This is a genomic window from Pseudomonas sp. GNP014 (assembly GCF_054344005.1).
Genome location: NZ_JBTGUS010000001.1, coordinates 1,743,701 through 1,801,371, shown reverse-complemented (window position 1 = coordinate 1,801,371; position 57,671 = coordinate 1,743,701). Strand labels below are relative to the sequence as shown.

Annotated in this window: 48 protein-coding genes and 1 riboswitch (1 of these 49 cut by a window edge); of the genes, 9 read left to right on the top strand and 39 right to left on the bottom strand. The window is 61.0% G+C overall.

The genetic code is table 11. The annotated features are described in order from the left end of the window. Positions 1-83: 83 nt before the first annotated feature. Positions 84-1,835: a cyclic-di-GMP receptor FimW-related protein gene (locus ACXX9E_RS08125; protein ID WP_458555266.1), complete on the top strand. Its 1,752-nt coding sequence runs from the start codon at positions 84-86 to the stop codon at positions 1,833-1,835. A gap of 60 nt (positions 1,836-1,895) precedes the next feature. Here ACXX9E_RS08125 and serB read toward each other — a convergent pair whose 3' ends face one another. After that, positions 1,896-3,110: a phosphoserine phosphatase SerB gene (gene serB / locus ACXX9E_RS08120; RefSeq protein ID WP_458555265.1), complete on the bottom strand. Its 1,215-nt coding sequence runs from the start codon at positions 3,108-3,110 to the stop codon at positions 1,896-1,898. Between the two features lie 134 nt (positions 3,111-3,244). Between serB and ACXX9E_RS08115 the strand changes: the two genes are divergently transcribed. Continuing rightward, complete coding sequence (locus tag ACXX9E_RS08115) at positions 3,245-4,753, top strand: AhpA/YtjB family protein (protein ID WP_458555264.1); 1,509 nt, start codon at positions 3,245-3,247, stop codon at positions 4,751-4,753. Positions 4,754-5,431: 678 nt separating this feature from the next. Here ACXX9E_RS08115 and ACXX9E_RS08110 read toward each other — a convergent pair. The 9 genes from ACXX9E_RS08110 to ACXX9E_RS08070 form a co-directional block, all read right to left on the bottom strand. Beyond that, complete coding sequence (locus tag ACXX9E_RS08110; protein ID WP_123470874.1) at positions 5,432-6,142, bottom strand: PqiC family protein; 711 nt, start codon at positions 6,140-6,142, stop codon at positions 5,432-5,434. 186 nt (positions 6,143-6,328) lie between these two features. Further along, positions 6,329-8,593: a DNA topoisomerase IV subunit A gene (gene parC / locus ACXX9E_RS08105; RefSeq protein ID WP_003221074.1), complete on the bottom strand. Its 2,265-nt coding sequence runs from the start codon at positions 8,591-8,593 to the stop codon at positions 6,329-6,331. Between the two features lie 7 nt (positions 8,594-8,600). Then, positions 8,601-9,125: a retropepsin-like aspartic protease family protein gene (locus ACXX9E_RS08100; RefSeq protein WP_123470873.1), complete on the bottom strand. Its 525-nt coding sequence runs from the start codon at positions 9,123-9,125 to the stop codon at positions 8,601-8,603. After that, positions 9,122-10,111: an esterase-like activity of phytase family protein gene (locus tag ACXX9E_RS08095; protein WP_458555263.1), complete on the bottom strand. Its 990-nt coding sequence runs from the start codon at positions 10,109-10,111 to the stop codon at positions 9,122-9,124. Before ACXX9E_RS08095 ends, ACXX9E_RS08100 begins: the two co-directional genes overlap by 4 nt. Continuing rightward, entirely contained in the window at positions 10,111-12,018 is a 1,908-nt protein-coding gene (parE, locus tag ACXX9E_RS08090; RefSeq protein ID WP_003221068.1) for a DNA topoisomerase IV subunit B, read from the bottom strand. Before parE ends, ACXX9E_RS08095 begins: the two co-directional genes overlap by 1 nt. A gap of 42 nt (positions 12,019-12,060) precedes the next feature. Further along, positions 12,061-12,669, bottom strand: coding sequence for a YqiA/YcfP family alpha/beta fold hydrolase (locus ACXX9E_RS08085; RefSeq protein ID WP_123470869.1), 609 nt, complete (start codon positions 12,667-12,669; stop codon positions 12,061-12,063). A gap of 280 nt (positions 12,670-12,949) precedes the next feature. Beyond that, positions 12,950-13,765: a 3',5'-cyclic-AMP phosphodiesterase gene (cpdA, locus tag ACXX9E_RS08080; protein ID WP_267798172.1), complete on the bottom strand. Its 816-nt coding sequence runs from the start codon at positions 13,763-13,765 to the stop codon at positions 12,950-12,952. 99 nt (positions 13,766-13,864) lie between these two features. Continuing rightward, a complete protein-coding gene (locus tag ACXX9E_RS08075; protein WP_007967395.1) occupies positions 13,865-14,317 on the bottom strand; it encodes a DUF1249 domain-containing protein in 453 nt (150 codons plus the stop codon). Next, entirely contained in the window at positions 14,308-14,925 is a 618-nt protein-coding gene (locus ACXX9E_RS08070; RefSeq protein WP_128613697.1) for an NUDIX domain-containing protein, read from the bottom strand. Before ACXX9E_RS08070 ends, ACXX9E_RS08075 begins: the two co-directional genes overlap by 10 nt. A 228-nt stretch (positions 14,926-15,153) precedes the next feature. Between ACXX9E_RS08070 and ACXX9E_RS08065 the strand changes: the two genes are divergently transcribed. After that, complete coding sequence (locus ACXX9E_RS08065; RefSeq protein ID WP_123470864.1) at positions 15,154-15,900, top strand: RsiV family protein; 747 nt, start codon at positions 15,154-15,156, stop codon at positions 15,898-15,900. On the opposite strand, the gene cytX is transcribed toward ACXX9E_RS08065, so the two are convergent. Together cytX and thiC are read right to left on the bottom strand one after the other, a co-directional pair. Continuing rightward, on the bottom strand, positions 15,869-17,161 hold the full coding sequence (gene cytX / locus ACXX9E_RS08060; protein WP_458555262.1) for a putative hydroxymethylpyrimidine transporter CytX: 1,293 nt from the start codon (positions 17,159-17,161) through the stop codon (positions 15,869-15,871). The two genes, ACXX9E_RS08065 and cytX, sit on opposite strands and share 32 nt — an antisense overlap. Before the next feature lie 104 nt (positions 17,162-17,265). Then, a complete protein-coding gene (gene thiC, locus ACXX9E_RS08055; RefSeq protein ID WP_095138094.1) occupies positions 17,266-19,155 on the bottom strand; it encodes a phosphomethylpyrimidine synthase ThiC in 1,890 nt (629 codons plus the stop codon). Between the two features lie 146 nt (positions 19,156-19,301). Then, positions 19,302-19,407, bottom strand: a riboswitch (TPP riboswitch). Between the two features lie 206 nt (positions 19,408-19,613). Between thiC and ACXX9E_RS08050 the strand changes: the two genes are divergently transcribed. Then, positions 19,614-21,047, top strand: a complete 1,434-nt coding sequence (locus tag ACXX9E_RS08050) for a TolC family outer membrane protein (protein ID WP_123470860.1) — start codon at positions 19,614-19,616, stop codon at positions 21,045-21,047. A 38-nt stretch (positions 21,048-21,085) separates the two neighbouring features. Here the strand turns inward: ACXX9E_RS08050 and ACXX9E_RS08045 are convergent, their stop codons facing one another. The 8 genes from ACXX9E_RS08045 to ACXX9E_RS08010 all read right to left on the bottom strand — a co-directional run bounded on the left by ACXX9E_RS08045 (position 21,086) and on the right by ACXX9E_RS08010 (position 32,445). Beyond that, the gene (locus ACXX9E_RS08045; RefSeq protein WP_148050943.1) at positions 21,086-22,042 is read right to left on the bottom strand and encodes an IS1 family transposase; all 957 of its coding nucleotides are present in this window, start codon (positions 22,040-22,042) and stop codon (positions 21,086-21,088) included. Positions 22,043-22,046: 4 nt separating this feature from the next. Continuing rightward, a complete protein-coding gene (locus ACXX9E_RS08040) occupies positions 22,047-22,979 on the bottom strand; it encodes a hypothetical protein (RefSeq protein WP_458555261.1) in 933 nt (310 codons plus the stop codon). Further along, on the bottom strand, positions 22,976-23,941 hold the full coding sequence (locus tag ACXX9E_RS08035) for a hypothetical protein (protein WP_447808135.1): 966 nt from the start codon (positions 23,939-23,941) through the stop codon (positions 22,976-22,978). Before ACXX9E_RS08035 ends, ACXX9E_RS08040 begins: the two co-directional genes overlap by 4 nt. Further along, positions 23,938-27,210, bottom strand: coding sequence for a toxin VasX (locus ACXX9E_RS08030; RefSeq protein ID WP_458555260.1), 3,273 nt, complete (start codon positions 27,208-27,210; stop codon positions 23,938-23,940). The genes ACXX9E_RS08035 and ACXX9E_RS08030 overlap by 4 nt, the downstream gene beginning before the upstream one ends. Continuing rightward, positions 27,207-28,040 (bottom strand): DUF4123 domain-containing protein, encoded by an 834-nt coding sequence (locus ACXX9E_RS08025; protein ID WP_458555259.1) that lies wholly within the window; start codon positions 28,038-28,040, stop codon positions 27,207-27,209. Before ACXX9E_RS08025 ends, ACXX9E_RS08030 begins: the two co-directional genes overlap by 4 nt. Beyond that, on the bottom strand, positions 28,037-30,058 hold the full coding sequence (locus ACXX9E_RS08020; RefSeq protein WP_458555258.1) for a type VI secretion system Vgr family protein: 2,022 nt from the start codon (positions 30,056-30,058) through the stop codon (positions 28,037-28,039). The genes ACXX9E_RS08025 and ACXX9E_RS08020 overlap by 4 nt, the downstream gene beginning before the upstream one ends. A 204-nt stretch (positions 30,059-30,262) precedes the next feature. After that, positions 30,263-31,537, bottom strand: a complete 1,275-nt coding sequence (waaA, locus tag ACXX9E_RS08015) for a lipid IV(A) 3-deoxy-D-manno-octulosonic acid transferase (protein ID WP_458555257.1) — start codon at positions 31,535-31,537, stop codon at positions 30,263-30,265. 11 nt (positions 31,538-31,548) lie between these two features. Next, a complete protein-coding gene (locus ACXX9E_RS08010; RefSeq protein ID WP_123470846.1) occupies positions 31,549-32,445 on the bottom strand; it encodes a LysR family transcriptional regulator in 897 nt (298 codons plus the stop codon). 108 nt (positions 32,446-32,553) lie between these two features. Here ACXX9E_RS08010 and ACXX9E_RS08005 point away from each other — a divergent pair, with 108 nt between their 5' ends. The 4 genes from ACXX9E_RS08005 (at position 32,554) to ACXX9E_RS07990 (ending at position 36,008) form a co-directional block, all read left to right on the top strand. Beyond that, on the top strand, positions 32,554-32,886 hold the full coding sequence (locus ACXX9E_RS08005) for a DMT family transporter (RefSeq protein WP_123470844.1): 333 nt from the start codon (positions 32,554-32,556) through the stop codon (positions 32,884-32,886). 140 nt (positions 32,887-33,026) lie between these two features. Beyond that, positions 33,027-34,202, top strand: a complete 1,176-nt coding sequence (locus ACXX9E_RS08000; RefSeq protein WP_222833801.1) for an NAD(P)/FAD-dependent oxidoreductase — start codon at positions 33,027-33,029, stop codon at positions 34,200-34,202. Further along, positions 34,199-35,011, top strand: coding sequence for an aldo/keto reductase (locus tag ACXX9E_RS07995; protein ID WP_123470841.1), 813 nt, complete (start codon positions 34,199-34,201; stop codon positions 35,009-35,011). The genes ACXX9E_RS08000 and ACXX9E_RS07995 overlap by 4 nt, the downstream gene beginning before the upstream one ends. Before the next feature lie 31 nt (positions 35,012-35,042). Then, a complete protein-coding gene (locus ACXX9E_RS07990) occupies positions 35,043-36,008 on the top strand; it encodes a metal ABC transporter ATPase (RefSeq protein WP_123470839.1) in 966 nt (321 codons plus the stop codon). Between the two features lie 3 nt (positions 36,009-36,011). Here the strand turns inward: ACXX9E_RS07990 and ACXX9E_RS07985 are convergent, their stop codons facing one another. The 7 genes from ACXX9E_RS07985 to msbA all read right to left on the bottom strand — a co-directional run bounded on the left by ACXX9E_RS07985 (position 36,012) and on the right by msbA (position 44,258). Next, the gene (locus tag ACXX9E_RS07985; RefSeq protein ID WP_123470837.1) at positions 36,012-36,812 is read right to left on the bottom strand and encodes a hypothetical protein; all 801 of its coding nucleotides are present in this window, start codon (positions 36,810-36,812) and stop codon (positions 36,012-36,014) included. 51 nt (positions 36,813-36,863) lie between these two features. Continuing rightward, positions 36,864-37,550, bottom strand: coding sequence for a hypothetical protein (locus tag ACXX9E_RS07980; RefSeq protein ID WP_457236781.1), 687 nt, complete (start codon positions 37,548-37,550; stop codon positions 36,864-36,866). After that, positions 37,551-38,525, bottom strand: a complete 975-nt coding sequence (locus ACXX9E_RS07975) for a glycosyltransferase (protein WP_128616031.1) — start codon at positions 38,523-38,525, stop codon at positions 37,551-37,553. Positions 38,526-38,656: 131 nt separating this feature from the next. After that, on the bottom strand, positions 38,657-40,078 hold the full coding sequence (gene hldE / locus ACXX9E_RS07970; RefSeq protein ID WP_123471167.1) for a bifunctional D-glycero-beta-D-manno-heptose-7-phosphate kinase/D-glycero-beta-D-manno-heptose 1-phosphate adenylyltransferase HldE: 1,422 nt from the start codon (positions 40,076-40,078) through the stop codon (positions 38,657-38,659). Positions 40,079-40,142: 64 nt separating this feature from the next. Continuing rightward, on the bottom strand, positions 40,143-41,543 hold the full coding sequence (locus tag ACXX9E_RS07965; RefSeq protein WP_458555256.1) for a PIG-L deacetylase family protein: 1,401 nt from the start codon (positions 41,541-41,543) through the stop codon (positions 40,143-40,145). Positions 41,544-41,547: 4 nt separating this feature from the next. After that, on the bottom strand, positions 41,548-42,444 hold the full coding sequence (locus ACXX9E_RS07960; protein WP_123470830.1) for a GNAT family N-acetyltransferase: 897 nt from the start codon (positions 42,442-42,444) through the stop codon (positions 41,548-41,550). After that, positions 42,438-44,258 (bottom strand): lipid A export permease/ATP-binding protein MsbA, encoded by a 1,821-nt coding sequence (gene msbA / locus ACXX9E_RS07955; protein WP_123470828.1) that lies wholly within the window; start codon positions 44,256-44,258, stop codon positions 42,438-42,440. The genes ACXX9E_RS07960 and msbA overlap by 7 nt, the downstream gene beginning before the upstream one ends. A gap of 125 nt (positions 44,259-44,383) precedes the next feature. On the opposite strand from msbA, the gene ACXX9E_RS07950 reads away from it, so the two are divergent. After that, the gene (locus ACXX9E_RS07950) at positions 44,384-45,037 is read left to right on the top strand and encodes a protein kinase family protein (protein WP_123470826.1); all 654 of its coding nucleotides are present in this window, start codon (positions 44,384-44,386) and stop codon (positions 45,035-45,037) included. Between the two features lie 4 nt (positions 45,038-45,041). On the opposite strand, the gene ACXX9E_RS07945 is transcribed toward ACXX9E_RS07950, so the two are convergent. From ACXX9E_RS07945 to glnE, 12 genes are all read right to left on the bottom strand, one after another. Then, entirely contained in the window at positions 45,042-46,502 is a 1,461-nt protein-coding gene (locus ACXX9E_RS07945; RefSeq protein WP_186746171.1) for a glycosyltransferase family protein, read from the bottom strand. A 56-nt stretch (positions 46,503-46,558) separates the two neighbouring features. Then, positions 46,559-47,467: a glycosyltransferase family 2 protein gene (locus ACXX9E_RS07940; protein WP_123470823.1), complete on the bottom strand. Its 909-nt coding sequence runs from the start codon at positions 47,465-47,467 to the stop codon at positions 46,559-46,561. Next, complete coding sequence (locus ACXX9E_RS07935) at positions 47,460-49,214, bottom strand: carbamoyltransferase family protein (RefSeq protein ID WP_123470822.1); 1,755 nt, start codon at positions 49,212-49,214, stop codon at positions 47,460-47,462. The genes ACXX9E_RS07940 and ACXX9E_RS07935 overlap by 8 nt, the downstream gene beginning before the upstream one ends. A 174-nt stretch (positions 49,215-49,388) precedes the next feature. Then, entirely contained in the window at positions 49,389-49,724 is a 336-nt protein-coding gene (locus ACXX9E_RS07930) for a YceK/YidQ family lipoprotein (protein WP_123470820.1), read from the bottom strand. Positions 49,725-49,865: 141 nt separating this feature from the next. Then, a complete protein-coding gene (locus tag ACXX9E_RS07925; protein WP_123470818.1) occupies positions 49,866-51,317 on the bottom strand; it encodes a lipopolysaccharide kinase InaA family protein in 1,452 nt (483 codons plus the stop codon). After that, positions 51,317-52,069, bottom strand: a complete 753-nt coding sequence (locus tag ACXX9E_RS07920; RefSeq protein ID WP_267798207.1) for a lipopolysaccharide kinase InaA family protein — start codon at positions 52,067-52,069, stop codon at positions 51,317-51,319. The genes ACXX9E_RS07925 and ACXX9E_RS07920 overlap by 1 nt, the downstream gene beginning before the upstream one ends. Next, positions 52,066-52,800: a lipopolysaccharide kinase InaA family protein gene (locus ACXX9E_RS07915; RefSeq protein ID WP_128616449.1), complete on the bottom strand. Its 735-nt coding sequence runs from the start codon at positions 52,798-52,800 to the stop codon at positions 52,066-52,068. The genes ACXX9E_RS07920 and ACXX9E_RS07915 overlap by 4 nt, the downstream gene beginning before the upstream one ends. Then, entirely contained in the window at positions 52,800-53,606 is an 807-nt protein-coding gene (rfaP, locus tag ACXX9E_RS07910) for a lipopolysaccharide core heptose(I) kinase RfaP (protein ID WP_186746179.1), read from the bottom strand. Before rfaP ends, ACXX9E_RS07915 begins: the two co-directional genes overlap by 1 nt. Beyond that, positions 53,607-54,728 carry a glycosyltransferase family 4 protein gene (locus ACXX9E_RS07905; RefSeq protein ID WP_128616447.1) on the bottom strand — a complete coding sequence of 374 codons (1,122 nt, stop codon included), beginning with the start codon at positions 54,726-54,728 and terminating at the stop codon, positions 53,607-53,609. It lies immediately after the preceding gene. Further along, positions 54,728-55,789, bottom strand: coding sequence for a lipopolysaccharide heptosyltransferase I (waaC, locus tag ACXX9E_RS07900; RefSeq protein ID WP_123470809.1), 1,062 nt, complete (start codon positions 55,787-55,789; stop codon positions 54,728-54,730). The genes ACXX9E_RS07905 and waaC overlap by 1 nt, the downstream gene beginning before the upstream one ends. Before the next feature lies 1 nt (position 55,790). Next, positions 55,791-56,825 carry a lipopolysaccharide heptosyltransferase II gene (waaF, locus tag ACXX9E_RS07895; RefSeq protein WP_123470808.1) on the bottom strand — a complete coding sequence of 345 codons (1,035 nt, stop codon included), beginning with the start codon at positions 56,823-56,825 and terminating at the stop codon, positions 55,791-55,793. A 307-nt stretch (positions 56,826-57,132) separates the two neighbouring features. Beyond that, positions 57,133-57,671, bottom strand: the end of a protein-coding gene (gene glnE, locus ACXX9E_RS07890; RefSeq protein ID WP_458555255.1) for a bifunctional [glutamate--ammonia ligase]-adenylyl-L-tyrosine phosphorylase/[glutamate--ammonia-ligase] adenylyltransferase. Its footprint extends 2,401 nt past the window's final position; the window shows 539 of its 2,940 coding nt (coding positions 2,402-2,940); the start codon falls outside the window, past its right edge; it ends in the stop codon at positions 57,133-57,135.

Genomic DNA, 57,671 nt, shown 5'->3' with positions numbered 1-57,671 from the left:
GCTCTCCCTGTAGGAGCTACCGAAGGCTCTTACAGGGTTTGCCGTCGCGACAGACCCCGTTTTTTACTGCTATGGTTTTTGGCATGAGCCAGACCATCGCCCCGCCGCCACTTCGCGCCCCTGCCCCGACGCAATCGCGCCTGTCGTTTTGCGAAGCCTCCCCGCGCGACTTCAAGCGCTGGATCGCCGGCCTGCCCAAGGCCAACATCGGCGAAACCGCCCGCCAGTTGTATCAAGGCCTGGGCGAACTCAATCAGTTGCTCACCCCCAGCGACAATCGCCTGCAACTGCTGGAGTTGCTGCGCCCCGAGGTGTATTTCGTCTGCCAGCATCTGGAGCGGCAGTTTCTGCATCAGGCGATCATGCTCGACGAGCGTTCGCGCAAGATCAACAACCTGTGTCAGGCGCTGCAAAGTCATCTGGCGATTGGCTACAAACAGATCGTGCTGCGCATCACCCCGAAATACGGCAAGGATCGCGCGACTCTGCTCAGCACTGCCCTGCAACGGGCGGCACATGCGCTCAAGGGGCAACTGGTACGCGCCACGCAGCTGTACAGTCCGGCACCGGAGCAGTTGTGGTTCGAGTTGCACCAGCTCTATCGCAGCGCCTGTGAACTGCAGCTTCAGCACAAGCGCGTGCATGACGACCTCGCCAGCCTGACGCCCGAGCTGAGCCTTGAACAGACCTACATCGCCGCGTTGTTGCTGGGCAGTGCGCGTTGCAATCAGTTGCGGCAGAACCAGATCGCCCGCCTGGCCGAGGTGCTGGAGCCGTGGAGCGCGTTGCTCAAACTGCATCCCGGGCGTCCGGACGATGGCCTGTTTGCGGTCAGCGCAGAACTCGATGTCGGGCCGCGTTATCGCAGTATGTTTCGCCGCGAACAACAGGCCGGACTGCTCGGCTTCGATCCGCAGCCGCTGGTGAATGCCGTCGAGGCGCACCTGCTGCGGCAGGACACATCGCCGCCGTTGCAAGTGCCCAACGGCATGAGTCAGGACACCCTGCAACACTTGCATGCCACGTGGGGACAGGCCGCCGAGCGCAGTTTTCAGCGCAGCGTTGGCCAGGGCAACCTGACCGTGTGCGTCGGCATGAGCGCGCTGCATTTCTACCTCGGTGGCGAACGCACATTCAGCGAATTGCTCAAACATCCCGGCGCTCGCGCAGCCAATTTCAGCAGTGCCGTGGCCAAGGGTGAAAAAGACAGCTGGAGTCAGGCGTTCGACGCCGCGCCGCTGGGCAACGAGCAGTTTCTGCCTTATGAAGAAATCCAGTACGACCATCTGCCCGAGGACGAAAGCACCACCGACAGCACACCGCATTACCCGACCTACACGTTGCCGGTGATCAACCATAGCCCCGGCGGCTACTGCCTGGCCTGGCCCGATGAGGTGCCTGCCGAGCTGCAGGCTGGAGAAATGCTCGGGATTCAGGACAGCACGAGCCAGGGCTGGAGCATTGCCGTGATTCGCTGGATTCGTCAGGTACGGGGCAGCGGGACGCAGATGGGCATTGAACTGGTGGCTCCGCATGCGCAGCCATGCGGTTTGCAACTGGTGCGCTCGCGGGACGATCACAGCCATTACTTGCGCGGGTTACTGCTGCCGGAGATCAGCGCAATCGACTTGCCAGCCACCTTGCTGGCACCGCGCCTGCCGTTTCAGGAAGGCAATAAAGTACTCATCAACACTCAGGGCGAAGAGCACCGCGCCGGACTGGATCGGCGGCTGGCGAGTACACACAGCTTCAATCAGTTTGCCTATCGCTCGCTCGAAGCCGCGCAGAATGGCGGGAGCGAAGAGGATTTCGACTCCTTGTGGAAGTCGCTTTGAAGCCTTAAAGAAACCGTGGCGAGGGCGCTTGCGCCCTCGCCACAGAGACCTGCTTCAAGCTTAAAGCTGGCCGTCGCGGTCGCGGAAGCCGAGCAGATACAGCACACCATCCAGCCCCAGTGTCGAGATCGCCTGCTTGGCCGACTGCTTGACCAGCGGCTTGGCCCGGAACGCCACGCCCAGCCCGGCAATCGCCAGCATCGGCAGGTCATTCGCGCCATCGCCAACTGCGATGGTCTGCTCCAGACGCAAACCTTCCTTGTGCGCCAGTTCCTTCAGCAGATCAGCCTTGCGCTGGGCGTCGACAATCGGCTCGATCGCCACGCCGGTGCACTTGCCGTCGACCACTTCCAGTTCGTTGGCGAACACGTAGTCAATGCCGAGCCTGGCCTGCAACTGCTTGGCGAAGTAGGTGAAGCCGCCGGACAGGATCGCCGTCTTGTAACCCAGACGCTTGAGTTCGGCGAACAGGGTTTCGGCGCCTTCGGTCAGGCGCAACGAAGCGCCGATCGAATCCAGCACGCTGACATCCAGCCCTTTGAGCAGCGCCAGACGCTCCTTGAAGCTGGCACGAAAATCCAGCTCACCGGCCATCGCGCGCTCGGTGATGGCCGAGACTTGCTCGCCGACACCGGCCGCCTTGGCCAGTTCGTCGATGACTTCGGCTTCGATCAGCGTGGAGTCCATGTCGAACACCGCCAGGCGCCGGTTGCGGCGGAACAACGAATCTTCCTGGAAGGCGATGTCGACGTTCAGCGCCTGCGCGACGCTGAGGAATTCGGCGCGCAGGGCCTGCGGATCCGCCGCCTCGCCACGCACGGAGAACTCGATGCAGCCCTTGCCCTTGTCCGCCGGCGTATCCAGCGGCATGCGACCCGACAGACGGTCGATATGGTCGATGTTCAGGCCATATTTGGCGGTGATCGAGCTGACCGCCTGCAATTGGCCGGCGGTGACTTTGCGGGTCAACAGGGTAACGATGTGGCGTTTCTTGCCCTGATTGCCCACCCACTGCTGGTAATCCTCTTCGGACACCGGGGTGAAGCGCACCTGCTGGTCGAGCTCGTAGCCCTTGAACAGGATGTCCTTGAGCACGGCCTTGCCTTGCTCGGAATCGGGAATTTCAACCAGGATGCCGAACGACAGGGTGTCGTGGATCACCGCCTGACCGATGTCGAGAATGTTCACACCACCTTGTGCCAGAACGCCGGTAATGGCCGCAGTCAGACCCGGACGGTCGACTCCCGTGATGTTAATCAGGACGATTTCGCGCAACGCGCACCCCCGCAACTGGAAAAAAACCGCATTCTACCCACTTTCAGTGACCATCGGGCACCGCGAGCGCTTTGCCGGTCTAGGGCCTGTCGCTATACTGCGCGTCAACTTCACGGACAAAAGAGCCGAGCTCAGTGAACCGGCCCACGCCAGTTAAAACCGATAACTTCTTCCTGCTGATCTTCCGTGCACTGCGCCACCGCCGTGTACCGATTGCATTGCGCATTGCCAGCCATAACGTGATCCTGGTCGCTCTGGCCCTGGTGATCTATGCCGGGGTGATGGGCTTGCAGTTCAAGCAGGCCATGCACGAGCAGGCCGATGCACTGGGCGAAAGCCTGACCACGCAGACCGCCACCTCCGCCACGGAGCTGTTGGTGTCCAACGACATCCTCAGCCTCAATGTGCTGCTCAACAACCTGACCAAGAACAAACTGGTGGCGCACGCGGCCATCTATAGCGTGGACAACCGCATCCTCGCCGAATCCGGTCAGCGCCCCAAGCACAGCCTGTTGGGCGAAGCCGAAGGCATGTACGAGAGCAAGATCACCTTCCAGGACGTGACCGCCGGGCAACTGCGCATCAGCCTGGACATGGATCAGTTCCAGCAGCCGATGACCATCAGCCTGCAGAGCATGGGCATTCTCAGTGCGATTTTGCTGGCGCTGTCGCTGGCCTTGAGCCTGCGCATGGGCCGCTACCTGTCCACGCCGCTGCTGCAATTGCGCGTATGGTTGCGCCATATCGACGAATTCACGCCGGGCACCGAGCGCCAGGACGAAATCGGTGATCTGGCCCGTCAACTGCACGCCAACTTTGCTCCGGAGCCGGCGCCGAAACCCGAGCCGGAACCCGAGTTCGAAGAAGAGGACGAACCCGAATTCGAAGTGCGCAACCTGCGCGATCCGAGCTTCGACGAAACCCGTCCGCTGGCCGCACAGAAGCCGGCGCCGCGCCACGTGGTCAGCACCGTTGAAGACGATGATGACGACGACGCCTTTGCCGATCTGCGCGACGAGTCGCTGGATGCCGCCCCGCAACCGGCTGCGCGCAAGGCCACACCCAACGTGCCACAGCACAGCGCCGTACTGGCCGTGCAACTCGGCTCGCAAGAACAACTGCGCCGCCTGCCACGCGCGCGCCTGGAGGAGCTGCTGGAGCGTTATCGCGACTGCCTCGATCAGGCCGCCTCGTTGTATCAGGGTGAAATCGAAACCCTCAACGACGGCAGCACGCTGATGCTGTTCCACAGCGAAGACAGCGGCGACGATTACCTGACCAACGCGATCTGCTGCGGCGAGCTGCTGCGGGCGCTGGGCCATCAGTTGCAGATCGAAGTCGCCGACAGCGGCATCACCCTGCAATTGCAGCTGGGTCTGACCCTGGGTGACGAGTTGTTCGGTCTGAGCCAGATCGACCTGCTGCTGACCGACTCTGCACAGGATGCCTTGGCCTTGTCGCAACACAGCCGCAATCTGCTGCTGGTCGAGCGCAAGATCAGTGACGATGCACTGATCCGCCAGCGTGCGCGGATCCGCCCGATTGCCAGCCCTGAAGGCGCTTGCTGCGTGGAGCGCTTGATGGAGCCTTATCCGTCGATGCTCGAGCGACAACTGGCGCGGATGCATGAACGTCGGGCGTAAGCCTTAGGCCAGAGGTACGAAAGCCCGCAGACACGCGAATGTCTGCGGGCTTTTTTGTTGCCTGCACTTTGCCCCTCACCCTAGCCCTCTCCCTCCGGGAGAGGGAACCGATCCGGGAATATTGAAGACCTGCAGCGACTTGAACGCCCAGCTGTGAATTCATAATCGCCAGGCGCTTTCAGGTCGATGCATAACCTCACCCCAGCCCTCTCCCTCGGGGAGATGGAACCGATTCGGGAATATTGAAGAGCTGCAGCGACTTGAATGCCCAGCTGTGAATTCATAATCGCCAAGCGTTTTCAGGTCGATGCATAACCTCACCCCAGCCCTCTCCCTCCGGGAATATTGAAGACCTGCAGCGACGTGAACGCCCCGCTGTGAATTCATAATCGCCAAGCGTTTTCAGGTCGATGCATAGCACCAGACACCTCGGTCAGTCCCCTCTCCCTCGGGGAGATGGAGCCGATTCGGGAATATTGAAGACCTGCAGCGACTTGAATGCCCGCTGTGAATCCATAATCGCCAGGCTCTTTCAGGTCGATGCATAGCACCAGACACCTCGGTCAGTCCCCTCTCCCTCCGGGAGAGGGTTAGGGTGAGGGGCTTGTGATCTCCCCCACCAAACCCCAGACACAACAAAGCCCGCACAAGGCGGGCTCTGTTCTGACTCGATCCGGCTTAGAAGCGGAACACTTCCATATCGGTGCGAATCGGCGAAGCCATCGGAATCTTTGGCTGCTTCTCGGCTTCCGCTGCCGGCGCGGCCGGTTTGGGTGCCGCTTTACGCGGTGCTTCAGCCACCGGCGGCTGATTGGCCAACGGTTTAAGCGCCACCGACAACTGCTCGGCCAGACGCTGCAGCAGAATGCCTTGCGCCTGAACCTGCGAAGCCGTGGTGCCGGCATGCAGCTCCTGCAGGTGGACGATGCGGTTATCGCGCACCTGACCACGACGGTCGATCAAGCGCCATTGCGCATCGAGGATCGCCGGTTGTTTCTCACCCGAGTCCAGACGCGTGATGGTCAGCAACACCTGCACATCCGGGGTAAAACCCAGGGTCGCCGGCGCCAGCACCACACGCTGGCTGTCGAGATGACCGGCCACCTGACGCATCAGCAATTGATCGATATCCGACGAAAGGCTGCCCGCCCAGCGACCGTCGGTCGCCGCTTGCAGGCTGCCGTCCGGTTGACGTTGCAGCAGGGTTTCACGTTGCAGGTAATCAGCAATGACTACCGGACCCAACAAAACCGCCATGCCTGCGCTTTGCGCAGGCTGAGCCGGACTTCCGCTGTCCAGCTGATACAGCGACACCGGCTGGTGAACGCTGCAACCCGCCAGGCCCAAAACGCCGGCGAGCAGGAAAATAAGGGGGCGCAGAGCAGTCATCATCCCGTCCAGGTGGCCGCCACAAGGCTGACCACAGTGAAAATACTCAATAAATATGAAGAACGCTCGGCCACGCCGGCGTTTGGAAAGGCCATATCATCCGTGAATATGCGTTCCGACTCCAGCGCCAAAGCGTCGATCTACGCGTTAAATCGTAGATCGACGCCTCTAGGTGGGCGTTTTCGCCTAATTGAGGTTTTCGACGAGCAGCGCATCCACCCTCTGGAAGCCCCTTGGCAGCTTGTTGCCACGACGGCCACGTTCACCCTTGTAGTGTTCGAGGTCGTCGGCCTTCAGCGACAGGGTCCGTTTTCCGGCCTGCAGCACCAACGTGGCGCCTTCCGGCAGTACGGCGATGTCCGTGACATATTCTTCGCGACTGGCCACACGCTCACCGGAAATACCGATGATCTTGTTGCCCTTGCCCTTCCCTAATTGTGGCAGATCGCTGATTTTGAAGATCAGCAGGCGACCTTCGGTCGTGACCGAGGCCAGCCAGTTCTGCTCACGATCGGCCACTGGCCGCGGCGCGATGACTTTGGCGTTGTTCGGCAGACTCAACAGGGCCTTACCGGCCTTGTTCTTGGCTTGCAGGTCTTCGCCTTTGACCACGAAGCCGTAACCGGCATCGGACGCGATCACATACAGCGCATCGTCTTCCGGCATCAGCACGCACTCGAACGTGGCGCCGGGCGGCGGCGTCAGACGGCCGGTCAACGGCTCGCCCTGGCCCCGGGCCGACGGCAAGGTGTGCGCGGCGACCGAATAGCTGCGGCCGGTGGAGTCGATAAACACTGCAAACTGGTTGGAGCGCCCCGCCGCCGAGGTCTTGAAGCCGTCACCGGCCTTGTACGACAGGCCAGTGGCGTCGATGTCGTGTCCTTTGGCCGAACGGATCCAACCTTTTTCCGACAACACGACAGTCACTTTTTCGTTCGGCAGCAGGTCGTGTTCGGTCAGCGCCTTGGCTTCTGCACGTTCGACGATGGGTGAACGACGGTCATCGCCATAGGTTTCAGCGTCTTTCAGCAGCTCGGTGCGCACCAGTTTCTTCAGCTTGGCTTCGCTGCCCAGCAGCGCTTGCAGCTTGGCTTGTTCCTTGAGCAGTTCGTCCTGCTCGTCGCGCAGCTTCATCTCTTCCAGTCGCGCCAACTGACGCAGACGGGTGTCGAGGATGTAGTCGGCCTGAATCTCGCTGAGGGCGAAACGTTCGATCAGCTTGGCTTTCGGGTGCTCCTCGGTGCGGATGATGTGGATCACTTCATCCAGGTTGAGGTAAGCGATCAGCAAGCCGTCCAACAGGTGCAGGCGACGCTCGACCTTGTCGAGGCGGAATTGCAGGCGGCGACGCACGGTCAGCACGCGGAATTCCAGCCATTCGACCAGCAACGCACGGAGGTTTTTCAGCTGTGGCTTGCCGTCCAGACCGATGATGTTGACGTTGACCCGGTAGGTCGACTCCAGCTCGGTGCTGGCGAACAGGTGCTGCATCAGCGCTTCGTGATCGACGCGGCTGTTGACCGGAATGATCACGATGCGGCACGGGTTTTCGTGGTCGGATTCGTCACGCAGGTCAGCGATCTGCGGCGCTTTCGACGGCTTGGCTTGCATCAGCGCGGCGATCTGCTCCAGCACCTTGGCCCCGGAGACCTGGTGCGGCAACGCGGTGACGATGATGTCGCCGTCCTCGACGTGGTACACGGCGCGCATGCGCACCGAGCCCTTGCCGGTTTCGTACATTTTCAGCAGGTCGGCGCGCGGGGTGATGATTTCCGCTTCGGTCGGGTAGTCCGGGCCCTGAATGTGTTCGCAGAGCTGTTCGACCGTGGCTTTCGGCTCATCGAGCAGGCGCACGCAGGCAGTGGCGACTTCGCGCAGGTTGTGCGGTGGCACGTCGGTGGCCATGCCCACGGCGATACCGGTGGTGCCGTTGAGCAGGATGTTCGGCAAACGTGCCGGCAACACCAGCGGTTCCTGCAGGGTGCCGTCGAAGTTCGGGCCCCAGTCGGCGGTGCCCTGGCCCAGCTCGCTGAGCAGCACTTCGGAATAGCGCGACAGACGGGCTTCGGTGTAACGCATGGCGGCGAAGGACTTCGGATCGTCCGGCGCACCCCAGTTGCCCTGGCCGTCGACCAGTGTGTAGCGATAGCTGAACGGCTGAGCCATCAGCACCATCGCTTCGTAGCACGCCGAGTCGCCGTGCGGGTGGAACTTGCCGAGCACGTCACCGACGGTACGCGCCGATTTCTTGTGCTTGGAATCGGCATCCAGCCCCAATTCGCTCATGGCGTAGACGATACGCCGCTGTACCGGTTTCAGGCCGTCGCCGATATGCGGCAAAGCACGGTCCATGATCACGTACATGGAGTAGTTGAGGTAGGCATTTTCGGTGAAGTCAGCCAGCGAGCGGCGTTCTACACCGTCCAGGCTGAGATCAAGGGAGTCGCTCATGCGGGCCTCATCGGTTCGTTGTCTGGCGCAGCAGCATGGTGCCACCGCGCTGGGTAAATTCAAGTTTGTTCAGGGCGCTCATGCCGAGCAGCACCTGATCGCCATGCAGCCCCGGCGCCACCAGTGCGCGGACGTCCCGCAGCACGATGTCGCCCAGTTGCAGGCGGTCGATTTTGGTCCGGTAGCCCTGGCTCAGGCCGTTGGCCGTGCTCAGGGTTACACCGAAACCCTCTTCCAGTTTCAACCGTTTGGCCAGATCCGCCGGGATCGCCACATCGGTGGCGCCGGTGTCGAGCATGAACTCCACCGGCTCACCGTTGATCTGGCCGCTGGCGACAAAATGCCCTTGGGCGTTGCCGGCCAGCTTCACTTCGATCACGCCGTCATGCTGCTCGGACGTGATCACCACGTTCGGATTCTGCTGGCGCTGCTCCCACTGGCCAAAAAACCGCGTCGCCAGAAACAACGCCGCGCACCAGGCCAGAATCATCAATACCCGGCCGGCGCGCTTGCCCGGCGGTTGCTGGCTCACGGCTTGGCGCTCCAGCCACCTTCAGGCGCAGCGAAGCGCCAGACGATCGGGCGTTTCTCGCCATCGGCGCGGACGCCGTCGTTATTGTCCAGGCCAATCCACGCGCCGTCGGCGTCCACCACCAAGGCTTCCGCCAGACCGTAGGCCTGGGAATAAAGCCGTTGTGGCTGCAAGGCCTCTTCAGCAAACGACCAGCAGCGTTCGACCTTGGCCGTCACCGCATCGCGCCGACAGACCCTGAACGCATTGCGCTCAAGGGTGAACAGCTTGCCGTTGAACAGCGACAGGTCGGCGAAATCACGGCTGACGGCGCGAGCCTTGGGGAACTGCGGTGGCTGCATCTCCACCCCGGCTTCGCTGAGCAAAACGCAGCCGCCGTGGCAATCCCAGACCGTTTGCTGACGCTTGATCTTCAGCAGGCCACGCCGTTCACGCTCGGCCGCCAGCCACATTTCATCGCCCGCCGGGTTGATCGCCAGGCCTTCGAACAGCGCATTGAAGTGCAGCAACATGCCGCTGGCCCGAGCCTCCTTGACCAGCATCGGCGAGATTTTCAGCCACGATGCCGTCCCCTCGGGCGACACCTGCAGCACCGCCGCATGGGCTTCGCTGACGATGTAGCGGTTACCGGCGCTGTCGCAGGTGATGCCTTCGAAATCGAGGTCGCCGCCACGGATGAACGACGCCGCCCAGGTGCGCGAACTCAAGCCCCACGGCAAGCCGCTGTCGGGTACTTTCGGCACGTCGAGGTGCACGGTTTCGGCCTGCCAGACCTGATCGCCCGTATTCAGGCGATAGATCTGCTCGTCATCACGGTCGGACACCGTCCACAAATCCTTGCCGCACACCGCCAACCCCGAGAGGTTGCCGCCGCGCATGCCGTCGACCGGATGCTCGGCCAGCAGCTTCAACTCGGGCGCCGGCTCGGCCGCCACCGTCATCGAGCCCAGCAGCAACGCACATGCCAGGGCGACGCCGAAGCGCATCAGGCCAGCACCTCGGCGAGGTTGCCCTTGGATTCGAGCCAAGTCTTGCGGTCACCGGCGCGTTTCTTCGCCAGCAGCATGTCCATCATTTCCGAGGTCTCGGCGAAATCATCGCCCAGCGTCAGTTGCACCAGTCGCCGGGTGTTCGGGTCCATGGTGGTTTCACGCAGCTGCGGCGGGTTCATTTCGCCCAGACCCTTGAATCGGGTGACCTGTGGCTTGCCGCGTTTCTTTTCGGCCACCAGACGGTCGAGAATCCCGTCGCGCTCGGCTTCGTCGAGGGCGTAGTAGATCTCTTTGCCGAGGTCGATGCGGTACAGCGGCGGCATCGCCACGTAGACGTGACCGGCATCCACCAGCGGGCGGAAATGCTGGACGAACAAGGCGCACAGCAGCGTGGCGATGTGCAGACCGTCGGAGTCGGCGTCGGCGAGAATGCAGATCTTGCCGTAGCGCAGCTGGCTCATGTCTGCGGCGCCGGGATCGACACCGATGGCCACGGCGATGTTGTGCACTTCCTGGCTGGCCAGCACTTCGCTGCCATCGACTTCCCAGGTGTTGAGGATCTTGCCGCGCAACGGCAGGATCGCCTGGAATTCCTTGTCCCGCGCTTGCTTGGCAGAACCGCCGGCGGAATCACCCTCGACCAGGAACAGCTCGGAACGCATTGGGTCCTGCCCGGCGCAATCGGCCAGTTTGCCCGGCAGCGCCGGCCCCTGGGTAACGCGCTTGCGCTCGACCTTCTTGCTGGCCTTGAGGCGGCGACCGGCGTTGTTGATCGCCAGTTCGGCCAGGGCCAGACCGGTTTCCGGGTTGGCGTTGAGCCACAGGCTGAAGGCGTCCTTGACCACACCGGAGACGAACGCCGCCGCTTCACGGGACGACAGGCGCTCTTTGGTCTGGCCGGAGAATTGCGGCTCCTGCATCTTCATCGACAGCACGAAAGCGATGCGTTCCCAGACGTCTTCCGGCGCCAGCTTCACGCCACGCGGCAGCAGGCTGCGGAATTCGCAGAACTCGCGCATCGCGTCGAGCAAGCCCTGACGCAGACCGTTGACGTGGGTACCGCCCTGCGCCGTCGGGATCAGGTTGACGTAGCTTTCCTGCACCGCGTCGCCACCTTCCGGCAACCACAGCAGCGCCCAGTCGACCGCTTCTTTATTACCGGCCAGGCTGCCGCAGAACGGCTCGTCCGGCAGGCGTTCGAATTCGCTGACCGCGTCCACCAGGTAGGAGCGCAGGCCGTCTTCGTAATGCCATTCGACTTTCTCGCCGGTGCCTTTGTCTTCGAAGCTGACCAGCAGCCCCGGACACAGCACAGCCTTGGCCTTGAGCACGTGCTTGAGGCGGCTGATGGAGAATTTCGGTGAATCGAAGTATTTCGGGTCCGGCGCGAAGTACACGCTGGTGCCGGTATTGCGCTTGCCGACGGTGCCGACGATTTCCAGTTCGGTGGCTTTGAAGCCATCGGCGAAGGTCATCTGGTACTCGTTGCCGTCACGCTTGACGCGCACCCGGACTTCGGTCGACAAGGCGTTGACCACGGAAATACCCACCCCGTGCAGACCGCCGGAGAACTGGTAGTTCTTGTTGGAAAACTTGCCGCCCGCATGGAGTTTGGTGAGGATCAGCTCAACGCCCGACACGCCCTCTTCCGGGTGAATGTCGACCGGCATGCCACGGCCGTCGTCGCTGACTTCCAGCGAGTGATCGGCGTGCAGGATCACCTGCACCGATTTGGCGTGGCCGGCCAGGGCTTCGTCGACGCTGTTGTCGATGACTTCCTGGGCAAGGTGGTTCGGCCGACTGGTGTCGGTGTACATGCCGGGGCGTTTGCGCACCGGGTCGAGGCCCGAGAGGACTTCGATGGCGTCGGCGTTATAAGAGCTAGCGCTGGGAGTGGCCATAGGGTCTCGTCGTCAGTGATTCAATGAAAAAGGGGCAAGACTTCACAGTGCGGTGAAATCAATTGCCTGATACAAATCGGCGCCAATGCCGGCAAAACTCAGCAATGCCGGCAATTGCCCGGCAAACCCCTGGAAACTATGGTCGCCGCCGGCCTGAATCCGCAGGGCACAGGCCCGGTAATACTGCTGGGCGAGGCGATAATCCAGTGTTTCATCGCCGGTCTGCAACCACACCTGATAACGCTGCGCGTCCTGTGGTGCCGGCACTTCCAGCTCGGCCAGGGCCGTCACATGGTCGTGGGTAAGTTCCCAGGTCTCATCGGTATACAGGTTTTTCTGCGTGCCCAGGTACCCGTCAAACATCCGGTGTGGACTGACGGCCGGGTTGACCAGCAGGGCTTTCAAGCCGTGGCGCTCGGCCAGGTGAGTCGCATAGTAGCCGCCGAGTGAGCTTCCCACCAGCAACGGCCGACCCAGTTCGGCAATCGCCTGCTCCAACTGACCGATGGCTTCACGCGGGTGGTGATGCAGGGCCGGGACACGCAACTTGTCGCTCAAACCCAGCTGCTCCATGACCGCGACCAGCTGACAGGCCTTTTTCGAGGCCGGGGCGCTGTTGAAACCGTGGATATAGAGGATCGAACCGGACATTTGAGCTCCCTGAGTGTCGGTTTGGGTTTGCGGAGTTTACAGGGAGAGAAGAGTGGATTGGGGGTGGTTTCGAGAAATTGCTCGCTCAGCAGGGTCGGCCCTCACCCTAGCCCTCTCCCAAAGGGAGAGGGGACTGATTGGGGGATATTTCGGAAGTACGCCGACCTGAAAGAGCTTCACCGAATCCACAATCGACACAATCTTTCAGGTCGATGCATAACGCCAGACACCTCGGTCAGCACCCTCTCCCTCTAGGAGAGGTGAGGGGCTTTTGATCTGATCAGTAACCGTCGGAGCCGTAATCGACAGTGAAGGAAAAACCGGTCACACGTTCAATACCAGTTTCCAGACGCCCATCCGGCAACAACCGCAACCAGCGATACCCCGGCGCCTGCTCACCGACCTTGAAGTCATCACTCCCCGGCTCGAACTGAATGCACGTCGAAGGCGAGGCCAACAGGCGCACGCCGTTGCGTTCGCGGTCGATTTCCTGGTGCACATGCCCCCACAGCACCGCGCGAGCCTGTGGAAAACGATCCAGCACCTCGAAAAACGCCTCTGGATTGCGCAAACCGATCGGCGCCATCCACGCACAACCGATCGACACCGGATGATGGTGCAGGCACACCAGATGATGGCGCTCCGGCGCTTCGCTCAGCGAACGGGCCAGCAGTTGCAACTGGTCGTCCTGCAAATACCCCGGCACCGAACCCGGCACCGCCGAATCGAGCAGCGTCACCCGCCAGTTACCGATATCGACTACCGATTCCAGCAACGCGCTCTGCACGGCAGCTTCGGCCATGATCATCGGTTCGTCGTGATTGCCGGGGATCCACCGCGCCGGGGCAGCGATCTGCGCGCTCATCTGGCGAAACTGCTGGTATGACTCCAGTGTGCCGTCCTGGGAGATATCGCCGGTGGCCAGAATCAGGTCGATCTGCGGCTGCTGCCCCAGCACCAATTCGATGACCTTTTGCAGGCTTTGACGGGTGTTCATGCCCAGCAGCGTGCTATCCGCTTCAGCGAATAAATGGCTGTCGGACAACTGCACCAGCAACGCCGCATCGGCAGTGGTCAACGTGGATACGCTCGGCAAGGCGCTCTCCCAGGGCAAAAGCACGGAATCGGTCAGGTGCCGCAATTATGCTGGGGGATGAGCGAAAGGGGAAACCGACGAACCGGACGCAGTTCACAACTAGCGAACGACTTCGTACTCGTGCCCCAGGGCCAGACAATGGCTCAGCCATTCCCCCAGGAACAGATTGAGCTGGGCCTTTTCATCCGGCTGATGCATCGCGGCGTTCGGGTAAGGATAGATGCCGCGAAAGCGTCGTGCATGTTCGGCGCTGATCACTTCGGCCATGCGCGCGTCGTGATAGACCTGAACCTCCAGTTGCGGCACCGGCAACCACGGCAGGCTGTGTTCCTGACGCACCTGCAACGTGGTGGTGTACGGACAGGTCTGCAGCACTTCGAGGGCCAGTACGCCGAGCATCTGCTCGCCCTGGGTCACGGCAATGCGCCGTGCCTCGGGGTCATTGCGCATGTCCGGCACCAGTCGCATCAGGCGCGCGTAGTTGGCCTCGCAGGCAGCTTGCAGCCCCGCCAGGTCAACCCGATAACGATCGCGCAGCTTGTTTACGACCATAGCCCCCTCACTTCGGCGCGGTTGAGCGCCAGCCACTGCAAGGCGATGATGCTCGCCGCATTGGCAATGCGTCCGTCACGGACAGCCTGCAAGGCATCTTCAAAGGCCCAGACCGTGACGCGGATATCTTCTGCCTCTTCCTCCAGCCCATGCAGGCCGCCTACGCCTTCGGTGCTGCAACGCCCCAGAAACAAGTACACGAATTCGTTGCTGCCACCCGGCGACGGGAAATATTGGGTCATCGGCCACAGGGCCTTGATGTCCAGTCCAGCTTCCTCCTGCGCCTCGCGGTGAGCAACCTCTTCCGGCACTTCTGCCTTGTCGATCAGACCGGCGACCAGTTCCACCAGCCACGGGTTGTCGGTCTTGCCCAGGGCGCCGACGCGAAACTGCTCGATCAGCACCACTTCGTCGCGCTGCGGATCGTAAGGCAGCAGGCACACCGCGTCGTGACGCACGAAGACCTCACGGTCGATCTCGCGACTCATGCCGCCAGCGAACAATTCATGGCGCAGGTGCAAACGGTCGAGCTTGTAGAAACCCTGGTAGCAGCGCTCGCGCTTTACGACATCAACGGTGGCCGGCGTGGCGTTGGCAAAATCAGTCATGAACATCCTCTTTACTGCAAATCCGATACGAGGTTCCTTGTTGTCACTGGCAACCCCGACTTCGCGCCATCCTAACGCGCTCGTGATGATTGATGCAGCCCCTTTACCGTCAGCGGGATGGACGGTGGCGGCGAAACCCACTCTAATTAGCTTAGTGGCGAACTGACTGCTTCGGCGAGAGTCGAAGCGGATAACTTTTTGCCTTCCCCTGTTTCAGAAAGGACGCCCATGTCGCTTTTCAAAATTGCCTCTGTGGCCGCCATCGCCCTGACCCTGGGCGCCTGCGCCAACCTGTTCCAGCCCAACTACCGCACGCCGCTGGAAACCACCCGCGACGCATCGGAAACCCTGAAACCCGGTTGCTCCAACCCGGACTGCCCGCTGGTGAACATCGACACCCTGCACTTCCCGGCCGAGCCTGCCCTGGACGGCATTATCGAAAAACGCCTGCTGCAAATGACCCGCACCGAGGCGAATGAACCGGTAGCGCCAACGCTGGCGGCCTATCGCGAGCAGTTCCTGCGCACCGCTGGCCCGCGCAACAGCAGCTATTTGCAGGCCAAGGTACGCGAACAGCATGACGGCTTGGTGATCATCGAGCTGTCGAGCTACCTCGACACCGGCGGCGCCCATGGCACCCCGGGTCGCGGTTTCATCAACTACTCGCGCCAGCAGCATAAAGTGCTGAACCTGTCGGACATGTTGCTGCCGGGTCAGGAAGAGGCGTTCTGGAAGGCCGCGCAAGTGGCGCACAACAGCTGGCTGATCAGCACCAAGCTCGATCAGGAAGCCGAGTTCGTGAAGAACTGGCCGTTCGTGAAAACCCCGAATGTGGCGCTGACCTACGGTGGTGTGATCCTCAAGTACGACGTGAGCACCCTCGCGCCTTACGCGCTGGGCCACGTCGAACTGAAGATTCCTTACCCGCGTCTGAACGGCATCGTCAAACCCGAGCTGTTTCCGGGCCGTAACTGAAGGCTCGACCGAGCACCAGTTGCAACAGCCCTGCCAGCACCAGTGCCGGCAGGGTCGCACCGACGTCCGGATACAAGTTCGCCAGCAAGTGGTAGGTGCTGATCCCGCCCAGCCACGCCAACAGCGCCGGCCAGCGCAATGCGGCTGACGCGACCTGAGCACTGCGCTTGCGCAGGATGAAGTGATCCACCAGCACCACGCCGAACAGCGGCGCGAACACCGAGCCGATCAGCAACAGGAAATTCTGGTACTGCGCCAATGGCGCCAGCAGCGCGATCAGCGTGCAAAGCACGCCGATGGCCAAGGCCAGATGCTCGACCTTCAAGCGCAGCAGAATCCCGCTCGATACCGCCGCCGAGTGAATATCGGCAAACGCGTTTTCCGATTCGTCGAGCAGAATCAGCAACAGCGGAATCCCCAGGCCGGCACCGGCCAAAGCCAGCAGCAACGCATTGACTTCACCGCTCGGCGCGAACGCCAGCGTGTAGGCCACGCCGAGGCTCATCAGCCAGAAATTGCCGATGAAGAAACCGATGGCCGTGCCACCGAAGACGTTCTTCGCACGCTTGCCGAAACGCGAATAGTCAGCGATCAGCGGCAGCCACGACAGCGGCATCGCAATGGCAATGTCAAAGCCCACGGCCAACGGCATCGAACCGTCCCCGGCACGCGCCCAGAGTGCCGCCAGATCGGCCTTGGCAAACAGGTTCCAGGTCAGCCAGATGCACGCGGCGAGGATCAGCCAGATGCCCCACTTGCGCAGGATCTTGCGCACGAAGGTCAGCGGCCCGCTGACCGCGAGCAAGGTGGCCAGCGCACCGAAGCACAAGGTCCAGAGCATCGGACTGGCCCACAGCGAACCTTCGCTGAACGCCCGGGTGCCGAGCAGGCTGGCGGCGTCGCGCATGACGATGATTTCGAACGAGCCCCAACCAATCAGCTGCAGCAGGTTAAGCAGCGCCGGCAGGCTCGCGCCTTTACTGCCGAGGCTGAGTTTCAGCGCGGCCATCGACGACAGGCCGGTGTCGCTGCCGATCACACCCACAGCAGCCAGCAGCAGAACGCCGACCAGAGTGCCGAGGAAAATTGCCAGCAGTGAACCCGACAAGCCCAGACCGGGCGCGAGCAAGGCACCGGTCTGCAACACCATCAGGCCGATGCCGAGGGAAAACCACAGGGAAAACAGATCGCGACCGCCGAACACACGCTTGTCAGCGGGCACGGCGAGGTCGGGGGAATAAGTGCTGGGTTGAATGCTCAAGGGGGTTGATCTCACAGGAGTGATAGCTACAAGTTGCAAGCCACAAGCGGCAAGAAAAAGCAGGTTTCGCATCTGCTTTTATCTTGCTGCCTGTAGCTTGCCGCTTACACTTTTTTATAAAGCTGACTGCCTTCCTTCTTGAACCGCTCGGCCTGTTCCGCCAAGCCTTGGGCGACGTCCACGTCGACCGCGTCGATCCGCTGGTTGGCCGCGTATTCGCGGACTTCCTGAGTGATCTTCATCGAGCAGAATTTCGGCCCGCACATCGAGCAGAAGTGCGCGACCTTGGCCGAATCCTTCGGCAGGGTTTCATCGTGATACGAACGGGCGGTGTCCGGATCGAGGCCGAGGTTGAACTGGTCTTCCCAACGGAATTCGAACCGCGCCTTGCTCAGGGCATTGTCGCGAATCTGTGCGCCCGGGTGGCCCTTGGCAAGGTCGGCGGCATGTGCGGCAATCTTGTAGGTGATGATCCCGGTTTTCACGTCATCCTTGTTCGGCAAGCCGAGGTGCTCCTTCGGCGTCACGTAGCAGAGCATGGCGCAACCGAACCAGCCGATCATCGCCGCCCCGATACCCGAGGTGATGTGGTCGTAGCCCGGCGCAATGTCGGTGGTCAGCGGGCCGAGGGTGTAGAACGGCGCCTCGTCGCAGCACTCGAGCTGCTTGTCCATGTTCTCTTTGATCAACTGCATCGGCACGTGCCCCGGGCCTTCGATCATGCACTGCACGTCGTGCTTCCAGGCAATCTTGGTCAGCTCGCCGAGGGTTTCCAGTTCGCCGAATTGCGCTTCGTCGTTGGCGTCGGCTATCGAACCCGGACGCAGGCCGTCGCCCAGCGAGAAGCTGACGTCGTAGGCCTTCATGATTTCGCAGATTTCGTCGAAGTGGGTGTAGAGGAAGTTCTCTTTGTGGTGCGCCAGGCACCACTTGGCCATGATCGAACCGCCACGGGAAACGATGCCGGTCACGCGCTTGGCGGTCAGCGGCACGTAGCGCAGCAACACGCCGGCGTGGATGGTGAAATAGTCGACGCCCTGCTCGGCCTGCTCGATCAGCGTGTCGCGGAACAGCTCCCAGGTCAGGTCTTCAGCAACGCCATTGACCTTCTCCAGCGCCTGGTAGATCGGCACGGTACCGATCGGCACTGGCGAGTTGCGGATGATCCACTCGCGGGTTTCGTGAATGTGTTTGCCGGTGGACAAGTCCATCACGGTGTCCGAACCCCAGCGAATGCCCCAGGTCAGTTTCGCCACTTCTTCTTCGATGGACGAACCCAAAGCGCTGTTGCCGATGTTGCCGTTGATCTTCACCAGGAAGTTACGGCCGATGATCATCGGTTCCAGTTCGACGTGGTTGATGTTCGCCGGAATGATCGCGCGGCCACGGGCGATTTCTTCGCGAACGAATTCAGCGGTGATTTCTTTCGGGATGCTCGCACCGAAGCTGTGGCCGGCATGTTGTTGGTTCAACAGGCCAGCGGCGCGGGCCTCTTGCAGCTTCATGTTTTCGCGGATGGCGACGTATTCCATCTCGGCGGTGATGATGCCTTTGCGCGCGTAGTGCATCTGGCTGACGTTGGCCCCGGCCTTGGCGCGGCGCGGGTTGTTGACGTGGGCGAAACGCAGCTTGGTCAGTTCCGGGTCGGCGAGGCGTTCCTGGCCGAAGTTGGAACTCAGGCCTGGCAGACGCTCGGTGTCGCCACGGTCGTCGATCCACGCCGAACGCACGTCACCCAGGCCTTTGCGCACGTCGATCACCACGTTCGGATCGGTGTACGGGCCCGAGGTGTCATACACGGTGACCGGCGCGTTGATTTCGCCGCCGAAGTCGGTCGGCGTCACATCGAGGGTGATTTCGCGCATCGGCACGCGGATGTCCGGGCGCGAGCCCTGAACGTAGACTTTTTGCGAACGGGTGAACGGCTGAACCGACTGCTCATCGACCTTGGCCGAGTCACTCAGGTTGATCGCGTTTTTTGCTTTTGTAGTCATCACGGGCTCTCCAGACAGCATCCAGGCAATGGATTGTCGGAGCAGAACCTGAAAGGCACGGACGCACCAGGACCGGTGCTGTGCATCGTCGTCGAGCGTTCGATTGTCGAACAATATCCCGGACGAAGCACAAGAGGACTCGCCGGGTGACGAGAAATCTTGTTCCCTACGCAGGCGCTAACCTGATCAGGTTCAACGGGATCCGAAATTATTCGATCTCAGCCTCATAGCAAGGCACCCCGACAAGAACCCGGCCAGTCTAGACACAACCGACAAAGAACGCCAACACCGCAGCAAACACCATGATGAATGGCGCAATTACCGGGACTTGCAGGATTGTTGCCGCACGATTGCACAACTACACTCGCTTTGCCCTGTGCGCCTTGACGCTGCGGGAGCTGCGCCTTAGCCTTGGCGCGCACATTATTTTCGTAATATTTCTTGCTAGGGATCGCCTCATGCTGCGCAAACTTTCACTGGCTCTTGCCGTGTCTTGTGCGTCCAACGCAATGGCCTGGGCAGCAGAAGCGCCCTTGTCGACCAAGACCGATCTGGTCAGCGTCTATCAGGAAGCCGTCGACAACAACGCCGATCTGGCCGCTGCCCGCGCCCAGTACGGCGCGCAGAAAGAAGTGGTGCCACAGGCTCGCGCAGGGTTGCTGCCCAACCTGTCCGGCGGCGCCGAAGTCGCCGACGTGCGCACCTCGATCGACCAGCCTTCGGCCAATGCCACTCGCAGCGCGCATTCCTATCAGGCAACGCTGGCTCAGCCATTGTTCCGCGCCGACCGCTGGTTCCAGTACCAGGCGGCCAAGGACGTCAACGAGCAGGCCGCGCTGCAACTGTCGGCCACCGAGCAGAACCTGATCCTGCAATCGGCCGAAAGCTATTTCAACGTGCTGCGCAGTCAGGACAATCTGGCCTCGACCAAGGCTGAAGAAGCCGCGTTCAAGCGTCAGCTCGACCAGTCCAACGAACGCTTCGATGTGGGCCTGTCGGACAAGACCGACGTGCTGCAATCGCAAGCCAGTTACGACACCGCGCGCGCCAACCGCATCGTTGCCCAGCGTCAGGTCGACGATGCCTTCGAAGCACTGATCACCTTGACCAACCGTCAGTACAACTCGATTCAGGGCATCGTCCATACACTACCGATCCTGCCGCCGGCGCCGAACGACGCCAAGGCCTGGGTCGACACCGCCGCCAAACAGAACCTCAATCTGCTGGCGAGCAACTTTGCGGTCAGTTCCGCCGAACAGACCCTCAAGCAGCGCAAGGCCGGCCACTTGCCGACCCTCGACGCCGTGGCCAAATACGAGAAAGGTGACAACGACGCCCTCGGCTTCGCCAACCCGAACGCCTTCGGCACCCCCTACGGTGGCAACGTCGATCAGCGCACGCTGGCCTTGCAACTGAACATCCCGATCTACAGTGGCGGACTGACCAGCTCGCAAGTGCGCCAGTCCTATGCGCAACTGGATCAGAGCGAGCAGCAGCGTGAAGCCCTGCGCCGGCAGGTCGTCGAAAACACCCGCAACCTGCACCGCGCGGTCAATACCGATGTCGAGCAGGTGCAGGCGCGCCGCCAGTCGATCATCTCCAACCAGAGCGCCGTGGAAGCCACGGAAATCGGCTATCAGGTGGGTACACGCAACATCGTCGATGTGCTCGATGCCCAGCGTCAGCTGTACACCTCGGTGCGCAACTACAACAACACCCGCTACGACTACATCCTCGACAACCTGCGCCTCAAGCAGGCGGCAGGGACGTTGAACCCGGGTGACCTGCAGGACCTGACGCGCTATCTCAAAGCCGACTACAACCCGGACAAGGACTTCTTGCCGCCGGATCTGGCCAAGGCCGCCGAGGCACAGCTCAAGGCCCGGCCTTAATCCAGAAACCCGCAGAAATGCGGGTTTTCGTTGCCTGATCATTGTCGCCAGACAAATCCGCCCTTGCGCCGCCCTTGCGGATAGATGGACCGCTGCGCCTTGTCCAGATGACCACCTTGGCGCACGAAACTGACCGCTTCATTGTTTCGCCGACTACGCATCCAGGTGATCCATCCCAGTAGCTCAGCGTGCCCCAACGCTTCGATCAATAACAAAAACTGTCGCCGCCAGCGTGTACTGGCCCCCATGCCCAGCCCGGAACTGCGCTTGAGATCCGGGATGCTTTGACCATTCATCACCCCTTTCACGAAGTCTAGCCAGAGGTCAGGCCGGATCATCCCTTCCAATGGCGTTCCAGACAGAATGGAAAAGCAGGTCACACAGGGATCACATTTGAACTTGGGACGAATCCCTGTGATTCGATAGGTTCGATCGCCTTTACACTTGGGGCATATCGCGTGCCGGGCATTGAGCATCGTGTCGATCCAGGCCATGACCGCTTGCTGCTGCGCAGCAATATGCTCGGGGGCTTGCAGGTTTTCCCGGTAATGTCGCGTCGTCCACCACTGATACAACTCAGGGCACTCTTCGGCCATCACCTCGCGGGTTGCTTTGCCCCAACTGAAATAGACCTTATGGTTCATTCCCAGACGAGGCGCTATCTGGACACTGGACCAGCCGGCCAACAAGTAAAGCGCAAACGTGGACCACAGCTCCATACGGCGCAGATTGGCGAACGGCGTATCGCTCAGACTGTTGCAGCCTTTCTGACATGAGCCGCAGTAGTAGTACGGTAGCCGACGGGCCGGATGAGTCTGGCAGGTCAGATTGGTGTTACTACACCATGGGCAAAACTTCACTCGCCGATACGGCAATTCGTGCAGATAGCGGATCAACCGATTGGCGTCGGGCCGCAGGTGCATCGGGAGACGGACCTCGTAGTCCGGCAAATCGCCTTGTCCGGGGATGGGCAGATCGGGCAGTCGAGACGTCATTGGCTCAGCACCGATTCATCAGCAAGGCTTGCTCGGCTAGCTCAGCTTCGCGCTGAGCGATGGCAGCTTCCAGCTCTGGGGAACGTTTGGCCCAGTCATCCGCAGGGAGTGGTTTTGACCATTCGATGATGTCGGGATGGGGCAATTCCGGTGGGTGGGAAAGCTTCCAGTCCTGCAGCTTTTCCGCCAGATAAGTGCCCAGAAGCGTTATGCAGAAAACTCCCCACAGGACGCTCAACACTTCCCCTTTGCGCAAGTCGACAAGGAGCGATCCGATTTGGGTTTCTTCGTAAGGCGCGATACCCACTCGACTGTCGGGGACGGCCTCAGGTCCGATTTCCATGTAACTGCGTATGCACTCCCACAATGCCATCGCGGTAGTGCCGCCGCCGCAGTTGAAGCCTAGGGAAAAGTGTTTGTTGTCTTCCGTGGCGTGCGGGTCTGGATTTTCGAGACCGATGACCAGCAGACCCATTGTGGCTTTACCGGCCTGACTGACGGATGACTGCTGGGTGGCGGCGGCCGTTACGGTTTCCCACGGGACAATCCAGTATCCACCGTTGTCGCGGGGCACGCAGACTTCGCGGCGTTGGCGGTTGAAGCGTATGGGTAAGGGGACTTCGCGGATGAGGCCTTGGATTAGAAAGAAGGTTGGCACTCCAATAATGAACGCGGTCATGACCGCAAAAATATGCATTTCATCGTGATCATTCCTGAACAGATATCCCATGAACGCAAACAACACCACCATTGGCCAAAGCACCATCACCGCCGAGCCGATGCTGTAGTTACCAATGTCGAGAAACACATCGTTTTTGCGCCAGATGGCGTTGAGCACATCACAAGGCTTTTCACCCGTAGGAATGGGCAACGGCGCCAAGTAATCATTGCGCGAAAACATCCCTTTTTTCGTAGTGCCTGCCGGTGGCGTACTCATGCCTGTGCCTCAACTCGTCCGGCCAACTCGGTTTCGCGTTTGGCAATGGCCTCTTCCAACTCGGCGGAACGTTTGGCCCAATCATCCGCTGGGAGTGGTTTTGACCATTCGATGATGTCGGGATGGGACAGATCCGGGGGAGGCGATAACTTCCACTCTTGCAACATCATTGCCAGTGGGGCACCCAAAAGCACCGCACCGATGACCAGCCACGCCGCCTTGCCAACTTCTTGCGCGACCAGATGCTGTCTGATGCCATCCACATATTCACAACAAATCCCCCAGAAGACGCTTCGGCCTCGCAGCTTTTCTCGACCACCCTCAAAGTCATTTGTCTGTGGCAAAACTTGCGGGCCAATTTCCATGTAACTGCGTATGCATTCCCACAAAGCCATCGCGGTAGTGCCGCCGCCGCAGTTGAAACCTAGGGAAAAGTGTTTGTTGTCTTCCGTGGCGTGCGGGTCTGGATTTTCGAAACCGATGACCAGTAGACCCATTGTGGCTTTGCCGGCCTGACTGACGGATGACTGCTGGGTGGCGGCGGCTGTTACGGTTTCCCACGGGACGATCCAATATTCACCGTTGTCGCGGGGGACGCAGACTTCGCGGCGTTGGCGATTGAAGCGCATGGGTAAGGGGACTTTGCGGAACAGGCTTTGGATCAAAATCAGCGTAGGGACACCCAATATAACGGCCCCTAGGATCAAAACATCTCGGCTGTAATCAGGGTCGAGATTTCGAGTAAAAAAAGAAATAGCTAAAAACACCATCATCGTCGGCCACATCACCATCACGGCCGAGCCGATGCTGTAGTTACCGACATCGAGAAATATCTCATTTTTGCGCCAGACGGTATTAAGCACATCACAAGGCTTTTCACCCGTAGGAATAGGCAATGGCGCCAAGTAATCATTACGCGAGAACATCCTTTTTTCCGTTGTTCCTGCCGGTGGCGTACTCATCGCTTGTCCTTCGGCTGCAGGTAAATAGCTCCAGGGTGATCCTCACCGAGTGGGTATTTCGGGACACGGTCAAGTTCAGGCGTTGGGTCGGCTCGCAGCGCTATGACACCCGTTGAGTTGTTCAAGGTAAAAGCCAAACCTCGCTCCCCGCCGATAAAACTACGAGCACCGAGTATCCCGGTCAGAGGCGTGCGATAACGCAACCTTAGCGACAACGTGCCAGGTGGTGTGCTCAGTAAGTCTTTCACCTCTTTGAAAGGGCCACTTATACGCAGCCCATGGCCTTCCTCGATCGGTATCCACTGACAGAGGGTGCCCGGCAACCAGTAGGGCGTCATATCGCGCCACGGACGGGGAGGTTTGAAATTGCCGGTCCGACTGTTTTTGATCAAATATCGGTTTTCGAGAGTATCCACCGGGTCACCGATCATGCTCAGTTCCAGGTAGACACTGCCTGGCTCGGCGCCCGGCAAGTCGATGGTCAGAGAATTAATGGCACTGACGAAAGCCAGGCCGGAACGGCCATTATCAGGCGCCGGATCAGAACTGCTTTGCATGGTGACCCGAGGCGTATAGAGGATGAGGTACAAACGGTCGAGTTCGTCCTGCTGGGCTTTAGGCGCAATGGGTTCCAAATCGTTAGCTCGCGCTTTAGACCAACAGCAGTTGTTCAGGAAGTTTTGCAGCGGCGTTTTCTCGAAAATCCAGGCAGTCAGATACAGCAAGCCTAATCCAGCAATAATCCAGTTCAGCGGCCCCATGTACAGCGTGTAACGCAAGATTGCGACTTCGGCTGTTATCGAACCAGCCAACGCTCTCATCGTGTAAGAAGCTCCCAGTATTGCTTGGGCACTAAATGCGGTCACTTGTCCTCCTACCGCAATTTGGCGCATTTGCAGCCAGGGATCAGTCTGACTCTGGGAGTTTTCAAATCGCTTTTGCAAGGATCTGAATTCTTGATACGCAGCACCCGCCGACAACCCACCAATCACCCCACCAAACAACGTTAAAGTCGGAGCGATTGACCGGCCCCGACCAAACTCCTTAACCCCCAACCCCATCCTCACCTGACTATCCACCACCGCCACCAACGCCGCCGCCCCATACAAACTCGCCGATACGGTCTCATTCACCCGCCGGGCCTCCATCCCCTCCAGCACCCCGGCCTCGCGCAAATAGTTCTGCACATTCACCACGTTCAGCAACAACGCGGCCAGCGGCACCACTCCCCCGCTGTTGACCACCACCGGCGAATTCACAATCCGTTCCACTCGCCCAACGCCAATCGCTTTCCCCGTCTTGCTCACCCATTCATCCAACGCCTCGGCCCGTTGCCCCAACAATTTCCACGCCGGGCGCACGCCCTCGGTCACGAATTGCAAACGGCTCTCAGCGCCCAACCTCGCGGCAATAAAAATGCTCATCCAGGACGCGCTGAAGCCCTTGTCACCCTTGAGCAGCAGCAACGCCGCGCCCAGCCGATTGACCAGCACGCTCCATTGGCTGCCGGCATCCCGAGCCATGCTTGCGATGTGATCAAGCACTGCCACGCTCAACGGCGCCAGGGCCTGATGGGTGGCGCTGAGGTTGTCGGCGGACAGTGCGGCCATCAACTCGCCGAGGCGCGAGGCGTTGTTGACCGCCGCTTCGAGCGACGGCGTCCAGGCGTGGAACAACTGCCGGAGTGCGCCACCGTCGGCGGTGCGCACGTAGTCGGCGTATTGCTCGGCGCCCTGGGCGCGGATGCATTGCGCGGTCAGGCAACCGGTGGCGAGTTCGGTCAGCCATTGGCGGGTTTCGAGGTCGTCGTAATCGACAAACCAGGTGCCGCTGGCGGAGCGTTTCAGGTACACGCCACGGTCGGCGAACAGTGCGGTGTGGCGTTGTTCGAGTTGTTGATAATGCGCAGCGGCGGTGTCAGTGAACCAGGTGTTCATGGCGTCGAGGTCGATGTACTCGCCGACCTTGGCGCTGAACGCATGGCTGTTGAGGTTGGCGTGTTTTTGCGCGCGATATTCACGGACAACGGCCTCTGCCTCGTAGTACAGGTCCGCCGGTATAAACGCCCGCACCGGGCCGACAATCGCCGCGATCCGCGCATCACGAGCCGCAGCTTCGACCTGAGTCGGCCGACCGCCGTACTGACGGGCGCGGGTTTCAGCCCTGAGTTCCTCATTCAGCCGATCCTGGGTGTCGAGCATGATCTGGCCCTGCTCGGGCGTGAGGCTGATGTCGCGATCCTTGTAGCGATAACTGAGATTACCGGCCAGTTCGGCGCCATCTTCAGTGATCAGACTGCGCACAAACCCGCCGATGCTCAGGCGCAGATTGTTTTCGCCCAACCATTTTTCGTGGCCGGTTTCCAGCCATTCCTGTTCGTGGTTGATGTCGCGCAACACACCCAGATCGTCGTCCAGGCAGGCGAAGACAGCGAACAGCCCCCCGGTGTGTGCCTGGGCGTTTTCCAGCCAGTCCCGCGTGCCCTGCCCGTCCCATGGCTCGGCGCTCCATTCGCCCGGTGGCTCGTCACTGGCGTCGGGATATTGATCGAGAACTTTGTGACGCTCACGAATACGATGCCTGGCGTCTGTGTAGGCCTTGATGTTGGTCGGGGTCGGGTTCTCTAACAGCGTCGCGCCGAGTGCGTCGGTGTCCTCGGCGTTTTTTTGCTGATCGGCTTTCATCGACCGGGCGTAGCTGTCAGGGATGAGTTCGGCCATGACCTCGTCGGCCTTCTGCAGCGGTGGGCAGTGCGGGGCCTGTAATTCGTCGGCCACCGTGCGCAGGGCAATGTGGCGCATATGCTGGCTGCGTTTGGCGCTGCTGTCGCTCAGCGACTGGCAGTGCTTGGCGTTTAACGGGAACTCGCTGTAAAGCATCCAGGCGTCGTGGATTTTTTGCAGCGCCAGGCCCGTCAATGTCGCGTCGAGTACCGGAGTGGCCGCCGCGTCCAACGCCTGTTCCTGCAACAGCCCCTGTGGCGAAACAGCAAAACGCTTGAGCGGCCCCTGATGCTGCCAGAGGTACACAAACCCTGCCCGCAAACGACGTGCGGCCATCGGCCGACTCTCGGGCGCGATAGCGGGAACGCAACAAACGTGCTCAGATTTTTCGTGCGCCAGCGCGTAGCGAACCGGTACGACAAACAGTTCGGGCTGACTGGCAGGGCATGGATGCACCAGGCCGTTGATGTCCACGTGGGGCTGGGCTTTGGCCGCGCGTTCGGCCTGAGCGGCCTCATCGACCATGGCCAGTTTTTCGGCGCTCATCGCGTGAAGTCCTTGTCGTTCAGTAACTGGTGCGTCAATGCACGGTTGAGGTTGTCCAAGCGCTGGCGCGGCAAGAGTCCAGGTTCGGCCAGTAACTGCCTGTATGCAGCGTGCTCAGGGCCATCGGGGAAGTCAGCGCCCAACACCACACAGAAACGCACCCAGAGAAAGACTTCATCGACGGCACTGAAGCCGCTACGTGCAGCACTGGCCTGACAGTCCATGGCCCACTGCTGCAAAGCAGTCGAAGCCAGTGAACCAAGGGATTTGGGGAAGTGACATTGACCGTATTCGATCAATTGCCGGGCGAAACACTTGCGTTTGGCAGTGTTCAGTTGATCGAGTTGTTCCGCTGTCAGCAGCAACCACGGCTTATCCGCATACGGGATCGCAGGTTGCTCGGTTTGCTGATGGATTTGTGACTCCGGCAGACGGATCAGCCGTACCGGCCCCATCAACCTATCCCGTTCGGGCGCGGGCAAGTCCATCAGCCACAACGCGGTGATACGGGGGTCGTAGAACCGAAAGAAAACCGTCGCTGCCCCCTCGACTCGGGCATGGATCAAGCTGCGCAAATGCTCCTGCACCTGACTCTCATCGGCCGCCGACTCCAGCCAGATGCCCGCCGTTTCGCTCCACTCCTGCGAAAAAACCTTTGCCAGCGGGCTATCGGGCACGACGCCGATCAGCACGGGGCCGACACTTTCCATATGACTGTAAGCGGTGCGCTGATAAAGCGAGTGAACCGTCGCGCCGCCCGTCATTTCAAACAGACGATCCGAAAGGTTTTCGATCTGGACTCGATCCAGCAACAGGTAAGCCCGATTCATGCGTTCACCTGCGCCAGTTTTTCGCACACGGCGCAGACTGAAGCGGCTTGCTCTGCGGCCTGAGCCAGCGCGGCTATTTGCGGGGTGATGGACAGCGCGATCAGCACCTGTGAATCGTCGGGCACTGCCGCCAACGCGGTCTGCGGCGCGACACCTGTCATCGGCGCGCCCCCCTCGACGATGGCCACACTGCTGAAGATTCCGCCCGCATTGATCACGAGGTGATGGCCGCCAGCAGTCAGCGTCAGGCTCGTGCCGGCATCAATCACCACCTGACTGGCCGTAACCCGCGCATGCGGGCCGGCCTGAATCACCAGCGTGCCTTGCGCCGTGGTGCTGCTGTTGCCGCTGATGCTGAGCAGGTCGTCGCGGCCGATCACGGTGTTGCGCGTCCCGTCGGTGGTGTGGCGCTCGTCAGCCTTGATCAGGCTGGTGCTGTGGTTGTCCACCTGCTCGAAACGGTCGCGGCGGATTTGGTTGTGGCTGTCGTTGAGGATCAGTTGTTCGAAATCACGTTCGGCGCGCAGGTAGATTTTTTCCTGGCCGGCGCGGTCTTCGATCATCAGTTCGTTGTAACCGCCGGTGTGCGGTGAACTGTGGCTGCGCAGTACGGTTCGGGTCTTCTGTTCGGGCAAGGTGCAGGGCGCAGACTTGACCTTGTTGGGCACGCAACCGGTGATCAGCGGTTTGTCCGGATTACCTTCGAGAAAGGTCACCACCACTTCCATACCGATGCGTGGAATCGTCACCGAACCGAAGCCTTCCCCGGCCCAACTCGACGACACCCGAATCCAGCAACTGCTGCGCTCGCTGTTGAGTTCGGCGCGGTCCCAGTTGAATTCGCACCTCACTCGGCCATATTCGTCGCAATAGATTTCTTCACCGGGAGGCCCCGTGACCCGTGCGGTCTGGCAGACCAGCGGACGGCGCGGTGTCGGCAGCGGCGCACGAAACACCACCTCGGCAGGAATCACGCTGAAGGTGTTGCGATAACCCTGAGTGAAACCGTCGGTGTCTTTCGTGTCGCTGGTAATCGCTTCCTCAAGCACCTGAGGCTGTCGCCCAGTGTGAGATACGCTGAGCAACAGCCACAGATCATTGCAGCTTTTGCGCGGGTGTTCGGTCAGTTCGAACAGATGGCCGCAGCGCAGATTTGCCTGATCGCTTTGACCCTGGCCCAATTCATAGTCGCTGCGATGGCGCTCCAGCGCCTGCCGGGCCCATTGCTTGCCGGACTTTTCGTTCTCGATCAACAGCGGATAGCGGTAATCCTCCAGCGTCGGGGTGAACTCGGCGGTGAAGCGGCTTTCGATCAGCAGGCTCGGCCGCTTGAGGTCATAGTCGCGGCGAGTAACGGTGCTGGTGCGTGTGCTTTTGCGCACGCTGAAACGGCTGACCACCGGATGCTCCGCAACCATCCCGCTATCTTGCTGATACGGCGTGGCGCCGAGGGTGGGCAGAAACACCTGATCGTCGGTGAACACCAGCAAATGGCCCTCCGCCGAGTGCTGGTGATGCCAGGCGATGCCGTCTTCGGCGCACAGGCGCTGGATGAATTCCAGATCGGATTCGCCGTACTGAGTGCAGTAATCACGCGGCGGGTTCGCCGTGACATGAAAGGTAAAGGCATCACCCTGAATGCCATGTCCTTTGAGTACCTGCGCGATGATCTGCGGCACCGTGCGCTGCTGGAAAATCCGCTGATCGTGGCTGAACTGCAAGTAATGCAGCGCCGGCACCAGCGTCAGGTGATAACGGGTCAGGCGCTTGCCGGCCTCACCGACCAGGACGTCTTCGATACGCCCATGAATACCTTCACCGTTGTGGCCAAACTGCAAAAACGCAGGCTGGCTGAGCAGGCGTTCCAGATCGAAATCCGGGTGCTCGCTAACCAGTTCGATGTGGAAGGTATAGAGGGTGCTGATCGCTTCGGTGCCATTGAACGCCAGCACCTGAAAGTCGTGACGGATAGCAGGAATCTGCAACGCAAAATGCGCGGCATTGGCCGACCGGAACATACGCTTATCCTTAAGCAAAGAGGAAAAGAGCGCGATGTCCAAACCGTCCTTGGTTCGTGCTCGCGAAAACTGGCCAGCACGCTAACAAGACGAAAAAAAGATAGATGTAGGGGGATTCCCCAAAGCCTGAAGGACACTTCCTCAAAGCCAACGCTGGACCTGAGACGAGGGAGCTTGCTCCCTCGCCTCAGGTTTGGTTTTTCCTCAGCGAATCAGTCTGCCCAGCCCGTCCAGCAAGCGCTGCAACGCCCCCTGATTGCGGCGCATCACCGCCAGCCCGGCCTCGGCCATGCGCTGGGCATCGCGAGGCAATTCGAACAGGCGCTGCACTTCCACCGCCAACCCTTCGGCATCATCCACTTCCGCCAGTGCGCCGGCTTCGCGCAACTGCGCGGCGATGTCGAGGAAATTGAACAGGTGCGGGCCGCTGAGCACCGGTTTGGCCAGGGCCGCCGGCTCCAGCAAGTTATGCCCGCCGTTCGGCACCAGACTGCCGCCGACGAAAGCGCTGTCGGCCAACGCATAGAGAAACAGCAACTCGCCCATGGTGTCACCGAGCAGCACCGAGGTGTGTGCCTCGACGTTGGCACCGGTCGAACGGCGCACCGTGGCAAAGCCTTCACGCTGGCACAGCTCGAACACCGAGTTGAAGCGCTCGGGATGGCGCGGCACCAGAATCAGCAGCGCATTCGGGTAGTTCGTCAGCAGACGACGATGGGCGTCGAGCACCACTGCGTCCTCACCCTCGTGGGTACTGGCGGCGATCCACACCGGGCGCTCCAGCGCCTGCCATTGGCCGCGCAGTGAGTTGGCGCGTTGCAGCAGTTGCGGGTCGATGGTCAGGTCGAACTTGATCGAACCGGTAACCTCGACTGTCTCCGGCCGTGCCCCCAGATCACGAAAGCGCTGGGCTTCGGCTTCGGTCTGTACCGCGAAAAAACTCATTTCCGCCAGCATCGGCGCGGTCAGTTTGCTGAAGCGGCCATAACCCCGGGCCGAACGTTCGGACAGTCGGCCGTTGGCCAGCGCCACCGGTATCCCCCGTTTGGCGCACTGATGAATGTGGTTGGGCCACAGTTCGGTTTCCATGATCACCGCCAGTTTCGGCTGTGCCCGATCAAGAAAGCGCGCCGCCGCACACGGCACGTCGTAAGGCAGGTAGCAATGCTGAATGCGCGGCTCGTCGCCGAACAAGGCATGAATCCGCTCCGAACCGGTCGGGGTCATGCAGGTCACGGTAATCGGCAGCTGTGGATAACGTTGCAGCAAGGCGCGAATCATTGGCGCGGCGGCAATGCTTTCGCCCACCGACACGGCGTGCACCCAGATCCCGCCGGGCTGCAGTGACGGCATCCCGTAAGAGAAGCGCTCGCCAATCCGCTTGGCATACGCCGGGGCCTTGCGCGAGCGCAGCCACAGCCGAATCGCCACCAATGGCAGCCCCAGGTAAAACAGCGCGGTGTAGAGAGTTCTATTCATGGCGGCGGAGTTTATCGACTTTTATCGCCGATCGCCCGCAAGTGCACGGCAAAACGTTCAGCCAGCCAGCGCGCCGCCGGCCCCAGCGGTTCATCGCGGCGCCAGACCAGTTCCACCACCAGTGCTGGCGGTGTCCATTCGCTGTCCAGTTCGACCATCAGGCCCTGATAGGCGGAATACTGCACCACATGCCGTGGCAGCCAGGCCCAACCGAGATCGCGCACCAGCCATTCGGCCATCACGTAGAAACTGTCAGCGCGCCACACCTGCGGGCTGGCCGGCTCATTGCCGGGGTAGACACTGGTTTGCGTCGACATCAGCAATTGCCGGTGCTGCGCCAACTGCTGACACGTCACGTAGGACTGCGCCGCCAGCGGATGGTTGATGCCGCACACGGTGACCATTTCCACACTGCCCAGCACCCGGCGCTCCAGCGCCTCGGGAATTTCATCGTGGTAAAACAACAGACCGAGATCGGCCCGGCGCTCCACCAGTTTGCGCGCGACTTCGCCCTGGGCGGCGCTGGTCAACTGCACCTCCAGACTCGGAAACTGCTCGGCCAGTGCGCCGAAACTTTCCACCAGCGCCTGATAGGGCATCGCTTCGTCCTGCGCCACGCGCAACTGTGCTTCCTGGCCACGCAGCATCGCCATTGCCCGGCCGTTGAGACGCTCGCACTGACGCAAGACTTCCCGCGCCTCTTCCAGCAGTGCCTCGCCGGCTTCGGTGAGCGAGGGCTGGCGACCGCTGCTACGCTCGAACAGGCTGACGCCCAGATCATCCTCAAGCATCGCAATCGCGCTGCTGATCGCCGATTGCGCCTTGCGCTGCCGGCGCGCAACGGCAGAAAACGAACGCTGTTCGGCGACGTCGACAAACACTCGGAGCTGATCAAGATTCCACTGCATACCGCCCCACCAACCCATCTTCAAAACAGATAGGTAATGACTTTACCCCATCTGACGAATCACTAGAATGCCGCCCTGAAAGCAACGTTTCATTTGAGGGTTTGAACCATGAACGCCTACGTCTATCTGACCATTGCCATTTGCGCCGAAGTGATCGCCACCGTGTCGATGAAAGCGGTCAAAGGCATCAGCACACCACTGCCGCTGATTCTGGTGATCGTCGGTTATGGCATCGCCTTCTGGATGCTGACCCTGGTGGTACGCTCCGTACCGGTGGGTGTGGCCTACGCCGTCTGGGCGGGCATGGGGATCGTGCTGGTCAGCATCGCGGCGCTGTTCATTTATGGGCAGAAGCTGGACGTGCCGGCGATGCTGGGGATGGCATTGATTGTCCTCGGAGTGGTGGTCATCCAGCTGTTCTCCAAGACCGCCGGGCATTGACCTGCACTGCACACCTCCCCTGTGGGGCGGGCCTGCTCGCTCCCACAGTGCTTTTGCGCCACGGCTGTTGATCATCGACAAATCCCCCTCTTTCCCGAGTCTGTATACTGCGCCCTCGTCTTGAACACTGAGGTCGTTGCATGCCATCCGTTATTTCCACCGACGTTCTGATTGTCGGCGCTGGTGTCGCCGGCCTCTGGCTGAACGCGCGTCTGCGCCGTCAGGGGTTTTCGACCGTGCTGGTGGAAAGCGCCAGCCTCGGCGGCGGGCAGACAGTGAAGTCGCAGGGCATCATCCACGGCGGCGCCAAGTACGCGTTGCACGGTGCACTGACCGGCGCCTCCGAGGCCATCGCCGACATGCCGCGCCGCTGGCGTGAAGCCCTCGCCGGCCATGGCGAGCTGGACCTGTCCGGCGTGCGCCTGCTGTCCGAGGCTCATTACCTGTGGTCACCCGGCACCCTGGCCGGCAACCTCACCAGTTTCTTCGCCAGCAAGGCCGTGCGTGGCCGGGTCGATCAGGTCAAGGGCGAGCAATTGCCGCCGGCCCTGCAAGACAAGCGCTTCAAGGGCAAGGTCTACCGCCTCGCCGAACTGGTGGTGGATGTGCCGAGCCTGATTGCGCGCCTGGCCGATCTGGCCGGTGACGGCCTGCTCGCCGGGCAAACCATCGAGCCGCTGCTGGAGGCGGGAGTGCTGGTCGGTCTGCAGGTCGACGGTCGCGAGATCCGCGCCCAGCGCATCGTCCTCAGCGCTGGCGCCGGTACCGCGCAACTGCTTGAGGCCCTGGGCCTGAGCCAGCCGGCCATGCAGCGCCGGCCGCTGCACATGATCATCGCCAAAGGCCCGGGGCTGAAACCGCTCTACGCCCATTGCCTGGGCGGCGGCACCAAGCCGCGCATCACCGTGACCACCCACCCGGCCGCTGACGGTCAGTGGGTCTGGTACATGGGCGGTGACATCGCCGAAAGCGAAGGTGTCGCCCGCGAGCCCGCCGAGCAGATCGCCACCGCGCAAAAGGAAATCGCGCAATTGCTACCGTGGATCGACCTTGGCACCACGCAATGGGCGACGCTGCGGGTCGACCGTGCCGAGCCGCTGCAAACCGGCCTGACACGTCCGGATAACGCGTTCCTCGCTGACGAGGGCCGCTTGCTGGTGGGCTGGCCGACGAAACTGGCACTGGCACCGGACTTTGCCGACCGCGTGATCGCCTCCTTGCAGCGCGACGGCATCCAGCCACATGCCACCGAACCCCTGCCGGCACTGCCGAAACCACCGATGGGCATTGCTGCCTGGGAGCAACTGCTGCCATGAGTATCGCGACTCTGCATGATCTCCATCGCCCATTGGGCAGCACCGGCCTGACGGTTTCGCCGCTGGGCCTGGGCACGGTGAAACTGGGCCGCGACCAAGGCGTGAAATACCCCAACGGGTTCCAGATTCCCGATGACGAGGCTGCGCGCATGCTGCTCAGGCAGGCACGCGAGCTGGGCATCAACCTGATCGACACCGCGCCGGCTTACGGCCGCAGCGAAGAACGTCTCGGCCCGCTGCTGCGTGGCCAGCGCGAGGACTGGGTGATCGTCAGCAAGGTCGGCGAGGAATTTGCCGACGGCCTGTCGCGCCACGACTTCAGCGCGGCGCACACGCGCAGGTCAGTGGAACGCAGCCTGCAACGTCTGGAAACGGATTCTATCGACCTGGTCCTGGTGCACTCTGACGGCAATGACATGGCCATCCTCGAACACGAAGAGGTCTACGCCACGCTGGCGGCGCTCAAGGCCGAGGGCAAGATTCGCGGCTTCGGCTTCTCCGGCAAAACCGTCGAAGGCGGGCTCAAGGCGCTGGAGCAAGGGGACTGCGCGATGGTCACCTACAATCTGAACGAACAGAACGAGAAGGCAGTCATTGACTATGCTGCTGCCCACGGCAAAGCCATTCTGGTGAAGAAAGCCCTGGCCAGCGGCCACGTGTGCCTGAGCCCGGGAGTGGATCCGGTGCGTGCCAGCTTCGAGTTGCTGTTTGCGAAGCCTGGCGTGGCCAGTGCTATTGTCGGAACGATCAATCCGCTGCACCTCGCCCATAACGTTGCGACCGTTGCCCGGGTCCTTCGTGGTCACTGACGCCGCTTCGCGGCCTTAAGCAGGAGCCGATATGCCGCGCACGCTCATCAGAAAGAACCCGAGCAACTTCAAGACCCTGCCCCTGTTCGTCGAAGCCACGCCCGACGGCTTGGCCTATCAGAGCGTCGGCATGCCGCTGAACTTCGCCCAGACGTTGCAGCGACGCAAACCGGTGAGTGTCGCCGACACCGAACGCTTCTCGCTGGAGCTGGCCAATCTCGGGGTCTCGGTGCGCCTGACCCTGCACTGGCAGAATCGCGATTACTGGGTGCTGGTGCGCCAGCGGCGGCAGGATCGCGGCGACGTGGTACTGAAACTGATTTCCGGTTATGTGCCGGCTCACGAACTGAACATTCCGCTGCACACGGCCATTCAGGAAATCGCTGAAGAGTGCCTGCTGGAGACGCCGGAAGGCTGGCTCGGGGGGCGCTTCAACGACACCTGGCTGCCGGCACCCTACGCCTCGGCCCTGCACTACCGCGAGGCGTTGCCGTTTCGCCTGACCCCGTTGTCCGGATCGGCGCGGCCGATACGTTGCGCCAATCTGCAATTGGTCGAACGGCCGCGGGCTTATGTACATCTGCCGACGGCATCGCTGCAATTGATCTACGACCTGCGCCTGGACGTGCCCAAGGAAGCCAAATCCCTGAGCCTGTTTCATGTCGATGAACGTCTGGAGGGCGATCAACTGGTCGCGCGGCTGGACCGCAAACGCCCGGATCTGTACCTGATGCCGCTCAAGGATGGCGCGCCGCTGGCCGAGCTCTACACCCTCAAGCGCGACAAACTCGTGCCGGCCGGCACGCGTGGCCTGTATCTGGCCGAAAGCTTCGCCACGCAGACCGGCTGGGTCGTGCGCGAAGAGCGAATTCGCTGGAAGGACTGGCTGGTGCAACAGGGCCTGCAACCGGCGAAAGCCCCGCGTCAGGGCCTCAAGCAGTTGAGCATCAAGGCGCTGCGGCTGGTCGGCCTGGGCAAAAAGCGCGCAAGCAAATAGCCGCTAGCGCCGGCGATCCATCCAGGTGCGCAGCGTGGCGAAGAAGTGGAAATAGCGGTTTTCGCGCTTGCCCATGCCGCGCTTGGGCGAGAACGATTCTTCGGCAAACGCCCCGGTAATCCGTACACGCGAGGCCTGGGTCGGCAACGTGCAGACCTTGGCACCCGCCTCTAGCAGCGCGTACTTGAGCAGACGCTCGGAATGCAGCTTGCGCCCCGTCGCCTTGCAGAAATCGAAAATACGCTCGATGCGCTTGCCATAGGCGACATAGGTATCGCGCCCGCAAATGGCAAAGCGATCGTTCAGCCCGCCCCACCACTGCCAGTCCGGAATGTACGCGTTGTGGCGTCGCGCCTGCGCATGGTTGAACACATAACCGGGCAACGCGTTGTGGAAGAAATTGTCCGGTCGCACGAACACGACGAAATCCGGGTTGAACGGTTCGATCATGCCGGTGACGGTGTGCAGCGAGTTGAGCTGATAGATCAGGTTGCGCAGCGACGCATAGTCATCGCCCCAGGTATCGCCCTGAGCCTTGACCTGTTCGAAATCCCAACGCTCCAGTACGCCCTCGGTCGAGGTCAGCCCGCCGGACATCGACTCGAAGGGTTGGTAGTTGTCCGCCGCCAGTTCGCCTTTTTCGCCAGAACGGGTGTTCTGCACTTCATCGATTTTATACAGGTGATAAAAGCACTTTACGTCGCTGCCCGCAGGCAACTGCGCCAGCACGTTCTGTTCGATGGAGGGGAAACAGATCGACGAATTTCTCGGAATCCCGAAAAACGCCACGGCAATTTTCAACACTCAACAGCACCTTTTGAAAGTAGTTCGGGCCTGCCGGCAATGCGGCACCGCTTATCGCTGGCGAAACAGCTTTTGCCACCAGCGGCGGGGTTGCAGTGGCACCACGATGATGTCCGATTTCTGCAGCCAGTCACGCTCGTAATCCCAGGCGTGACCGCCCCACAATTTTCCCGCCTCGTTGGAAAACCCCAGGGTCAGGAGCTGATAGGTGTAACCGGCGTGACCGCGCAACCAGTCGAACAGCACCAGCGTATTGAAGCCGGTGGAGGGCCCGACGTAGCGCTTGCCCCCTGGCCGGTCGACCGGGTAATTCCACAGCGGCGGCAACGGGATGCGGTCCCAATACATGGCCACCTGTGGCAACGGGCACATCGGTGCAGCGCAGCCGACGAGCATGGTGAAACAGCGTTCGCCCGCCCGCTCGATCAGCCGCTGCACGTCGGGGCCGTAAGGCAGACCAAAAAAGTAGGCGTCCGGCGCGTTGTAGCCATGCACGAAGACATTCACGCTTTGCGCGTTGAGCAGCGGTGCCTTGATGCAGGTATTGAAGCTGACGACGATGTCATCGACGCCGATGTCCAGCGCCTGAAAATCCGCCGCGGTGATGGCCGGGTTGTTGGCGATCAGCACCACCCGCGCCGCACGGCTCAGACACGTGCGCAGCGCTTCGGGCAAGGCTTGCAGAACCGATTGGTCACCACCCGGCAGCGCATCCAGCGCCATGTGCTCGTCCATCATTCAGACCGGCACCTTCATGCCGTAGCGCAACTTCACCCAGAACCGGGTGAACGCCGAAGGCGGCTGCCATGGGCGCATTTCGCGCTGGATTTCGGTGGCGAGGGCCTGACCGACACGGGTGAAGGAATAGCGACTTTCGGCAAACGCCTGGCCATTGCGGGCAATACCTTCGGCCAGCTCGGGGTTGTCCTGCAGCAGTTTGATCTTCTCCACCGCCTCGTCTTCGCTGCGATAGAACACCGTGTTGTGCATGTCCTCGAAGCCCAGCAACTGATCCTCTTCGCCCTGACTCCACGCCAGCAACACGCACCCACAGGCCATGGCTTCGAAGTTCTTGATCATGAACTCGTTCATGCCGATGTCGGCGCTGACGAAGATCTTGATGCGGTTGAGCGTCTCCAGGTATTCCGCGCCCGACTGGGTGCGGGTGACCAGCATGCCGGTGCGCTTGGAGAGCGACTCCAGCAATGCCTTGCGCTGGGCGTACTCGGTGCTTTTCAGGCTGCCGAGAAAACCGAGCGGAATGTCACGCACCGCACCGGTGTTGCGCAGCATCTGCTCGTCATAACCTTTGGAAACGAACACCGTGTCGATGCCTTCGGCCAGCATCTTGCGGGCAACGACGGCACCGGACACCAGCGCCCGGCAACTTGGCAAACGGCGATAAAGACGCGAATACACGCCGCGATACTTACTCGCCGGCATGTAGTTCTGATAGGCGTCGTGCTCGAGGAAGATCAGCCCGGGGATGCATTTGAGCACCTGCAGTTGCGTGGCCAGACGCTTGACCCGGGAGAAAATCACCACGCGGTCGAAGGTCTGGTAATCCACCGAAGCCAGAAACGAGCCCAGATTCAACTGCTGCTGCTTGCTCAAACGATAGATCAAACACTCATCACAGTTCTGCTGCACGATGTCGTAGAGCCGGTCGAGAATGACCCGCTGTTCGTCCATCACCAGGAGCATGACTTTCATAAATTAATTGACCACGCGGCGCAGGCAGGCAAGCGCATCGGATTCATGGCAGCCTGCATCAACGGAAACGATGAGATCCCCAAGGCAAAATCCGTTCACACGCCGTACACATCGGTAAGAATTCATCGGGATCAACGACTGCGAATCTTCTCGACAATCGCAGTTGTCGAGCTGTTTTCCACCAGTCCAAGCACTTTCACCGTGCCACCATACGCGGTCACGATATCAGCACCGACTACCTGATCAATCCCGTAGTCGCCACCCTTGACCAGCACATCCGGCTTGACTTCACGCAGCAGGTTTTCTGGAGTGCCTTCGGGGAAACTGATCACCCAGTCTACTGCCCCGAGGCCTGCCAGCACGGCCATGCGCCGGTCGACACTGTTGATCGGGCGGCCCGGCCCTTTCAGGCGGCTGACCGAAGCGTCGTCGTTGACCGCGACAATCAGTCGATCGCCCTGGGCTCGCGCCTGTTCCAGATAGGTCACATGCCCGGCATGCAGGATGTCGAAACAGCCGTTGGTGAAGACAATCCGTTCGTTATGCGCCCGGGCGTCGGCCACGGCCAGCACCAATTGCTCGAGACCCAGAACACCGCGCTCGGAGCCTTCTTCACGCTGAATGGCGCGACGCAGTTCCGGCGCACTGATGGCAGCCGTACCGAGTTTGCCCACCACAATGCCGGCGGCCAGATTGGCCAGCGCGACGGCGTGGGGCAACTCTTCACCGGCGGCGATTGCGGCGGCCAGGGTAGAAATGACCGTGTCACCGGCACCGGTGACATCGAACACTTCGCGGGCACGGGCCGGCAGGTGCAAGGCCGGGTGATCCGGACGCAGCAGGGTCATGCCGTGTTCGCCACGGGTCACCAGCAGCGCACCGAGCTCGAGGTCGTGCATCAGCGCCGCGCCCTTGCTCACCAGTTCGTGCTCATCGGCACAACCGCCGACGATGGTCTCGAACTCGCTGAGGTTTGGCGTGAGCAGGCTGGCCCCGCGGTAGATGGTGAAGTCCTTGCCCTTCGGGTCGGCCAGCACCGGTATGTTTTTCGCCCGGGCCGCCTGGATCAGGGCCTGATGGTTTTTCAGCGCACCTTTGCCGTAGTCGGAAAGGACCAGCACCTTGATGCCTTCGAGCAGGTCGTCGACCTGTGTGCCGAGCGCCAGGGCGTCGGTGGCGAACGGTTCTTCGAAGTCGATACGCAGCAATTGCTGGTGCCGGCTCATGACCCGCAGCTTGACGATGGTTGGCTGATGCGCAATGCGCTGAAACAGGGCGCGTACGCCCGCTCCCTTGAGACTGTTGCTCAGGCTGTCGGCGGCTTCGTCGTCACCGGTCACACCGACCAGGGACGCCGGCGCACCCAGCGCGGCAATGTTCAAGGCAACGTTCGCGGCACCGCCCGGACGATCTTCGATCTGCTCGACCTTGACCACCGGCACCGGCGCCTCAGGGGAAATCCGTGAGGTTCCGCCATGCCAGTAACGGTCGAGCATGACATCGCCGACTACCAAGACCGGGGCTTGATCGAAACGCGGCATGGACAACTTCATGGAGCAACCCACATACAAAATGAACAGGGGCGCGATATTAACACAGGGGAAAGCGCCGTCCGCCTCAATCTGAAAGGTCGCGCACCCAGAACAATTCGTGGCGCCGGACGGCCTTGCGGAAAAATTCGTTACTGCCCGTGACAGGCCAGCGCCGCCCCGCCAGTCCCTGCTGGATCCAGCGTCGCAACTGCCGCTTGAACACTTGCCCGCCCTGCAGGTCGTGCTCCATGGCCAGCGCCATGGCCTTGTCCAGTTGCACATCCGCAGGCACCAGCGGACTCCACAAGCGATCGGCCGGCAACGGCTCGATCGCCGGCGGCAAGGCAATCCCCGAGCCGGCCGGGCCCATTGGCCAGCGGTCGTTGTCGTGCAGGTGGTTGGCGTACATCAGCAGGGTCGTCGGTTTCCACTGGCTCAGGCCAACCGCCTCAAGCAGCGCCTGGGTCGACGCCACGTGATCGCTGTGCGGATCCAGCTCGGGATGCGGCGTCACAAGCACTTCAGGGCGGTAATGCTCGAGCAGCGCCACCAGGTCAGCGACCAGATTGCGCCAGGTCGGCTGACCATCGACGTCGGCTGGCAGGGACAGAGGATTGTGTCGACGGACGCTGCGCACGTCGCTGTCCTGCGACTCCCGGGAACCGAACGCCTTCGTCGGCTCCTTGGCCATCTGCGGCAATTGCAGGCAGTAATAGCCCAACTGCACGCAACGCCCGGCAGGCACGCCGCCCCACAGCGGGATCGTCAGGCTGTCCCAACTGCGCAAGCGCCCCTTCAACCGCGCAGCCTGGGCCTGATCCAGCCCCAGACGCTGGAAGTTCTCAGCCTCGATCTCGCCCTGAGTCAGGGTGACGATGCTGACGTCTTCGCAGCGGCTGTAGAGGCCGAATGCGGCCAGCTCGGCATCATCGGCATGAGGAGCCAGGACCATCACCCGCTGGCGGGCATAGTCAGGATTGGTCATGACCCACAGGGTGCCTGTGGCAGCCGCCGCGCAATAGCGTCCGCGCAATGCCAGCGTGCCTTGGGTCAGCGCAGTGGCCTGCCCGGACAGATTAAGGAATCGCCGCCCGTTGACGCCTCGTTCGAACGCCTGACAGTCATCGCCGATCTCAACCCAGGGATCGAGCCAGCGGCCCAGCCAATGGGCCTTTACGTGCAGCTCGAGAACAAGCGTCTCACCCGCTGCCAACGGCTCGCTCAGGCGTACCGTGCCGCCCTCCACGCTGACCGACTGACGGGCCGTGTGCGCAGGAAAGTCATAGTGATAGTCGTCAGAGGGCCGGTAGAACAAGTGATCGGCGAACCAAGCCTCGTGGGCCACCCAGGCCAGCACGAGCAGCACCGGTACCAGCCACCAGCCGGCCAGGAAGCCGATCAGCAGCAACGCCAGCAGAAAGACCACGAGAAACAGACGCTTGCTGCGTCGATGGGCCTTGAGAAGCTGTTGCTTGCGAGCGCTCATGAATTCAGACCTTGTAGACCGGCACCGTATGGCACCAGCGATCCTTGTACTCACGGTCGGCACGACCGAATGAATAACGCAACGGTTTGCCCAGTGCCTGCGCATCCGCCCAGGCCTGCTGGGTATTGACGAAACTCAGTACGCTGCCGGGGCTGAACTCGCGGCTCTGCGGGTCGACGCCGCCGTTGATGTATTCCAGCGACACCCATTGCGGCGCTTCGACGCGGTAGAGCACCTGAATGGCTACCGGCGCCGAATCGAGCATCGCCACAGAACCGGTCATGAATTCACGCAGCAGGGTAAAGACTTCCGCCAGCCCGGCCTTGCCCGGCACTTCGAAACCCCAGCGGCGCTGAAACAGATCGCCATACGCCGCAGCCTGTTCCTGCGGCGTGAAGTCGGACATCGGAACCAGCGACCCGCCCGCCTCTTCCAGCAGGCGCTGTTCGCGACGCTGGTTGTAACGGAATTTCTTCGAATACTCTTCCGGCAACCGGGCCAGGGCCAACCCTTCGGGCTGGACCTTCAGGGTGCTGATCTGCCCGGCATTCAGTTGGGAAACATAGGCCATGCGCTGGCGCACCGGCACGACGACATCCGGCGCGATGGGCAGGATGATTTCCGCATTGCCCATATCCAGCAAACCACGCTTGCCCTCGCGCTTGAGCACTTCCTTGGACAGCGCGACATGGCGGCCCCAGCAGGGAATGGCAGCGACCACGTCACCGTCGACAATCCAGCCCAGGTAACGCAACTCGATGCCAACGAACGTCGATAACCGCTCGACGACCTCGGGATGCGTCGCAACGCTGCCGCCAAAACGCTGCCAGGCGCGGGCGTAGGCATCCCGATCGATTTGCGTCCAGCCACGTTCACGAAAGCTGCGAAACACCGTCAGCATACGTCGGTCGCGTGGGCCGGTTGTGGCTCGTCACCCTCTTCGAACTCTTTGGCGTGCAGGCGCGAGTAGTAACCGTTCTGCTCCAGCAGTTGCGCGTGAGTGCCGCGTTCGACGATCCGGCCTTCATCCATGACCAGAATCAGGTCGGCTTTCTCGATGGTGCTCAAACGGTGCGCGATCACCAGCGTCGTGCGGTTCTGCACCACATGATCCAGCGCGGCCTGAATATGCCGCTCCGACTCGGTGTCGAGGGCCGAGGTGGCCTCATCGAGAATCAGCAACGGCGCATCCTTGAGCAGCGCTCGGGCAATGGCAATGCGCTGACGCTGGCCACCGGAAAGCAGCACGCCGTTCTCGCCGACCATGGTTTCGTAACCTTGCGGCATCTTGGCGATGAACTCGTCGGCGTATGCCTCGGAGGCCGCGCGTTTGACATCGTCGAACGGTGCTCCGGCCAGATCGCCGTAAGCGATGTTGTTAGTCACCGTATCGTTGAACAGCGTGACCGCCTGGGTCACCAGCGCAATCTGCCGACGCAGGCTGCGCAAGGTGAAGTCCTGCACTTCTACGCCATCGAGCAGGATCTGCCCGTGTTCATGCTGATAAAAACGCGGAATCAGCCCGGCCAGGGTCGATTTGCCGCTGCCTGATCGACCCACCAGTGCAACCATCTGCCCAGGCTCCACGACAAAACTGATGTCGTTAAGCACCTGCTTGTCGGTGTCCGGGTACTGGAAGCTGAGATTGCGCACTTCCAGGCGACCCTCAAGGCGATCGCGCTCGACCGTGCCCTGATCCACTTCTGCCGGCTCATCCAGCTGCTCGAAAATACTCTCGGCACCGGCCACGCCTTTCTGGATGGTCGAGCTGACTTCGGAGAGCTGACGAATAGGCTTTGGCAACAGACCGGCCATGGTGATGTAAGCCACCAGATCGCCCGGCGATGCATCGCCGCGAAGGTAAAGCACAAGGAACATGACCACGGCCATGGCGCTGTAGGTCACCAGCTGCAGCATTGGCGTATACACCGCGCCGGTCTTGGTCATCGTCAGTTGCTTGTCGGTATTGCTTTGGCTGGCATCGCGAAACCGGGTCTTTTCATAGACTTCGCCGCCGAAACTGCGCACGACGCGATAACCGTGAATCGTCTCGGACGCAACGTGCGTCACGTTGCCCATCGAGACCTGGATCTTTTTGCTCTGCTTGCGAAATTTACGGCTGGTGCTGTTCACCATGATGCCGATCACCGGCAGGATAGCCACCATCACCAGAGTCAGTTTCCAGTTCATCCACAACAGGGTGCAGAACAGGAAAATAACGGTCATGCCTTCACGGATGACCACCTTGATCGCATCGGTCGCCGCCCCCGTCACCATGGTGACGTTGAAGGTGATGCGGGAAATCAGATGGCCGGAGTTGTTCTTGTCGAAGAACCGGTTGGGCAGTTCCAGCAACTTGTTGAACAGCACCACCCGCAGGTCATGGACCAGGCCCAGGGAGACCCGGGCCAGGAAGAAGTTGCCCAGGTACGAGCCCACGCCCTGCAACAGGGCAATGAACACGATCATCAATGGCACGGTTTCGAGCAACTGCAACTTGCCCAGGTAAGGGTTGCCCGGAAACAGGCTGGCTTCAGGATTGGCCAGGCCGTCGACAAAGTACTTGAGGATGTAAGCGAGCATCGGTTGGGTCGATGCGAAGATCAGAAACCCGACGATGCTGAGAAGGAAGAGACCGGCGTAAGGCCGCACGTAAGCCAAAAGGCGGAAATAGATCGCCAGCGTTGACTGGGCTTTCGGTTCAGGACTGCTCATGGTGATCCGCACAATTCAGTGAGGCGCCGATGATATCACAGGCCTTTTTCCCTCGATAAACATGACTGCGAGCCAGCCCTTGGGCAACTCGGTTAAGATACCCCGCTAATGATGGGGAGCCTGATATGCAATCGATTGATCACAGCACTTACGAGGCACTGCGCAAAGGTGCACACGTACTGGAAGCCGACGGTTCCGGCGACAAGGTGCTCAGATTGGCCGATGGACGCATGCTCAAGCTGTTCCGGCGCAAGCGACTGCTCAGTTCGGCGCTGTTCTATCCCTATGCCCAGCGTTTTGCCGACAATACCCGCGCACTTGAACAGCGCGGCATCCTCTGCCCCACCGTCATTGCGGTCTATCGCATCCCGAGCATCGAACGCGACGGCGTGTATTACAGCCCGCTGGCCGGCAACACCGTGCGCCAGTTACAAGGCACCCGCGAGGAGGCTGACGCACTGAGGTTCAAGCTGGGTGGCTATTTCGCGCAACTGCACGAGAGAGGGGTGTATTTTCGATCGTTGCACTTCGGCAACGTGGTGCTCACGCCCGATAACCAATTGGGCCTGATCGATATCGCCGACCTGCGCTGCCAGAAGCGCGCACTGAGCGACAGCAAACGCCTACGCAACTTCGCCCACCTGCTGCGCTATAAGGAAGACCGCCAGTGGTTACTCGGCGAGGACGCCGGCGACACCTTTATCGAAGGCTACCGCCAGGCCTTGCCGAGCAACCGGCAGGCGCCACTGATCTCGCGCCTGCGTCCACTGCTCGCCTGAGCCTCTAAGGCCCGATCACCAACACCGTTGCACCCTTGCGATTGGCGAAATGTTCGATGACGCGCAATTTGTGGGCGACCAGCCATTCCTTCAGCCACGGCTCATCGCCCTTCGCGTCAATCAGAAAATACCGGTAGTCGCCGGCATGAACAGCCGACATCGCTTCCTCACGGGTCAGAACCGGCAGCGCATAGCCGCGACCGGCGTAATAACTGATCCGGCCGTCCTCGAAGTACGTCGGCGCGTCACGCTCGACATGGGCGGCCATCCAGCGACCCGCCTCGATGTAATGCGTCTTGCCGGCCCCGGTGGAAATGACGTTCGACAACATCACCAGCAACGCCACGGCGACCAACCACTTGCTCCAACGGGGAAACTCGCGAACGAATGCCGCCAGCCCCATCGCCAGCACGGGTACAAACAGCAGGTTCAGAAAACTCATGTAGCGCGTATTCATGAACTGCAGCTTGAGGAAAAACAGCACCAGCACGACCAGATACAGCAAGGCCGTCCAGGCAAAAGGCTGATAGTCACGCCAGTAGTCACCGAGAACACCCCAATTGCGGCGCAGGATGAACGGCACGGCGAATGGCCCCATCAACTTCACGAACGTGATGGTCATGGTCGCCAGGATGCCGAAAAAAATGATCCGCCCGGCTTCATCCTGGGAGTATTTGGTGATCATCGAATTGGCGAACTGATCGCAGAGCATCTGAAACGAAGCCAACACGCTGTGGGGCGCGATCATGTCCAGATAGAGCATCACCCGTGCGGACATCAGCACGCCCGACACCAGCACCAGCACCATGCCGATAACCGGCAACACCGAGAACTGCACGAAGCGCATGCGCCGGGTCGAAGACCAGAGATTGGGTAACTGCCACAGCGCCAATGCGGGTATCAGCAACAGCGCCTCAAGCCTGAACAGGGCCGCCGCGACCACCGCCAGATGGATCAGTGCGGCACGCAACCAGCCACCCCGATCTTGCCAACGCAAAGCGAGCCAAAGGGCCAGTGTGCAGAAAAACCAGAAACCGCATTCGCGGATGATGTCGTTGCGAAAGCTGTTGACTGCCGGCATCGCCAGCACCACCAGGCAAGCCCAGCGAGTGGCATGCGCAGAACGCTGACGAACGCAATCCACCATCAAGGCGCTGGTGCCGGCAAAAAACAGACCGCACCAAAGGTAGGCGCTCAGCTCCAGAGGCAAATGCAGGACGAGATGGGTGCCAGCCAACAGAAAGGAAAACCAGGGCCAGTCAAACGTTGCCCAGGCCACCTTGGGGCCATGCTCACTGACTTGTTGCGCAATATCGAGGTACAGCGCCGCATCACGCGCGACTGTCGCCGTGCCCATGACCGCAATCAGCGATAACAGCACACTGCCACAAAATGCCAGCCATACCGGGTATTCGTCGATGATCCGTGAGACTTGAGCGCCCACTTTACTGCCCGTACCTTTCACCCAGCCACCTCACCGACACGCTTGAACAGGGTACGCGCACGTCATCGCGAACCGTTTTACCGAAACAACAACCTCAACGCCTTGCGCGTGTATGACCAGCGCGAGAAGGTGCGCCAGTCCGCACGCAACGCCTGAAAGTAGAACGCTCTGGCGAGTTTGTATTCGCCGTGGGAATAGCAGTCGCGAAACAACGAAAGACAACGCTGCGCCAGAAACGCCTGTCGCAGGTCGTGCATCTGCGCCGGCATACGCCGGGCCGAGAACACTTCACTGACAACCTGCTCCGTGCCTGCAGCAAGACTCTGGCGCAAATCATGGCGCATGCTGTCGGCGTGCTTGTAGATAAGTGCCAGAGGCTGATTCAGAACAGTGCAGGGATAACGCGCCAACACCTGGGCAAACACCGGCAGATCTTCAACGTTGCGCAGATGCTCAGGATAAGTGCCCGGCACGAACACACCGCGATGCATGGCACAGGCACCGTTGGAAATTGATATGGTCTTGTCCAGCAGATACCCCTGCAGGCATTGACGTGGTGTCAGCGGCAATGGCTTGGCGCCTTGCAGGCTACGCCTGCCGTCCGCGAATACCGACCAGTGCGCGCCGATGACCATCATGCTTTGGGGGTTGTGGGCAATATGCTGCGAAAGTGCCGCGAGCGCACCGGGCGCCATTTCGTCATCGGAGTCGAGGAAAACCAGATACCGCCCGGTCGTCTCTTCAAGCCCCCGATTACGCACGGAAGACAACCCGCCATTGCTTTTGCGCACCGCACGAAAACGCCCACTGTGTTCGCGCAGAAGCGCTTCCACCACTGCAGGCGTCTCGTCCGTCGAGCCATCGTCGATGACTAAAAGATCCGCCGCCGCTTCATCCAGTTGCGCCAACACCGACTCCACTGCCCGGGGCAGGGTTCGCGCATAGTTGTAAGCCGGAATAACGACGCTGATCAGTGTTTCAGTCAAGACCGTATCCTTTCGCACCCTCTTTTACGACCAGAATATCTTCCATGATCAGGTATTGCAGGTCGGAACCGAAAAACATGTTCAACGCGTCAGTCGGCGAACAGATCATCGGCTCGCCACGACGGTTGAGGGAGGTGTTCAGCGACACACCGTTACCCGTCAGGTTCTCCAGAGCCTTCATCATGTCGTAATAGCGCGGGTTGTATTCGCGCTTGAGTACCTGAGCACGGGAAGTGCCGTCTTCGTGGACGACTTCCGGCACGCGGGTCTTCCACTCTTCAGCCACTTCGAAGGTGAAGGTCATGAACGGCGCCGGGTGATCGATCTTGATCATCTGTGGCGCCACGGTGTCGAGCATCGACGGGCAGAAAGGCCTCCAGCGCTCGCGGAACTTGATCTGGTGGTTGATGCGGTCAGCCACACCGGCCACGCTCGGGCAACCGATGATCGAACGGCCACCCAGTGCACGCGGACCAAACTCCATGCGCCCCTGGAACCACGCCACCGGGTTGCCATCGACCATGATCCTGGCGATTTCTTCCGGCATGTTGTCGAGCTTGCGCCAGGTCGGCTTGTTCTCGTGACGGGCGCACGCGGCGATCACGTCTTCGTTGCTGTACGACGGGCCGAGGTAGACGTGCTCCATCTTCTCGACCGGTACGCCACGGGCGTGGGACACATAGGCCGCTGCGCCAACCGCGGTGCCGGCATCGCCGGACGCCGGCTGCACGAACAGCTCCTTGATGTCATCGCGGGCGATGATTTTCTGGTTCAGCTTGACGTTCAGCGCACAACCACCGGCGAAGGCCAGCTTGCCGGTTTCCTTGAGCACGTCGCCCAGGTAGTAGTCGATCATCTGCAACGCCAGTTTCTCGAACAGCGCTTGCATGCTCGCGGCGTAGTGGATGTAAGGCTCGTCGGCGATGTCGCCTTCGCGCTTCGGACCCAGCCACTCGATCAGCTTCGGCGAGAAGTAGAAGCCTTTGCCCTTCTCTTTGTAGCGACGCAGGCCGATCACGTTGGCGTAGTCGGTGTTGATCACCAGTTCGCCGTTCTCGAACGAGGCCAGACGCGAGAAGTCATATTTGCTGGCGTCGCCGTACGGCGCCATGCCCATGACCTTGAACTCGCCGTCGAGCATCTCGAAACCGAGGAACTCGGTGATCGCGCCATAGAGGCCGCCGAGGGAGTCCGGATCAAAGAATTCCTTGATCTTGTGGATCTTGCCGTTTTCGCCGTAACCGAAGAAGGTCGTGGCGTACTCGCCCTTGCCGTCGATGCCGAGGATCGCGGTTTTCTCTTTGAAACCCGAGCAGTGGTAGGCGCTGGAGGCGTGGGCCAGGTGATGCTCGACCGGCTCGATCTTGATCTTCTTCGGATCAAAACCCAGTTGCTCAAGGCACCAGACGATCTTGTTGCGATAGCGCTTGTAGCGACGGTTGCCCATCAGGATCGCATCGAGGGCGCGATCCGGGGCATACCAGTAACGCTTGGCATAGTGCCAGCGGGCCTTGCCGAACAGGCTGATCGGGGCGAACGGAATTGCAACCACATCGACATCGGACGGCTTGATGCCGGCCTGCTCAAGACAGAACTTCGCCGATTCGTAGGGCATGCGGTTTTTTGCATGCTTATCGCGTACGAAGCGCTCTTCTTCAGCCGCCGCCACCAGCTTGCCATCAATGTACAAGGCCGCTGATGGGTCATGGCTAAGGGCGCCGGACAGGCCAAGAATCGTCAATGCCACAGGGTCTAGCCTCTTAAGTCTGCGTTCGGGCGCCGGGCGCCCTGAAAAATTGATGTGCCCCCCGCACCGGGCGAGAGACAGCTAAAGGGCGGGATTATAGCGTAAACATGTCGGGAATTACCCTGTACGAATCGCGCCCGAATCGAATGAATCAGATAATTCCTGCTCAATGTCTTAATAACCACCCTTGCGCCAATAAATACCGAGGTTGCCATCGGTGACCTGACGATAAACCGTATAAGGCAGCGATATCGTATCGACCACGCCCGAAAGGGGCAGATCCAGCAAGACAAACGGCACAAGAAAACCGCTTGGGTCCGGCGGTGCATTCAGTACGCAAAAGTCAAAAGCCAGACCACTGTAAATGCGCGGTATGGATTGGCAGTAGGTTTTTTGCTTGCGCAGATCTCGAGCGGCATCGGCATCGTCCTGCAATACGGTCAGGGCACTCCCACAACCGGCTAGAGCCCATGAAAAAACACTCAACGACATTGTCTGTTTTATGGTCAAGGTTCGCCCTCCGAAATGGACAGGCAAACTACCATCGGCGTTGAACCGTACCCAGTTCATGGTTTCTGCAGATACTGTAGGACATGTCGCTAAATCTCGTCCTCAATCGCCGAAACCTCTGAGTGAGAGTTTCCCGGGCTTTCACCCGGCGCCAGATACATCCTTGGGCAGGCGCTGATCAATCACCTGATACAACGCACTGCTCTCGGGCCAGTTACGCATGAAGCGCGCCCGGTCGCGGGCATAAGCCGGCGCAAAACTGCTGACTGATCCATGCTGGCACATCGAATCCAGGTCGATCAGCGCCCAGCGATCGTCCTGCCAGAACAGGTTATGACCTTTGAAATCACCGTGACTGATGCGTTCGGCAATCAATTGTGCGAACAACAGATCGAGCGCCAGCAGCTCCGGCTCGGGCGCCTCGCCACTGTCCACGTAAGGGGCAAAACGCGCGATGATGTCTGGCCCCGACAGGAACTCGGTCACCAGATAGGCTCGACTGCGCAGCCACAAAAAGCGTTTCTCCAGCACCGCCAGCGGGGTCGGCGTGGCGATACCGAGAAACGCCAGGCGATTGCCTTCGCGCCACGAATGCCAGGCACGGCTCGGGCGCCAGAAGCGCTTGAGCCAATGGGCGAATCCCTTGATGTTGTAGCGCTTGATCACCAGCGTGCGCGCACCCACCTTAACCTCGCCAACGCTCGCCGCGCCGCCGGTTTTATAGAGGTGACCGCGACTGAGCAACGCATCGGCCTGCTCCAGCACCGGGATCATCGCAGCTTCTTCTTCACGACGGATCGCCCGCAGGCCAAAAGCCCCACGCCGGACACTGAACAGCGTGCACTCGCGACCAACCTTGATCAGGTAATCCTTCAGACGCCAGCGACGCACCTTGTCGATCTGCTTCTGCAAGGCTTCCAGCGGCAACGCGTGCTCGCTGTTGCTCAGCAGGTAATACACCAGCAGCTCTTCGGTAAACGGCTCAAGGCTCTTGGGCAACTGGGCGAAAAACACGCCGAGATTTTCCAGGACTTTCTGTCGCGACAACGGCTCGCCGGCGGTTTCTGCACGAATGCCGGCACCGTCGATCAAATACAACTGGCCGCCATGACGCAGCAGGTTGTCCAGATGCAAGTCTTCCTGCCAGAGGCCTTTGCCGTGCAGTTGGCCAATGGCAGCCAGCGCTTCGGCCAGGACTGCCGATTGTTCATCAGCCAGAACCGGCAGCGCCTCGACTTTCGCCCAGGCCTCGCCGAGACTTTCGGCGCCTTCAAGGTAATCGAACAGCAGCCAGCCCCCTTCGCCATCGCGCAGGCCATCGGCCAGCAGCAATGGGGTGGTCATACCCTGTGCGGCCAGCAGGCGCACCCCTTCGAGCTCGCGCTGAAAATGCCGCGATGCCTTGCTGCCGACCAACAATTTGGCCAGCACCGGACGCCCGCGCCACACACCGGCGCCGACATAGCGTTGTCCCGGCAACACTCGCAGCAGGCTCAGCAACTGCAGATCCGCCGTGCCGGCAGCATCGGCCAGCGTCACCGTCAGCGGTAGTTGCGGGGTCCGACCGACAGCGGCCAGCGCGGACAATTGCATCAGCGCGTCTCCTTGTGACTGCGACGAGCGGTCAGCCGCTCGAGCCAACGGTCGAGCAACGGGCTGTCGCTCGGCTGATCGAGATAAGCGGCCAGCAACTCACGCAACTGCGCCTCGTCCCACTCCGGCGCACGGCGTTGCAACGGTTCCAGATCCCGGATCCGGTCACGCATGCCGAACAGCAGCGGACGGGTCTTTTCCAGGTCGATGAGTTGCGCCTGATAGCCGTCCCCGGTGGCCTGCAGAAAGATGTGTTTGGGGTAGAAGCAGCCATGCACCTGACGCACGCCATGCAGATGGCGGGCAAGCAAGCCACAGGCCTGGAGGATCGCCGAGTGTTGCGCCTCACTGAGTTGCGACCAGCGTTGCAGCAGCGATTCCAGGTCGCTCCAGCCATCCAGTGCGCGGGTCATCAGGACCGCACGGACTTCGCCACCCACTTTGCGCTCACCGAAAAACACTGCTTGCAGCGCCGGGATGCCGAGCTTCTGGTAGCGTCGGATATTGCGAAACTCGCGAGTAAAACTGGGCTCGCCGAAAGGCGCATGCAACGTGCGGGTCAGGTAATTGCTCTGGCGCTTGAGGTAATAACCGCGCCCCTCCAGATCCAGACGAAAAACACTGCTCCAGCCACCCCGCCCGGTGTTCGGTTCGTCGACGGCCTCCAGTTGCTTGGCCCACAGCGCGTCAAAAGTGCCGAGGCCGTGGCGTTCAAGCAACGCACGGTCCTCTTCGGCCAGAAAATCGGTCATTCGCGTCCCTCGAAAAATCTCACCACGTGCCGAATCCGTTTCTTGTCGGCATCATTGAGCCGATCGCACTGGCGGTATTGCAGATAGAAGCGCAGGCGTTGGGTATTGGACAGGTGGTATTTGGCGAGCTTGTCGAGACAAGCCAGATCCTTGGTGATCCGGTACTTGAGCCAGAAGCCGCGCCAGAACTCGCCATTGGGGCAATCAATCAGAAAAATCCGCGCCTGGTCATCGACCAACAGGTTGCGCCATTTCAGATCGTTATGGGTAAAACGGTGATCATGCATCGTCCGGGTGTAACCCGCCAGTTGCCGGCTGACGCCATCGACCCAGGCAGGATCCTTGAGTTTCGGATCCTTGCGCTCGGCCAGGGCCGAGAGGTCTTCGGTTTTCGGCAGTTCGCGGGTGATCAGCGCGCCACGGTCGTACGCCGCACCACGTCGCTCCAGCCCCCAGGCCACCACTTCAGCGGTAGGAATACCCCATTTGGCGAAGCGCTTGAGGTTCTGCCACTCCATCTTCACGCGTGGCTTGCCGAGGTATCGGCGCAAGCCTTTACCGGCGCCGACGTAACGCTTGACGTAATAATTGACGCCGCTGCGCTGTACGCGAATGACTTCCGACAGCGGATCGCGGGTCAGGCGTTCGCCTTGCAGAGCGAACACGGCCTCGAGGCTGCCGAAGTCACTGGCCAGCTCGCCGTACTGCGGCTCAAGATTCCAGCCCGCCATCAGAGCGCATCCCCGTAACGCTGTTTGCGCGCGTAGAGCTTGTTGGCCTTGCCTTCCAGCCAGTTCAGCAACGGCGCTTCTTCGGCCAGGATCCGGCGCAGCGGTTGCTGGAAATAGCCCTTGAGAAAACGCAACTTGTCGCGGCGGGTCAGGCCGATGTCCAGAGCGGAGAAGTACAGCGCTGCCAGATCCTTGTTGCGCCAGCGTTGGGTGATCTTTGCACGGGTCTGGGCGCGGTGCAGGTCGATCACCGAGAGCTTGAAATCGTCCGGCGTCACCGGTTTGTCGGTGTGCAGCAGGAAATGGCAGATGTAGCAGTCGCGGTGATTGACCCCGGCGCGGTGCATCATGCCGGTCATGCGAGCAACTTCAGCGATCAGCGCGCGCTTGAGTTTCGGCTCGGGCGGCTGCTTGACCCAGTCGATGCTGTAGTCTTCGAGGCTGATGGTCGGCGCCAGTTCTTCGGTGACGATAAACGAGTGCTGATCGGCCGGGTTGCTGCCCTTCTCGCCGTACGCGACAGCGGTCATGGTCGGCACGCCGACTTCCTGCAAGCGCTGGATGGCTTGCCACTCCTGACCCGCGCCGAGCACCGGCAGCTTGGCGGTCAGCAAGTTCTTGAAGATTTCGCCCCAGCCAATACCTCGGTGAATCTTGACGAAAAATCCGTTGCCATCGACTTCCGTGCGTAGCGTGCGCCGAGCTTCCAGCTCGCGGTATACCTCGCCCTGCAAGCCCTCGACTTCGGCGAACGGATCGCGCCCGGCCCAGAGGGACTTGAAGGGTTCAGCCAGCATCAACTTCATTTAAGCGTGCTCCGCCAGAATCACATCGGCCGCGTGCTGCGGCATGCTGTAGAGGTCGGCCGTCTCGGCGAAGGCCAGACCATTGCGGCTCCAGGCCGCGCGTGCAGAGGCATCGTTCAACATTCGGCTCAGGTACTCGGTCAACTGCGCCTGATCGAACGGTTCGTCCAGCACCAGCCCGGCGTCCGCCTCGGCGATGTAATGCGCGTAACCGCAAACCGCGCTGACCAGCACCGGCAAACCGGCCACCAGCGCTTCGAGCAGCACCGTACCGGTGTTTTCGTTGTACGCCGGGTGGATCAACAGGTCGGCGCCCAGCAGGAAACGCGGGATATCGCTGCGACCCTTGAGGAACGTCACGTTGTCGCCCAGGCCCAAAGTTGCACTCTGCATCTGGAACAATTTGGGGTCATCCTGGCCGATTACAAACAGCCGGGTGCGTTTCTTCAGCTCGGCAGGCAACGCCGCCAGCGCTTTCAGACTGCGATCGACGCCCTTGGTCTTGAACCCGGAACCGATCTGCACCAGCAGCAACTCGCCATCCTTGAGGTTGAATTCGGCACGGAAACCGGCGCGAATCTCATCGGCATCCGCCGGGCGCCGACGATCCTGGGCAATGCCCGGCGGCAGCAGGTGGAAGCGCTCAAGCGGGGTGTCGTAATGCTTGATGAACAGCGGCTGCTGCACTTCGGAAATCATCAGCACTTCGGTTTTCGCGTCCTTGGCGAACACTGCGCGCTCGTATTCGGCGAAGTGGCGATAGCGGCCCCAGCGGCGGTACAGCGAGTGGCGCAGGTTCTGCGCCTTGTCTTCGAAGCAGCCGTCGGCGGCGTAATAGACGTCCAGCCCCGGCATCTTGTTGAAGCCGATCAACCGGTCCACCGGACGTTTGGCCAGGTCAACTTCCATCCACGCCGTGAGCTTCTCGTTGCGCCGATGATTGAACAACGCCTTGACCGGCGCCACCAGCACTTCGAAACCCGGCGGCACGTCGCCTTCCCAGATCAACGTGTAGACGCGGATCTGATGGCCGCGCTTCTGGCATTCGAGGGCGATGCGCATGAAGTCACGCTGCAAGCCACCGAACGGAAAATATTTGTACAGGACGAATGCCAATTGCATCAGCGCAGCTCCTCAGCCATCAACAACGTGCTCAGTCGGCTGGCGACACGCTCGGGGTTCAGACGCGTGAAGCACAAAGGCTGTTCACGCTTCAGGTCAAACTGACGGGCATCCTGCGCGGTCGGTTGGTAAGTACATTTCTTTTGCAGGCACGGTGCGCACGGGAAGTCGCTGGCCAGGTGAATCTGCAACTTGCCGTAGGCACCGGTCAGGCCCGGGTTGGTCGGACCGAAGAGCGAGATGGTCGGCACGTCCAGCGCGGCGGCCAAATGACCAAGGCCGGTGTCCACCGCGACACACGCCTGCGCACCGGCCAGCACTTTGCCAACGCCGGCCAGATTGAGTTTCGGCAGCACTTCAGCGTGCTTGAAGCCGGCGGCGATGCGTTCGGCGCGGGCCTTTTCCTGCGGGTTGCCCCACGGCAGTTTGACGCCAACGCCGAGATAGCCAACGCGCTCGGTCAGCTCGCGCCAATAGGCTTCCGGCCAGTGTTTGGTGTCCCACGTGGTGCCGTGGAGGAACACCACAAAGGCGTTTTTGCGCGGCAACTCGACCAGACGTTCGACGTTCAAACCGTAATCGCCCAAGCCTTTAGGCAGGTCGTAGCCCAGCGCGATGGCGAACAGTTGGCGCACGCGCTCGACGGCGTGCTGACCACGGGCCACGGCCAGTTTGCGGTCGTAGAAACGCGAAGCCATCGGCTCTCGCGCCGAACCTTTGTCGAGACCGGCCACCGGTGCTTTGACGTAACGGGTCAGCCAGGCACTTTTCAGCAGACCCTGAGCATCAATCACCAAGTCGTATTTCTGAGCGCGCACGCTTTGCTTGAAGCGTTTCCACTCGCCACTGGCGAGGGTTTTCCAGAGGTTTTTGCGCCAGCGGCGGATCGCCACCGGAATCACCTTGCCAACGGCCGGGTGCCAGGTCGGGATCTCGGCAAAGCCTTCTTCCACCACCCAGTCGAACTTGATCCCGGGGATCGCCCGGGCGGCATCGGTCAGCGCCGGCAACGCGTGGATCACGTCGCCCAGCGATGAAGTCTTGATCAGCAATACCCGCAACTTAATGAACCTCGACCACGGAGCCCTGCAACCTCTGCAAGGCATCGTTGACCGCGTCCGGCATCAGCTGGCGCAGGCAGTTGTAATGGCCGAACCGGCAGGTGCGGTCGAAACACGGACTGCACTCCAGGCCCAGACGGACGATTTCGACATGTTCGGCCAGCGGTGGCGTGAAGCCTGGCGAGGTCGAGCCGTAGACCGCCACCAGCGGACGGTTCAGCGCCGCCGCGACGTGCATCAGGCCGGAGTCGTTGGACACCACCGAGTCGGCGCAGGACAGCAGATCAATCGCCTCGGCCAGCGAAGTACCACCACTGAGGTTGACCGACTCTTCGCGCAGGCCGGGAATCAGCCGCGCGCGGATGTCTTCGCCCACCGCATGATCGTTTTTCGAACCGAACAGCCACACCTGCCAGCCTTCACGAATGCGCGCTTCGGCGACCTTGGCGTAGTGCTCGGACGGCCAGCGCTTGGATTCGCCGAACTCGGCGCCAGGGCACAGGGCCAGCACCGGGCGGTCGAGGGTCAGGCCGAATTTGGCCAGGGCCGCTTCGCGGGTCACCGGGTCGATTTGCAGGCTTGGGCGCGGATAAGGTTTCGGCAGTTCGGCGTTCGGCTCATAGGCCAGGGCCATGAACCGCTCGATCATCAGCGGATAACGCGCCTTGTCGAGAGTGCGCACATCGTTGAGCAGGCCATAGCGAAACTCGCCGCGCCAGCCGGTACGTTGTTTGATCCCGGCGAAGAACGGCACCAGTGCCGACTTCAGCGAGTTGGGCAACAGAATCGCCTGATCGTACTGGCCGGCCAGGGATTTGCCGATGCGCCGGCGCGTCGCCAATTCCAGCGCACCGTGGCCGAGCGGGAAGCTCAAGGCCTTGCGCACTTCGGGCATGCGCTCAAGGATAGGCCGGCTCCACTCGGGGGCCAGCACGTCGATTTGGCATTGCGGGTGGCGCTGCTTGAGACACTGAAACAGTGTCTGCGCCATCACCATGTCACCGACCCAACTGGGCCCAACGATCAGAATATTCATGTGGTTTCCATAAACGAACCGGGGAGGCATTTACGCCTCCCCGCCTCGATAATCACTGAGGGAGCGGCACTGCTTGCGATGGGTCATTACCTTCAACATGACTGTCGACTGTCACTCCACTATCGCGAGCAGGCTCGCTCCCACATGGTTTGTTCGTCCTGCTTCAGATCTACAGACACTGTAGATCCACTGTGGGAGCGAGCTTGCTCGCGAAGGGGCCATCACATCCGACATCGGTGTCGTCTGACACTCCGTCTTCGCGAGCAAGCTCGCCCCCACAGGGTATTGGGTGCTACACAAACCGGTTTCAGCTTAGCCCCAACTCTTTCCAGATCCGCAAAACCTGCCGGCGCTCGTCGGCAAACTGGTCTCCCGCAATCACTCCGGCGTCCTTCTGCAAGGCCTGCCGGTGGGCGGCGGAGCGGTAGGCCTTATAGGCCTCGCGCAACAGGCTGGCATCTTCGGCAGGCATCAGCCCTTCGTGTTCCAGCTCTTCCAGAATGCGGATGTTATCGGTCCAGCGCAGCAATGGCGGGTGGTTGTGCGACCACGCCAAGGCCGCGTATTGCACCATAAATTCAATATCGACGATACCTCCGGCGTCCTGCTTGAGGTCGAACGGCGCCGTGGCTTCGAAGGCATTGGCGGCAGTACCGGCCGCGGTGCCCTTGCTGCCGAGGTTGTCACGCATCTTCGCGCGCATCTCGCTGACTTCCTGTTGCAACTTCGCCAGATCCCGCGCCTTGCCCAAGACCTGCGCCCGGACTTTCTCGAACGCCTGGCCGACATCCTGACTGCCCACCAGCACCCGCGCGCGCACCAGGGCCTGATGCTCCCAGGTCCAGG

Bases quoted from the DNA above. Each gene is read 5' to 3' on its own strand.
- ACXX9E_RS08125 (WP_458555266.1), top strand. From the start codon at position 84: ATGAGCCAGACCATCGCCCCGCCGCCACTTCGCGCCCCTGCCCCGACG.
- ACXX9E_RS08110 (WP_123470874.1), bottom strand. From the start codon at position 6,142: ATGACTGCTCTGCGCCCCCTTATTTTCCTGCTCGCCGGCGTTTTGGGC.
- parC (WP_003221074.1), bottom strand. From the start codon at position 8,593: ATGAGCGACTCCCTTGATCTCAGCCTGGACGGTGTAGAACGCCGCTCG.
- ACXX9E_RS08095 (WP_458555263.1), bottom strand. From the start codon at position 10,111: ATGCGCTTCGGCGTCGCCCTGGCATGTGCGTTGCTGCTGGGCTCGATG.
- parE (WP_003221068.1), bottom strand. From the start codon at position 12,018: ATGGCCACTCCCAGCGCTAGCTCTTATAACGCCGACGCCATCGAAGTC.
- ACXX9E_RS08085 (WP_123470869.1), bottom strand. From the start codon at position 12,669: ATGTCCGGTTCGATCCTCTATATCCACGGTTTCAACAGCGCCCCGGCC.
- ACXX9E_RS08075 (WP_007967395.1), bottom strand. From the start codon at position 14,317: ATGGTCGTAAACAAGCTGCGCGATCGTTATCGGGTTGACCTGGCGGGG.
- ACXX9E_RS08070 (WP_128613697.1), bottom strand. From the start codon at position 14,925: ATGACTGATTTTGCCAACGCCACGCCGGCCACCGTTGATGTCGTAAAG.
- ACXX9E_RS08065 (WP_123470864.1), top strand. From the start codon at position 15,154: ATGTCGCTTTTCAAAATTGCCTCTGTGGCCGCCATCGCCCTGACCCTG.
- thiC (WP_095138094.1), bottom strand. From the start codon at position 19,155: ATGACTACAAAAGCAAAAAACGCGATCAACCTGAGTGACTCGGCCAAG.
- ACXX9E_RS08050 (WP_123470860.1), top strand. From the start codon at position 19,614: ATGCTGCGCAAACTTTCACTGGCTCTTGCCGTGTCTTGTGCGTCCAAC.
- ACXX9E_RS08045 (WP_148050943.1), bottom strand. From the start codon at position 22,042: ATGACGTCTCGACTGCCCGATCTGCCCATCCCCGGACAAGGCGATTTG.
- ACXX9E_RS08040 (WP_458555261.1), bottom strand. From the start codon at position 22,979: ATGAGTACGCCACCGGCAGGCACTACGAAAAAAGGGATGTTTTCGCGC.
- ACXX9E_RS08035 (WP_447808135.1), bottom strand. From the start codon at position 23,941: ATGAGTACGCCACCGGCAGGAACAACGGAAAAAAGGATGTTCTCGCGT.
- ACXX9E_RS08030 (WP_458555260.1), bottom strand. From the start codon at position 27,210: ATGAGCGCCGAAAAACTGGCCATGGTCGATGAGGCCGCTCAGGCCGAA.
- ACXX9E_RS08025 (WP_458555259.1), bottom strand. From the start codon at position 28,040: ATGAATCGGGCTTACCTGTTGCTGGATCGAGTCCAGATCGAAAACCTT.
- ACXX9E_RS08020 (WP_458555258.1), bottom strand. From the start codon at position 30,058: ATGTTCCGGTCGGCCAATGCCGCGCATTTTGCGTTGCAGATTCCTGCT.
- waaA (WP_458555257.1), bottom strand. From the start codon at position 31,537: ATGAATAGAACTCTCTACACCGCGCTGTTTTACCTGGGGCTGCCATTG.
- ACXX9E_RS08010 (WP_123470846.1), bottom strand. From the start codon at position 32,445: ATGCAGTGGAATCTTGATCAGCTCCGAGTGTTTGTCGACGTCGCCGAA.
- ACXX9E_RS08005 (WP_123470844.1), top strand. From the start codon at position 32,554: ATGAACGCCTACGTCTATCTGACCATTGCCATTTGCGCCGAAGTGATC.
- ACXX9E_RS08000 (WP_222833801.1), top strand. From the start codon at position 33,027: ATGCCATCCGTTATTTCCACCGACGTTCTGATTGTCGGCGCTGGTGTC.
- ACXX9E_RS07995 (WP_123470841.1), top strand. From the start codon at position 34,199: ATGAGTATCGCGACTCTGCATGATCTCCATCGCCCATTGGGCAGCACC.
- ACXX9E_RS07990 (WP_123470839.1), top strand. From the start codon at position 35,043: ATGCCGCGCACGCTCATCAGAAAGAACCCGAGCAACTTCAAGACCCTG.
- ACXX9E_RS07980 (WP_457236781.1), bottom strand. From the start codon at position 37,550: ATGATGGACGAGCACATGGCGCTGGATGCGCTGCCGGGTGGTGACCAA.
- ACXX9E_RS07975 (WP_128616031.1), bottom strand. From the start codon at position 38,525: ATGAAAGTCATGCTCCTGGTGATGGACGAACAGCGGGTCATTCTCGAC.
- hldE (WP_123471167.1), bottom strand. From the start codon at position 40,078: ATGAAGTTGTCCATGCCGCGTTTCGATCAAGCCCCGGTCTTGGTAGTC.
- ACXX9E_RS07965 (WP_458555256.1), bottom strand. From the start codon at position 41,543: ATGAGCGCTCGCAAGCAACAGCTTCTCAAGGCCCATCGACGCAGCAAG.
- ACXX9E_RS07960 (WP_123470830.1), bottom strand. From the start codon at position 42,444: ATGCTGACGGTGTTTCGCAGCTTTCGTGAACGTGGCTGGACGCAAATC.
- msbA (WP_123470828.1), bottom strand. From the start codon at position 44,258: ATGAGCAGTCCTGAACCGAAAGCCCAGTCAACGCTGGCGATCTATTTC.
- ACXX9E_RS07950 (WP_123470826.1), top strand. From the start codon at position 44,384: ATGCAATCGATTGATCACAGCACTTACGAGGCACTGCGCAAAGGTGCA.
- ACXX9E_RS07925 (WP_123470818.1), bottom strand. From the start codon at position 51,317: ATGCAATTGTCCGCGCTGGCCGCTGTCGGTCGGACCCCGCAACTACCG.
- ACXX9E_RS07920 (WP_267798207.1), bottom strand. From the start codon at position 52,069: ATGACCGATTTTCTGGCCGAAGAGGACCGTGCGTTGCTTGAACGCCAC.
- ACXX9E_RS07915 (WP_128616449.1), bottom strand. From the start codon at position 52,800: ATGGCGGGCTGGAATCTTGAGCCGCAGTACGGCGAGCTGGCCAGTGAC.
- rfaP (WP_186746179.1), bottom strand. From the start codon at position 53,606: ATGAAGTTGATGCTGGCTGAACCCTTCAAGTCCCTCTGGGCCGGGCGC.
- ACXX9E_RS07905 (WP_128616447.1), bottom strand. From the start codon at position 54,728: ATGCAATTGGCATTCGTCCTGTACAAATATTTTCCGTTCGGTGGCTTG.
- waaF (WP_123470808.1), bottom strand. From the start codon at position 56,825: ATGAATATTCTGATCGTTGGGCCCAGTTGGGTCGGTGACATGGTGATG.